Annotated in this window: 53 protein-coding genes (1 of these 53 running past the window's edge); 25 read left to right on the forward strand and 28 right to left on the reverse strand. The window is 57.6% G+C overall.

Annotation, left to right across the window (positions count from 1 at the left end; genetic code table 11):
- On the forward strand, positions 1-2,352 hold a 2,352-nt coding region (locus DHN55_RS12620; protein WP_337660252.1), incomplete at its 5' end, for a DUF5801 repeats-in-toxin domain-containing protein.
- Between the two features lie 22 nt (positions 2,353-2,374).
- Positions 2,375-2,746 carry a hypothetical protein gene (locus DHN55_RS12625; RefSeq protein WP_108881863.1) on the forward strand — a complete coding sequence of 124 codons (372 nt, stop codon included), beginning with the start codon at positions 2,375-2,377 and terminating at the stop codon, positions 2,744-2,746.
- Positions 2,747-2,752: 6 nt separating this feature from the next.
- On the opposite strand, the gene DHN55_RS12630 is transcribed toward DHN55_RS12625, so the two are convergent.
- The 11 genes from DHN55_RS12630 to DHN55_RS12680 form a co-directional block, all read right to left on the reverse strand.
- A complete protein-coding gene (locus tag DHN55_RS12630) occupies positions 2,753-3,589 on the reverse strand; it encodes a transglutaminase-like cysteine peptidase (RefSeq protein ID WP_108881864.1) in 837 nt (278 codons plus the stop codon).
- Between the two features lie 109 nt (positions 3,590-3,698).
- Positions 3,699-5,030 carry an HlyD family type I secretion periplasmic adaptor subunit gene (locus DHN55_RS12635; RefSeq protein WP_108881865.1) on the reverse strand — a complete coding sequence of 444 codons (1,332 nt, stop codon included), beginning with the start codon at positions 5,028-5,030 and terminating at the stop codon, positions 3,699-3,701.
- 96 nt (positions 5,031-5,126) lie between these two features.
- The gene (locus DHN55_RS12640; RefSeq protein WP_108881866.1) at positions 5,127-5,789 is read right to left on the reverse strand and encodes a c-type cytochrome; all 663 of its coding nucleotides are present in this window, start codon (positions 5,787-5,789) and stop codon (positions 5,127-5,129) included.
- Entirely contained in the window at positions 5,773-7,047 is a 1,275-nt protein-coding gene (soxC, locus tag DHN55_RS12645; RefSeq protein ID WP_337660253.1) for a sulfite dehydrogenase, read from the reverse strand. Before soxC ends, DHN55_RS12640 begins: the two co-directional genes overlap by 17 nt.
- Before the next feature lie 66 nt (positions 7,048-7,113).
- On the reverse strand, positions 7,114-8,811 hold the full coding sequence (gene soxB, locus DHN55_RS12650) for a thiosulfohydrolase SoxB (protein WP_108881867.1): 1,698 nt from the start codon (positions 8,809-8,811) through the stop codon (positions 7,114-7,116).
- Positions 8,812-8,933: 122 nt separating this feature from the next.
- Positions 8,934-9,788, reverse strand: coding sequence for a sulfur oxidation c-type cytochrome SoxA (soxA, locus tag DHN55_RS12655; protein WP_108881868.1), 855 nt, complete (start codon positions 9,786-9,788; stop codon positions 8,934-8,936).
- 74 nt (positions 9,789-9,862) lie between these two features.
- Positions 9,863-10,189, reverse strand: coding sequence for a thiosulfate oxidation carrier complex protein SoxZ (gene soxZ / locus DHN55_RS12660; RefSeq protein WP_108881869.1), 327 nt, complete (start codon positions 10,187-10,189; stop codon positions 9,863-9,865).
- Between the two features lie 23 nt (positions 10,190-10,212).
- Positions 10,213-10,668 carry a thiosulfate oxidation carrier protein SoxY gene (gene soxY / locus DHN55_RS12665; protein ID WP_108881870.1) on the reverse strand — a complete coding sequence of 152 codons (456 nt, stop codon included), beginning with the start codon at positions 10,666-10,668 and terminating at the stop codon, positions 10,213-10,215.
- A gap of 11 nt (positions 10,669-10,679) precedes the next feature.
- Positions 10,680-11,147: a sulfur oxidation c-type cytochrome SoxX gene (soxX, locus tag DHN55_RS12670; RefSeq protein WP_108881871.1), complete on the reverse strand. Its 468-nt coding sequence runs from the start codon at positions 11,145-11,147 to the stop codon at positions 10,680-10,682.
- A 131-nt stretch (positions 11,148-11,278) separates the two neighbouring features.
- Positions 11,279-11,860: a thioredoxin fold domain-containing protein gene (locus DHN55_RS12675; RefSeq protein ID WP_108881872.1), complete on the reverse strand. Its 582-nt coding sequence runs from the start codon at positions 11,858-11,860 to the stop codon at positions 11,279-11,281.
- Positions 11,861-11,872: 12 nt separating this feature from the next.
- Positions 11,873-12,610, reverse strand: coding sequence for a cytochrome c biogenesis protein CcdA (locus tag DHN55_RS12680; protein ID WP_108881873.1), 738 nt, complete (start codon positions 12,608-12,610; stop codon positions 11,873-11,875).
- 68 nt (positions 12,611-12,678) lie between these two features.
- On the opposite strand from DHN55_RS12680, the gene DHN55_RS12685 reads away from it, so the two are divergent.
- The 3 genes from DHN55_RS12685 (at position 12,679) to DHN55_RS12695 (ending at position 14,670) form a co-directional block, all read left to right on the forward strand.
- On the forward strand, positions 12,679-13,107 hold the full coding sequence (locus DHN55_RS12685) for a transcriptional regulator (RefSeq protein ID WP_108881874.1): 429 nt from the start codon (positions 12,679-12,681) through the stop codon (positions 13,105-13,107).
- 18 nt (positions 13,108-13,125) lie between these two features.
- Positions 13,126-13,464 (forward strand): metalloregulator ArsR/SmtB family transcription factor, encoded by a 339-nt coding sequence (locus DHN55_RS12690; RefSeq protein WP_108881875.1) that lies wholly within the window; start codon positions 13,126-13,128, stop codon positions 13,462-13,464.
- Between the two features lie 108 nt (positions 13,465-13,572).
- Complete coding sequence (locus DHN55_RS12695) at positions 13,573-14,670, forward strand: YeeE/YedE thiosulfate transporter family protein (RefSeq protein WP_108881876.1); 1,098 nt, start codon at positions 13,573-13,575, stop codon at positions 14,668-14,670.
- A 23-nt stretch (positions 14,671-14,693) separates the two neighbouring features.
- On the opposite strand, the gene DHN55_RS12700 is transcribed toward DHN55_RS12695, so the two are convergent.
- The 11 genes from DHN55_RS12700 to DHN55_RS12750 all read right to left on the reverse strand — a co-directional run bounded on the left by DHN55_RS12700 (position 14,694) and on the right by DHN55_RS12750 (position 27,959).
- Complete coding sequence (locus tag DHN55_RS12700) at positions 14,694-15,803, reverse strand: YeeE/YedE thiosulfate transporter family protein (RefSeq protein WP_108881877.1); 1,110 nt, start codon at positions 15,801-15,803, stop codon at positions 14,694-14,696.
- A gap of 103 nt (positions 15,804-15,906) precedes the next feature.
- Positions 15,907-16,866, reverse strand: a complete 960-nt coding sequence (locus tag DHN55_RS12705; RefSeq protein WP_337660254.1) for an MBL fold metallo-hydrolase — start codon at positions 16,864-16,866, stop codon at positions 15,907-15,909.
- A gap of 16 nt (positions 16,867-16,882) precedes the next feature.
- Positions 16,883-17,797, reverse strand: coding sequence for an MBL fold metallo-hydrolase (locus DHN55_RS12710; protein ID WP_108881878.1), 915 nt, complete (start codon positions 17,795-17,797; stop codon positions 16,883-16,885).
- A gap of 103 nt (positions 17,798-17,900) precedes the next feature.
- On the reverse strand, positions 17,901-18,386 hold the full coding sequence (locus DHN55_RS12715) for a flavodoxin family protein (protein ID WP_337660255.1): 486 nt from the start codon (positions 18,384-18,386) through the stop codon (positions 17,901-17,903).
- A gap of 47 nt (positions 18,387-18,433) precedes the next feature.
- Positions 18,434-19,528: an Acg family FMN-binding oxidoreductase gene (locus tag DHN55_RS12720; RefSeq protein ID WP_108881880.1), complete on the reverse strand. Its 1,095-nt coding sequence runs from the start codon at positions 19,526-19,528 to the stop codon at positions 18,434-18,436.
- 127 nt (positions 19,529-19,655) lie between these two features.
- The gene (locus tag DHN55_RS12725; protein WP_108881881.1) at positions 19,656-22,097 is read right to left on the reverse strand and encodes an FAD-dependent oxidoreductase; all 2,442 of its coding nucleotides are present in this window, start codon (positions 22,095-22,097) and stop codon (positions 19,656-19,658) included.
- Positions 22,098-22,103: 6 nt separating this feature from the next.
- Entirely contained in the window at positions 22,104-22,997 is an 894-nt protein-coding gene (locus DHN55_RS12730; RefSeq protein ID WP_108881882.1) for a phosphotransferase, read from the reverse strand.
- A 4-nt stretch (positions 22,998-23,001) separates the two neighbouring features.
- Complete coding sequence (locus DHN55_RS12735; RefSeq protein WP_443111130.1) at positions 23,002-24,969, reverse strand: ABC transporter permease; 1,968 nt, start codon at positions 24,967-24,969, stop codon at positions 23,002-23,004.
- Between the two features lie 17 nt (positions 24,970-24,986).
- Positions 24,987-26,075 (reverse strand): betaine/proline/choline family ABC transporter ATP-binding protein, encoded by a 1,089-nt coding sequence (locus DHN55_RS12740; RefSeq protein ID WP_108881883.1) that lies wholly within the window; start codon positions 26,073-26,075, stop codon positions 24,987-24,989.
- A 92-nt stretch (positions 26,076-26,167) separates the two neighbouring features.
- Positions 26,168-27,136 carry an ABC transporter substrate-binding protein gene (locus DHN55_RS12745; protein WP_443111131.1) on the reverse strand — a complete coding sequence of 323 codons (969 nt, stop codon included), beginning with the start codon at positions 27,134-27,136 and terminating at the stop codon, positions 26,168-26,170.
- A gap of 190 nt (positions 27,137-27,326) precedes the next feature.
- On the reverse strand, positions 27,327-27,959 hold the full coding sequence (locus DHN55_RS12750; protein WP_108881885.1) for a methyltransferase domain-containing protein: 633 nt from the start codon (positions 27,957-27,959) through the stop codon (positions 27,327-27,329).
- Between the two features lie 86 nt (positions 27,960-28,045).
- Between DHN55_RS12750 and DHN55_RS12755 the strand changes: the two genes are divergently transcribed.
- Positions 28,046-28,954 carry a phosphotransferase gene (locus tag DHN55_RS12755; protein WP_108881886.1) on the forward strand — a complete coding sequence of 303 codons (909 nt, stop codon included), beginning with the start codon at positions 28,046-28,048 and terminating at the stop codon, positions 28,952-28,954.
- An 18-nt stretch (positions 28,955-28,972) separates the two neighbouring features.
- Here the strand turns inward: DHN55_RS12755 and DHN55_RS12760 are convergent, their stop codons facing one another.
- A complete protein-coding gene (locus DHN55_RS12760; protein WP_337660257.1) occupies positions 28,973-30,559 on the reverse strand; it encodes a winged helix-turn-helix domain-containing tetratricopeptide repeat protein in 1,587 nt (528 codons plus the stop codon).
- Between the two features lie 248 nt (positions 30,560-30,807).
- On the opposite strand from DHN55_RS12760, the gene DHN55_RS12765 reads away from it, so the two are divergent.
- Positions 30,808-31,626, forward strand: coding sequence for a methyltransferase domain-containing protein (locus tag DHN55_RS12765; protein ID WP_108882491.1), 819 nt, complete (start codon positions 30,808-30,810; stop codon positions 31,624-31,626).
- A 177-nt stretch (positions 31,627-31,803) separates the two neighbouring features.
- Here DHN55_RS12765 and DHN55_RS12770 read toward each other — a convergent pair whose 3' ends face one another.
- Positions 31,804-33,264 (reverse strand): ATPase, encoded by a 1,461-nt coding sequence (locus tag DHN55_RS12770; RefSeq protein WP_108881888.1) that lies wholly within the window; start codon positions 33,262-33,264, stop codon positions 31,804-31,806.
- A 337-nt stretch (positions 33,265-33,601) separates the two neighbouring features.
- On the opposite strand from DHN55_RS12770, the gene DHN55_RS22345 reads away from it, so the two are divergent.
- The 12 genes from DHN55_RS22345 (at position 33,602) to DHN55_RS12825 (ending at position 48,533) form a co-directional block, all read left to right on the forward strand.
- Positions 33,602-34,453: an ImuA family protein gene (locus DHN55_RS22345; protein WP_337660258.1), complete on the forward strand. Its 852-nt coding sequence runs from the start codon at positions 33,602-33,604 to the stop codon at positions 34,451-34,453.
- Entirely contained in the window at positions 34,437-35,915 is a 1,479-nt protein-coding gene (locus tag DHN55_RS12775; RefSeq protein ID WP_337660259.1) for a Y-family DNA polymerase, read from the forward strand. Before DHN55_RS22345 ends, DHN55_RS12775 begins: the two co-directional genes overlap by 17 nt.
- Positions 35,912-39,262 carry an error-prone DNA polymerase gene (locus DHN55_RS12780; RefSeq protein ID WP_108881890.1) on the forward strand — a complete coding sequence of 1,117 codons (3,351 nt, stop codon included), beginning with the start codon at positions 35,912-35,914 and terminating at the stop codon, positions 39,260-39,262. The genes DHN55_RS12775 and DHN55_RS12780 overlap by 4 nt, the downstream gene beginning before the upstream one ends.
- A 161-nt stretch (positions 39,263-39,423) precedes the next feature.
- Positions 39,424-40,092, forward strand: a complete 669-nt coding sequence (locus tag DHN55_RS12785) for a cupin domain-containing protein (RefSeq protein ID WP_108881891.1) — start codon at positions 39,424-39,426, stop codon at positions 40,090-40,092.
- Between the two features lie 397 nt (positions 40,093-40,489).
- Positions 40,490-41,848 carry an ammonium transporter gene (locus DHN55_RS12790; protein ID WP_108881892.1) on the forward strand — a complete coding sequence of 453 codons (1,359 nt, stop codon included), beginning with the start codon at positions 40,490-40,492 and terminating at the stop codon, positions 41,846-41,848.
- Positions 41,849-41,860: 12 nt separating this feature from the next.
- On the forward strand, positions 41,861-42,076 hold the full coding sequence (locus DHN55_RS12795) for a hypothetical protein (RefSeq protein ID WP_108881893.1): 216 nt from the start codon (positions 41,861-41,863) through the stop codon (positions 42,074-42,076).
- Between the two features lie 154 nt (positions 42,077-42,230).
- Positions 42,231-43,127 carry a glutamine amidotransferase family protein gene (locus DHN55_RS12800; protein ID WP_108881894.1) on the forward strand — a complete coding sequence of 299 codons (897 nt, stop codon included), beginning with the start codon at positions 42,231-42,233 and terminating at the stop codon, positions 43,125-43,127.
- Positions 43,128-43,130: 3 nt separating this feature from the next.
- Entirely contained in the window at positions 43,131-43,814 is a 684-nt protein-coding gene (locus DHN55_RS12805; protein WP_108881895.1) for a GXGXG domain-containing protein, read from the forward strand.
- An 18-nt stretch (positions 43,815-43,832) separates the two neighbouring features.
- Positions 43,833-45,173: a glutamate synthase-related protein gene (locus tag DHN55_RS12810; protein ID WP_108882492.1), complete on the forward strand. Its 1,341-nt coding sequence runs from the start codon at positions 43,833-43,835 to the stop codon at positions 45,171-45,173.
- A 47-nt stretch (positions 45,174-45,220) separates the two neighbouring features.
- A complete protein-coding gene (glnT, locus tag DHN55_RS12815; RefSeq protein WP_108881896.1) occupies positions 45,221-46,528 on the forward strand; it encodes a type III glutamate--ammonia ligase in 1,308 nt (435 codons plus the stop codon).
- A 134-nt stretch (positions 46,529-46,662) separates the two neighbouring features.
- Positions 46,663-47,235 carry a hypothetical protein gene (locus DHN55_RS12820; RefSeq protein WP_108881897.1) on the forward strand — a complete coding sequence of 191 codons (573 nt, stop codon included), beginning with the start codon at positions 46,663-46,665 and terminating at the stop codon, positions 47,233-47,235.
- Between the two features lie 65 nt (positions 47,236-47,300).
- Positions 47,301-48,533, forward strand: a complete 1,233-nt coding sequence (locus DHN55_RS12825; protein WP_337660260.1) for an NAD(P)/FAD-dependent oxidoreductase — start codon at positions 47,301-47,303, stop codon at positions 48,531-48,533.
- 154 nt (positions 48,534-48,687) lie between these two features.
- Here the strand turns inward: DHN55_RS12825 and DHN55_RS12830 are convergent, their stop codons facing one another.
- Positions 48,688-49,611, reverse strand: coding sequence for a LysR substrate-binding domain-containing protein (locus tag DHN55_RS12830; RefSeq protein WP_108881899.1), 924 nt, complete (start codon positions 49,609-49,611; stop codon positions 48,688-48,690).
- 113 nt (positions 49,612-49,724) lie between these two features.
- Between DHN55_RS12830 and DHN55_RS12835 the strand changes: the two genes are divergently transcribed.
- The 6 genes from DHN55_RS12835 (at position 49,725) to DHN55_RS12860 (ending at position 56,327) form a co-directional block, all read left to right on the forward strand.
- Complete coding sequence (locus tag DHN55_RS12835) at positions 49,725-50,615, forward strand: arginine deiminase family protein (protein ID WP_108881900.1); 891 nt, start codon at positions 49,725-49,727, stop codon at positions 50,613-50,615.
- Positions 50,616-50,779: 164 nt separating this feature from the next.
- Complete coding sequence (locus tag DHN55_RS12840; protein ID WP_108881901.1) at positions 50,780-51,736, forward strand: glycine betaine ABC transporter substrate-binding protein; 957 nt, start codon at positions 50,780-50,782, stop codon at positions 51,734-51,736.
- Positions 51,737-51,837: 101 nt separating this feature from the next.
- Positions 51,838-52,887 (forward strand): betaine/proline/choline family ABC transporter ATP-binding protein, encoded by a 1,050-nt coding sequence (locus DHN55_RS12845; protein WP_108881902.1) that lies wholly within the window; start codon positions 51,838-51,840, stop codon positions 52,885-52,887.
- On the forward strand, positions 52,884-54,455 hold the full coding sequence (locus DHN55_RS12850; protein WP_108881903.1) for an ABC transporter permease subunit: 1,572 nt from the start codon (positions 52,884-52,886) through the stop codon (positions 54,453-54,455). Before DHN55_RS12845 ends, DHN55_RS12850 begins: the two co-directional genes overlap by 4 nt.
- Positions 54,456-54,534: 79 nt before the next feature.
- Positions 54,535-55,518 carry an arginase family protein gene (locus DHN55_RS12855; RefSeq protein ID WP_108881904.1) on the forward strand — a complete coding sequence of 328 codons (984 nt, stop codon included), beginning with the start codon at positions 54,535-54,537 and terminating at the stop codon, positions 55,516-55,518.
- 26 nt (positions 55,519-55,544) lie between these two features.
- Positions 55,545-56,327, forward strand: coding sequence for a Stf0 family sulfotransferase (locus DHN55_RS12860; RefSeq protein ID WP_108881905.1), 783 nt, complete (start codon positions 55,545-55,547; stop codon positions 56,325-56,327).
- A gap of 28 nt (positions 56,328-56,355) precedes the next feature.
- Here DHN55_RS12860 and DHN55_RS12865 read toward each other — a convergent pair whose 3' ends face one another.
- The 3 genes from DHN55_RS12865 to DHN55_RS12875 all read right to left on the reverse strand — a co-directional run.
- Positions 56,356-56,733 carry a cupin domain-containing protein gene (locus DHN55_RS12865; protein WP_108881906.1) on the reverse strand — a complete coding sequence of 126 codons (378 nt, stop codon included), beginning with the start codon at positions 56,731-56,733 and terminating at the stop codon, positions 56,356-56,358.
- A 75-nt stretch (positions 56,734-56,808) separates the two neighbouring features.
- Positions 56,809-57,219 (reverse strand): hypothetical protein, encoded by a 411-nt coding sequence (locus tag DHN55_RS12870; protein ID WP_108881907.1) that lies wholly within the window; start codon positions 57,217-57,219, stop codon positions 56,809-56,811.
- Positions 57,220-57,233: 14 nt separating this feature from the next.
- Positions 57,234-57,671 carry the end of a glutamate synthase-related protein gene (locus tag DHN55_RS12875; protein ID WP_108881908.1) on the reverse strand. The gene runs 936 nt beyond the window's last position, so 438 of the gene's 1,374 nt are visible here — the last part of the coding sequence; the start codon falls outside the window, past its right edge; the stop codon is at positions 57,234-57,236.

A 57,671-nucleotide genomic window follows, 5' to 3' on the forward strand; every position in this document is an offset into this window, starting at 1 on the left:
TCAGGAGGAACATTCGACGGACAGGCAGCCTTTGCCCTGTCAGTCGATCCAGACACCGGCTTTGTCACCGTCGAGCAGTATCTGTCTCTCGACCATCCAACACAGCATGACGGATCCAATACCGGACAAAGCTATGATGAAGCGCTTGACCTGTCAGGCAGCGATCTCGCCGTAACCGTCACTGTAACAGATGGCGATGGCGACACCGCAATCTCCGATGCTGTGCCCGTCGGCGCACAGATCACATTCGATGATGACGGACCCTCGGCGAACGTGACTGTAAACACCACTATCATTGCGGTTGATGAGTCCAAGGAAATCGATGATGGCTTGGTCAATCTAGCCGATCCTGATGACGAAGTTGGCGAAACCGATCCGTTCGGCTATGGCAACCTCATTGGATACAGTAGCATTGCGGCGGCGTTGATTATATCTACTTTGCCAGCCGCTGGTGCGGATGGTCTGGCATCTGATCTTCTCAGCCTCACAGATTCCAGCGGCGGCTCCTATAGCGGACAGGTTTCCGCCCTGGACCATGTTGAAACCGGCAATGACATACTGCTGTTTACCGAAGCCGGGGTAATTGTCGGCCGCGATGCGGTGACGAATGAAGCTGTCTTTGCAATCGGGTTCGACGCCGGCGGCACCAACCTGGTCCTGGCCCAGTATTCGGGCATCGTGCACAGCGATACCGGCAACACCGACGAAGCGGCGTCACTAAGCGACGCGATCTTTGTCACGTCCACTGTCACCGACAATGACGGTGACGTCAGCACGGACACTTCCAGCTCCGCAATCGATATCAGATTCGAAGATGATGGACCGGAAATCGGCAATTTCACCGATGCCATAATTCCCAATGAAGTCGGGATGGTAAACGGTTTCTTCGATGCCGATTTCGGCACAGACGGATTCAACGCCGCCAACACGTTCGACATTACCGGCCCTACGCTGCCGGGTATCAGCTATACCGAGACTGACCTGGGCGGCGGTGTCACCCGACTTCTCGCTGAATCATCAGATGGAACAGACGTCTTCGCGCTGACGGTCAGGGCGGACGGAACTTATGAATTCGAACTGATAACCCCGGATGCCGGATCGGACTCACAGGTCAATGTTTCAGGCATTGCTGCAGGCAACTACAGCTTCGTGGAAACCCCAGACGGTACGACAGAATTCCATCAGGTAGGAGGAAGCGGGACAGTCAACGTTTCCGGTGGCGGTTTTGGCATCGCCAACAACTTCCTCGGCCTCGGAGAGGATGTTGAACTGGAGTTCTATGAATCCGGAAGCGTGGGGGACAATGACCCCGGCGGCGTCTTGCTAGGCGGCCCGCTGAACCCTGACAATCGATATATCAGTGCGTTTCAGATTACCGGCGACCAGCAGGGTGGCAGCTCGCTCACCTTGCAGTGGACTGCATTCAATGACGAAACCGGACAAACTGAAACCGGAACCGTACCGCTGACAACAGCTGCCCCGGTTGTTGATATCGATCCGACAATCGAGTTCAACCGCCTGCTTCTCGAAGGTGTCGCGCCAAGTTCGGGCCAGGGCTACCGTTTCGAGAACCTGGTTACTACCGAATCGGTGCTACCGCAGAACCTGGACCTTGAATTCTCGGTTATCGGACGCGATGGTGATGGCGATGTCACCGGCGCCAGCACCATCAATGTGTTCATCGACGCTGACACACCCACATTCACCCTGACTGGCACCGCCGCCGATGAAGTCCTTGCCGGCAGCAGCGTGGTGGACGCATTCAATGGCGGCGGTGGTTTCGACATAGTTGACTACAGCGATGACACCGCCGGGGTCACTGCTACTGTGAATGCCGGACCGGGAGTTGGCGGCGACGCCGCTGGAGACACCTATACGGATATAGACGGTTTCATTGGCGGCTCAGGAAACGACAATCTGACCGGTGACACCGGTGACAACTATCTGGCCGGCGGAGCAGGTACCGATACACTCATCGGCGACGACGGCGAAGATATTCTGGCCGGCGGTCTGGGCGTTGATACGCTGACGGGTGGCAGCGACGCGGATACATTCGTGCTCGATTTGTCGGCCCTCAGTGATGCAGATGTCATCACCGACTATCTCATCGCTGACGACACAGTTGATCTGACCGAGTTGTTCACGGCGGATATTGGCGGTGGCAACCCTGCCACTGACCAGCTGAGTGACTTTGTGAACATCGTGCAGAACGGCGCCGGCGTGGCGGATGACCTGCAGATTGATAGCGATGGTGGCGGTGACAATTTTGTAACGGTCGCCACACTGGATGCGGACGGTGGAGTAAATATACTGTATGATGACGACGGAACAGACACATCCGGTACGGTCTAAGGCTATGCATGGGAGGGACAGAATGCGGATTATCAAGGTGCTGAGTACAGTTGCTGCTTTGTCAGCGCTGGCGGTTTCCCAGGTTCAGGCAGCCGATCTGTCGACGGCCGCAGGCCTTGCACAATGCGTTGGCGATTACCGCTCGGGTCTGCTCGACCTGCCGCGTCCGGATGTCGACGATGCAGTGAACGGCATGTACCAGCGTGCACTGGATGTGTCACAGCGCGAGACAACGATCGCCAGTACGTCAACGGTGTTCACCTGGTCCAATGAAGCCAAAGTCGCCTGTGCGAAAGCCATCGGGTTCCTGAAATCAGATGACGTGAACGGCTACCAGATCAGCCAGTGCGATTGCTTTTACGGCCGCATGCAGATGGCAATTGACCGAAGGTAACATCCGCTAATAGTGAACGTCTGACAACTCTGAACCAGCGCCTGTGCTCCCGGACCGCGGCGGTTTTCCCTTGGACAAATGAACCGCGATACCAGGGTGCAGACTGGCCAAGCGAACCCGCGAGGCAATTTGCTGCTGCGGCGCTGGTTTTGCTGCGAGGCGCGATGAGACAGAGACACGTTTTACCGCCAGGTTCAACCATGCCCGGGACCTGTTGATCGAGTAAAGCGGCTGGTATCGCGAAACCGTCAGATGATCGCGTACCTGCATCGACTGATTATCCAGAATCATGGTTGTGTCAGCCAGCCTGACCGACAACACGGCGTGGCCAAGACCGCTGACCACGTCACGAACCACAACCACCTTCATATCCTTGTCACTGATGCCGAGTTGCGACAGGATGAAATACTTGGCAATCACGTAGTCTTCGCAATCACCCCGCGCACCCATGACTTCGCTGGGCCCAGCCCAGTATTCGTTGCGGCCGAACACCTTCCGGTCACTGGTGTAGCGAATGTGGCGGTTGACGTACCGGTTCACCTGATCCAGCAGGTTGCCATCAACCGGCTTGTGCTTTGACTGACCGATAATGGCCGACAGCAGCCGAACGGCCTTCCGGCACTGACGATTGTGTGCTGAACAGCTGCTCACAAGCGCAGTGTCCTTGCGCATCTTGCGAAGGGCCCTGAACCAGTGCTTTGAAGCCAGATTGATATTGGTGTCCAGTTCCAGGGAACCAAAAATCCCACCCGCGTTTACTTTTGCGGTGGCATCACTACGGTTGAGGTTCTTGGGGCTGCTGGCTGCAAACGCCGGCCCCGTCCCGCCGAGTATCAACGGCAACAGGACGATGCCTCCAGCGAGGTAGCGCAGAAACAGTCCCGGCGCGCGAAGCGTGCATTCCCGGCAATATCTTTCGTGTAAACAAGGGCTTGAAGAATTACGTCTATTTTTATCTTTCTCTGAGTGCCTCTGCCCAAGCTTTGTTGATTGGCTTGAGCAGGTATTGCAGGACACTCTTTTTCCCCGTTATCACGTCGACACTTGCGACCATGCCGGGGAAGATAGAGAGTTTGTTTTTCTCGCTATCTAATTTATTCGATAAAGTTTTAACAGTGACTGTGTAGTAAACTTCGCGCGTCGCCTCATCAATCGCCGAGTCGGCCGATATCTGTTCCACCGTTCCGTCGAGGCCGCCAAAAATTGAGAAATCATAGGCCGTAATCTTGACCAGGGCCTTCTGGCCGGGGTGAATGAAGGCAATGTCGCTCGGCCTGATTCTGGCCTCGACCAGCAGGCTTTCTTCCTGCGGCACAATTTCCACCAGCACTTGTCCGGCGCTGACGACACCACCAATGGTGTTGACATTCAACTTGTTTACAATCCCGGGTACCGGCGCTCTGATCTCGGTTCTTTCAACCTTGTCACTCGCTCCCGTGAGAGACTGATTGACTATGGCGAGTTCGGCAATTTTGTCGCTCATCTCGCTACGCGATTTCTGTTGCATGGTCAGCATCTGATCCTGCTGCAGCGCCTCGGCTTCCCGAATAGCCGCTTCAAGGCGCGGCCGTGATTGCTCTGCACCTTGCAATTGACCGCCAATGTCGGCGATCTCACGTTGCAGCCTGATAAGGTCCGTCTTGGGAACAACGCCTGAACGCGCCAGCGGCGCTTTCAGCTTCTCTTCCTGCCGTGCCAGTTCCAGCGTTTCGGTCAGGCGTTTGACATTGACCTCAACTTCCCGCAATTCCTGCTGGCGCTGCTTGACCCGTTCGCGAAGTACGGCGACCTGTCCGTCGAGGCTGCGGCGTCGAGCATTGAACAACTCCTCCTCGGCGGCAACGGTGCGCGGGCTGGCCTTCACCATCTCAATCGGAAACTTGATGCCATTGGAAAACTCGCCGGCAGATTCCAGCTGCAGGCGATATATTTGCGCTTCGAGGCTTGCTTTCTTCGCCTGCAACTCGCCAAGGTTGGAGGCAAAGCCGGTATCGTCAATCCTGAGCAGCAGGTCGCCTTTCTGAACGATTGCTCCCTCGCGCATCATGATCTCTTCAACAATGCCGCCCTCAAGGCTCTGAACAACCTGGTTCTTGCCGGTCGGCACTACCCGCCCGTCACCACGCGCAACTTCGTCGAGCTGCGCCCAATATGCCCAGCCAAGAAACGCAGCAAACAACATGAGAATAGCAACCAGGAACAGAGTTGTCCTTCGCGGTGGGCCCTGATGGAGCGCCGCCTCATACTCCCTGGCAAACTCCAGGTCTTCTTCGTGATATCTCATGTGTTCCCAGTATCATCGTCCAACCGTGGCGGATCCGGGCAGACTAGCGCAAAATTCACGCGGGCGCAGCTATAAGAACAGAAGATTTTCGCAGCTTCAATCCAGTGAGCCGGATTGTTTGTTGGCTTCGTCAGGCGTCACGTCCAGAACCCGTGCGGTGCCGGTGATCTTTACATCATCGGATTTGCAGTCTGTCATGCACGGCTCAGCTCCCTTGGCAACCACCGGTGTATCGGGGCGTGCATCTGCTACGAAATTGGCTTCGTTTGGCAGCCGTGTCTTGACGAAATTCTGTTTCGACAGTTCAAAATCCTCATCCACCACATCATTGAGATTCAACAGGTAGGCTGTGATGGCATAGACTTCGTCGGGTTCCAGCGACTGCGCCTCGCCAAACGGCATGGCGCGGTTGACATAATCGAACACAGTCGACAGGTACGGCCAGTAGGAACCGATTGTCTTGACCGGCCTTTCACTCTTCAGGCTGTCCTGCCCACCGGCCAGGACCGGCCAGCGGTCAATTCCCTCGCCGAAATCACCATGGCAGGAGGCGCACTTTTCGGCATATATCTCTTCGCCCTGAGCCACGGTTCCCTTGCCTTCCGGCAGGCCTTTGCCGTCAGGACGTATATCGATGTCCCAGGCTGAGACTTCCGCGTCAGTTGCTTCCCGTCCGAGATCGAACTTGCCTGCCAATGCCGGCGTGGAAACCGCACACACAGTCAATGCAACCAGTGTTGATTTAAGATACTTCGACATTTTCAACCTCGCCATTGGCTTTCACATGCCAGGTCTGAATACCGTTGTTGTGGTAGATGGAATTGGTCCCGCGCTCGGCCCGCAGCTGATTTTTTGTCGGCTGGACGTAGCCGGTTGAATCCATGGCCCGTGACTGCATCAGCAATGGCGATCCGTCCCAGTCGAAATCGAGGTAAAAGCGATGCATTGACTTGTCGAGGCTCGGCCCGTCGATGCGCGCCGGCATCCAGTTGCGACCGCCGTCGATGGAAACATCCACCCGGTCGATGGTGCCGCGCCCGGACCAAGCGACGCCAGTGATTACGGTCTGGCCCTTCTTGTGCAACAGCGGAGCTTGCGGACTGGGATTTGTGATCACGGATTTCGCGTCCATCTCCCAGGTGAAACGCCGCGCCTTGCCGTTCTCCAGAAGGTCGGTGTATTTCGAGGTTTCCTCGCGGTGGTGCCAGGGCTCGTCGCCGACTTCCAGGCGACGCAACCACTTGACCCACATATTGCCTTCCCAGCCCGGCACGACCAGGCGAAGCGGATACCCCTGCTCCGGGCGCAACGCTTCGCCGTTCATCTTGAAGGCGACAAGACAATCCTGCATGGCCTTGTCCAGCGGAATGGAGCGCGTCATGGCAGATGCATCAGCGCCTTCCGGCATGATCCACTTTCCGTTGGTTTTCACGCCTGCCTCTTCCAGAAGCAGTTTCAGCGGCACGCCGGTATACATCACATTGTGAATCATGCCGTGGGTGAACTGGCAGCCATTGAGCTGGGCGCCACGCCATTCCATGCCGGAATTGGCGGCGCATTCGAGAAAATACACCCGGTTTTCCCGCGGGAACCGCATGATGTCAGCCATGGTGAAGACAATCTGCTTGTCGACGAGGCCGTTGATCATCAACCGGTGTTCGGCAGGGTCAACCTCGGCTATGCCTGCATGATGGCGCTCAAAGCACAGACCGTTGGGAGTGATGATGCCATCCAGGTCATGCAGCGGCGTGAAATTGACCGATGAGATCGGGTCCGCGGTGAGCCAGGCAACATTGCGGCGCACAACCGATTTTTCAAATTCGGACGGATGACCATAGGGACGTGCATCAACGCCATCGCCAAGGTACTGGTTCCAGTCTTTCTTCTCCAGAATGGCGGCCTCGCCGTCACCGGCACGGGCCTTGCCGGCGATGGCAGCGCCACCAAGGGCAAGCCCTGCCCCCAGGAAACGGCGGCGGCTGGTTGTCGTTTTCGGATACCCTGAATCATCAGACATGAGCGTCACTCCTCGTGCTGATTCACATTATACATTCATTTATATGAATATAAAAGCCCAAAGGCATTACATATTCACCTTCACTGTCGGCTGGTCGGGCAATGACACCACCTGTTTGGAGGTGATGTGTTTCTCCATCAGGTCATAGATGGCAGGGCCCTCGACGTTTTCGTTGACCGATGCCCAGCCGCCGACGACATATTTCTTGTCTGCCTCCAGCGGTTCTCCTGTGGACATCAGGCGCATGTCGGAGATGCGCCCGCCCATACCTTCATTGGGCGAGCAGGTGTAACTCATGCCGCCAACCCGGACCATGTCGCCGCCCTGCTGGAAGAACGGGTCCTTGTTGAACAGGTTGTCGCAGACATCCTCGAGAATTTCCTTCATCTGCGTACCGGTGAACTCAAGCCGGTACACGGACGGGTAACTCATGGAGGTTTCGGTGTAGAGATCATCGATGGTGATGTCCTGGCCCGGCAACAGAGTGGTACCCCACCTGAAGCCCGGCGACAGGGCAATCTGCGTGTCGCGCTGTTCGATGATGCCCTGGCAGATCAGGTCATCCCAGGTGCCGTTGAAATTGCCGCGCCGGTACAGAAGACCCTCGGTCTTGCCGATGACCCGGTTCAATTCGACCTCGTGCGGTTTGCGCACTTCGTCGATCTTGGCAGCCATCTCGGCATCGGGGGTAACGACGTCGGAAAACACCGGGATCAGGTTGGACGAATGTCCAACCACCTTGCCGTCTCTGACCTCAAGATCAATCCGGCCGAGATACTTGCCGTGCGAACCCGACGACAGCAGCAGCGTACTGCCGATTTCAATGGCCTGCGGGATGGCATCGTGGGTATGGCCTGTCACAATGACATCAATTCCGCTGACCACGCCTGCCAGCTTGCGATCAACATCAAACCCGTCATGGGACAGCAGCACCACGACCTCGGCACCGTCAGCACGGGCCTTGTCGACATTTTCCTGAAGCGTATCGGGCCTGATGCCAAATGACCATTTCGGGAACATCCAGCGCGGGTTGGCGATCGGCGTATAGGGCATGGCCTGACCGATGACGGCCACCTTCACGCCGCCCTTTTCAAACATGGCGGTGCTTTCAAACACCGGCTCATCCCACTCATTGTCAAAGATGTTGGAGGCCAGGAAAGCGTAGCCCATGTCGTCGATGATTTCCTTGACCCGGTCCTCACCGAAAGTGAATTCCCAATGCCCGACCATGGCATCGGGCTTGAGCAGCTTCATGCAGTCGACCATGTCCTGGCCGTTCGACTTCAGCGATGTGTATGAGCCCTGCCAGGTGTCGCCACCGTCCAGAAACAGCACCTTGTCGTCACCGCGCTCCGCGCGGATTGCCTTGACCAGGGTTGCTGTCCGGTCCAGCCCGCCAAGACGGCCATAGGCGCGGGCCAGTTCTTCATAATCGACCATGGTATGGGCGTAGGCGAGCGGCGAGCCCTTCTCGATGCCGAAGTGCGTGAGGAACGCCTCACCGACCAGATGCGGAGGAATGCCGGCGTAATCCCCGATACCGATATTGGTGTCCGGCGGGCGAAAATAGACCGGCTTCAACTGGGCATGCACATCGGTGAAATGCAGCAGGGTGATCTGACCCTTGGAGTCGAATTTCAACAGGTCATCCTGCGTCAGTTTCTGCTGCGCCAGCGCGCGGGTAACGTTTGCACCATACCCCGCAACACCAAGTGCGGCACCAGCGTTGACGGTGTACTGCAGAAAATCACGTCTGGTAAACATGGCCACAAACCTCGGTAAAGTTCAGTTTTTTCGGCGTTTTCCCGGGCCAAATCCGGCACTTGGGTAAAAAAAGGGTGGGCATCTAATGAAAAATGCCCACCGCAAGCGTTGTCATATGACGATCAGTTGCGCACGGCAGGCGTTTCCACCGACAGTCCTGCACCGCGAGATGCCAGGTAAAGTTCAAGCGCAATGAACTCGTCCGAACCGCGTTTGTAAGGTGTTGCGCGGATATTCTTCATGCAACCGGAGAAGCGGCGGTGAATGGAGCCCAAGCCACCCCACTTCAGGCGGTAGGTCGGGAATCCGTTGATCTGGCCCTGGCTGAGATGATCAGCGCGGATCATCTTGCCGTAGTTGTCTTCATGGCAATTGGCACATGACATGTCGAGCTGGCCAACACGGGTGTAGTAGAGTTTCTTGCCCTTGTCGGTCCACGACTGCATTGGCCCGTCGGTTTTGACATTCACCGACATGCCGCGTGACTGCAGGCCGATATAGGCGGTCATGGCGAGCATGTTGGGTGCTTCCCACTTCCAGGCTTCGGCTTTCATGTTGTCGGTCCGGCAGGCATTGATCTGGGTTTCCAGAGTGTGCGGCTTGCCAAGCTTCTCGTTCCACTTCGGCATGGACGCACGAACACCTTTCATGGTCTCCGACGCATCATTGTGGCATGTGGCGCAGGACTTGCCCGCCTCACCCTCAACAGTGCTCCAAAGAGTCTCGCCCTGCTCTACTGCCGGAAAGGCCGGGTTTTCAAAATCGTCCATTTCAAAGGCCTGGGTTTCCGGCGAGCGGAAACGCCAGCCGGAATAGACCCGGCTCAGGGGGCTGCCTTTCGGAGCCTCCACGTCAGTGACCAGTTGCTGTCCTTCGATCACCAGCGTGTTGTTGTCCGGCTCGGCAATCGCCGTGCCTGCCGCGAAAACAGATGCCGCCGTCAGCAGTCCGGCCCATTTGAGTGTTGTCGAGTTCATTTTGTTTCCTCCCGAAGTTCTAAGTTTTCATGTAACCGGCCGGCAGCCGTTGAACCGGCTGCCGGCGATGCATGTCACTTGACCTCGATTTTTTTGCTTGTTTCGTAGACAGAGCCGTCATCGTCCACCCAGGTGAACTTGAACTCGCCTGATTCCGGCACCTTGGCCGTAAACTCGAGATACGGATTGGCCGAGATGGCCGGATCGATGTCACACCCGAACACCTTGGTTCCGTTGAACTCGCAGGTGAACTTGTTGATAATCTTGCGCGGGATGACCTTGCCGGCCTTGTCCTTGCGCTGACCGGATTCCATCTTGTGGCTGATCAGCGTCTTGATGGTGATCACCTCGCCGGCTTTGGCCGACTTGGGCACCTTCACGCGTGGTTTTGCTTTTGCCATTTTCGTTTGTCCTCTTGGGTATCCTAGCCGCCACAGCCGCCGATTGTGACCTTGACCAGCCTGGTATCAGAATAAACCGACCCGTCCTTCATCTTTGCAACGGCGACAACATTCTGTGTCTTCGCCAAACGCATGCGGGTCGTGGCAGATGCCTCGCCGCTCATCTCGGTAAAGTGGAACGTCGCCACTTCCGGATTCGGGTTGCCTTCGGCCAGGATGATCACCGATTCCACCATGTCATCACCGGACATGGCGCTTTCGACCGAAACGGAAATCGGAACCGTGTTGCCGTTCTCGGCAATTTCGGGCGCTTTCAGCGTAATCTTGCCGGATGCAGGCTCCTTGCCTCCAGCAAATTCCATGACCCGCTTCTTGGTGTCTTCTGCTGCAGCACTGGCCGGATTGACCCTGACGCCTGCCACGGCCAGCACAGCCGCGCCGGCAGTCAGGCCCAGTACCTGTCTCCTGTCTAGCTTCATAGAAATAACTCCTATTCTTTCAGCGTTGTGAGATAAGCCACAACGTCTTCAACCTGTTGGGCCGACAAAATGGTCTTGTCGGCAAACTTCTTATTGATCCGGGCGCCAAGCTCGAGGCTGTAGAAACCCGGCATGAGGGTTTCGTCTGTAAGGACTTTTTTGGAATTGATGACGATCGCACGAAGCTCAGCTTCCGAGTAACGGTCTGCAACGCCATCAAGCGGCGGGCCAACCTCGCCATGGAATGAATGTTCTTTTTGCTCGGCATTGACATGACAGGCCAGGCAATTGCCCTGCTTGCGATTTGAAAACACCGCCCGTCCCTTTGCCACATCTCCCGCGGCACCGGTCAGTGATGCCTGCACGCCGTCGTCCGTAAACTTGACGTCCATCGGTGCCACATCGCCAGCGCTAGCCGGGGCAATTGCCGCTCCAGCCAGAAACACGCCAGCCAAACCCAGTTTCAGCATGGTCCTCATCAGTTTCCTCCAGTACCCTTTTATTATTGGACGCCAGCCTAGTTCACGATTCCGTGGATATCAAGACAAATTCATATTTTTGAATGAATATGCCAACTGTCCGTAAACGTGACTTCGGCCGACAATTAATATCAATCAGTGTTTTTCTCACCGGCCTCGCGCCGCTCGACAATCCTGCGTGCGTGGTAGCGCTGAAACCCCTCGTCTGTTTCATAGCCCTTTTTATGCACCCACTGGAACATGTCGAGAAAAGTTCCTTTCCGGAAAGCGCCGGGCATGACCGCGACCGTGGATGCGCCAACATCCTTTTTGCCGTTGGTTTCCTCAGGCATGAAGAAGATGGTCGGGGTAAAGGTTACCCGCCATTTCCGCGCCGCGGTTTTTTCGGTCAGCGTCTCACCGTCAAGATCAGTGACCTCCTCATCGCCATACAAGTTGTACTGCACCACCATGTAGTTGGCCTTGATGAAGTCACGAACTTCCGGGTCCGTCAGCACCTGCTCGTGAACCTGCCGGCAATAGATGCAGCCACGTTGCTCGAATATCAGCGCAAGGCGCTTTCCCTCCGCCTTGGCGGTGGCCATGTCTTCCTGGATGTCGCGAAATGTGGTGGCGAACCAGGCTTGCTTGTGCAGGCCGTCATCTCCCACTTCAGATGCCAGCGCACCGGTAATCCCGGCAAGCAGAACAGTAACCGCAAGAAATATTCGCATTTCAGTTTCTCCTTATCCAACTGCGCCCAGACCCGGAAACAGCTCCAGCATATAGTAAGCTATGGCGGACATGCCGCCTGTGATGAACAGGACACCGGTCAGCACCAGCAGGCCACCCGTCAGTTTTTCAATCATGCCCATGCGATGGCGATGGCGCTTCATCAGGGCCATGAAGGGCCGGAAGAAGACTGCCGCAAGAATGAACGGAATACCAATACCCAGTGCATAGGCCAGCAGCAGGGAAGCGCCTTTCAACGCATCACCGGCCTGCGCCGCCACAAACAGGATGGCGGCGAGAACCGGACCCACGCATGGCGTCCAGCCAAATGCAAATGCCAGCCCCACCACATAGGCGCCCAGCAACCCGACCGCCCTGGCCGGTCCCTGCATCCTGATATCACGGTACAGAAAGGGTATCCGGAAGACGCCCATGAAATGCAGGCCCAGTATGATGATGATGACACCGGCAACCTTGGCCAGGATATCCAGGTGATCGGTCACAAAGCTGCCGATGAACGAGGCACTTGCCCCGAGCGCTACAAATACGGTTGCAAAACCGGCAACGAAGGCGATCGCCGCCATCACCACCGAACGCCAGGCGTCGGCCGGCATGTCTTCATCGCTCATTTCATTGATAGATGTCCCGGCGAGAAAGCACAGATAGGGCGGCACGAGCGGCAATACGCAAGGCGAAGCGAAGGACAGGAACCCTGCCACCAACGCCGCTGCATAGCTGATTTCCAGGTCCACTAACCACTCCCGCAGAACTCACAAGAAGTTCATATTCAAATTTTGTAATTTGTTGTAAGGTGTCACGCATGAAAGCTCTTCGCAACAGATTCTTCGGCGTGCTGACGGCACTGGCTGCAAGCGTCGCCGTTCTCGCATTGGCTCCGGCAGGCGCCAAAGCTGCGCAGCTCATCATGCTGGAACAGGACGGCTGTCACTGGTGCGAGGTGTGGAATGAGGAGATCGGCATCGCCTATCCGAAAACGGATGAAGGCAAGCTGGCCCCGCTGCGCCGGGTGGATATCCACTCCCCGCTGCCGGCAGACCTGGAAGGCCTGAAAAAAGCCAACTACACCCCCACTTTCGTGGTCTGGCACAATGGTCGCGAGGTTGACCGCTTGCGCGGCTATCCGGGCGGGCACTTCTTCTGGCCGATGCTGCAGCAGATGCTGGCGAAAATTGACAAGGCAGAAACCGGCACGGCGGAAACACCCGGCACTGCCGAACCCAAATCATAAGGAAACAGGGAATTCACCATGGCGAATGCCCAACTGAAATTCGAACACTCGCTCGACGACATGATGTCGAGTGCCAAGGATGCCACGGACTTTCTGAAAGCCCTGGCGCATGAGGGCCGGCTGGCCATTTTATGCCGGCTGTCACAAGGCGAATGCACGGTTACGGAACTGGAGCAATTGCTGTCTGCGCGGCAAGCCGCCGTCTCGCAGCAACTGGCGCGGCTACGGCTTGAAGGACTGGTCAATGCGCGCCGCGACGGCAAGACCATCTACTATACGATCGGCGACGAGCGCGTGAAGCAGATGATTACCGTGCTGTACGACATGTTCTGCGCCGAAGATGACAACAACGGCTAAAGCTGTATCCTGAACCTCTGCCGGCAAAAACGACACGCAATCCGGCTGCAAGACAGACAATATCGAAGAAGGCAGGAAAACCTGCCCCGACCCAGGGAGAAACGACCGATGATCGAGTTGTCTCCAGGCACGATTGCCGCCATAGGCGGCCTGGCCGGAGGTATGGCGCTGGGCTTCGCTGCCCGCTGGGGCAGGTTCTGCACGCTCGGGGCGATCGAGGACGCCTGCCTGGGCGGAAGCCGTGGCCGCCTGTCGGCCTGGGGCCTGGCAATTGCCGTGGCGATAGTGGGCACCTACGCACTGGATCAATCGGGCATCATCGACATTGCCGGCAGTTTTTACCTGATTTCGCCGACAACGCTGCTGGCAACCGCTTTCGGCTCATTCCTGTTCGGCCTCGGCATGTCGCTGGTCGGCACCTGCGGCTACGGAACCCTGGCCCGCGTCGGCGGCGGAGACCTGAAATCCGTCGTGACCTTTCTGGTGCTGGGCATCACGGCTTATGCCACTATGAACGGACTTTCCGCCTATTTGCGGGTCTACCTGTTTGACGTGCCCACGCAACTCGAGCAGCCCGCGGGCATCGCCCACACTGCCGCCACCCACATTGGCGGCACTGTGCACATCTGGGCTTACCTGTTTGCCGCCGCCATTGCTGCAGCCGCCCTAACCAGCCGCGACCTGAGAGCCTCGCCGCGCTTCATGATGGCCGGCCTTATCGTCGGTGCCGCCATTGTCGCCGGGTGGTTCGTCACCGGCTACATGGCCAACGATCCGTTTGACCCGCACCGACTGGAATCATTCACCTTCACCGGCCCGCCGGGGGATACGTTAGTCTATGTCATGACGGCAACCGGGGCATCGCTGCAATTCGGTATCGGTGCCGTAACCGGTGTAATACTCGGGGCCACCCTTACAACCCTGGTGCAACGGCATTTTCGCTGGGAAGCATGTGACGATGCCCGTGAAATGCGCCGGCAGATCCTTGGTGGCGCGCTGATGGGCTTTGGCGGGGTAACCGCCGTTGGCTGCACCGTCGGACAAGGTCTGTCGGCTGCTTCACTGCTGGCCTTCACCGCACCTGTGGCCCTTGCGGCCATGTTCTGTGGAGCCTGGCTCGGCCTGCAGATACTGGTCTACGGATCGGTGCGCGAGGTCCTGCAGGACACGGTCAACTGGCTGATGCGAAAACAGCCGGACGTTTGATCTGCGGCCGGTTCCGGCAAGGTTCACTCAGCAGCTTGAAAGCCCGATGCAACAACGTCTTCAGTGCGCGAAGCCCGCAACCGCATCATGCCGTAACCGCCTGCGGCAATCGCCAGTACTGCAATAACCGAAGACAGCGATGCCGTGCTGATGCCTGACAGACCCTGACCTATGGAACAGCCCAGTGCCGTGACGCCGCCGAAACCCATCAGCAACCCGCCCGCCAGATACCGGGCCAGAGAATTTTCCGCCGTGAAACCTGTGAGGCTGAAACGGCGGCCCGCCAGGGCGCTGACAAGCGCACCTGCCAGCACGCCGCCCAGCAGGGCGACGGAGAAGCGGATGGTGTCACCGGTAAAGATCATCAGATACTGGATGGTCTCACCAGCAGGTGCCACGAAGCTGAGGGAGGCAAGCTGCGTGGGATCGAAATCATCGGCGCCAACAATGCCGGTCACGGCCCAGCCTGCGACAACTACCAGACCGACCAAGGCTCCGGTCACCACACCTTTCAGGCCCGACTTGCGGACCAGTAAAGCCAGCAAGACAACCAGCACGACCGCGATACCTGCAGCTACTGACAAAGACGATACGGCACCGGTTTCATATACCTGCGCCGGTGCTGCCTCCAGCGACCAGGCGCTTTCCAGCCAGATACGCGGATATGAAAGAATACCCCGCAAAGTGGCATATCCGGCGATACCGGTGACCAGCAGGGTAACGATGGAGCGGCCATTGCCCGATGCCGCCAGCACCAGCAGCCTGGACACACAACCACCGGCCAGCACCATGCCGGCACCAAACAGAAGGCCACCGGCGACCAGCGCGACAGGACGGATCGGCACCGACCAGTAAATCGACTGGGCAAGATCAATGTTCTGAGAAACGAACAACGCCTGCGTCCCAACCAATGCCACAAGCACGGCAGCAAGATATTGCTTTGAACGCGGATGGCTGTTGGCCGCCGCTTTTGATCGCTCACTGCCAGGCGCCCATTCCGCAAGTGCGGCTCGCGCGCAATATCTGCTGAATTCAGCGATTATGCCAAACAACACACCAATGGCAAAGGCACCCCACACCACCAGTGTGGCTGTGCCGTATTCTTCACGTAAAAGGTCTAGCTGCTCAATCATCGGACCACTCCTGAGACTATCGCCGTGCTAACACATGCATATATTCAGAAGTGTTCTTTATATCAAACGATGTGTTCGTTCAAGCCCTCAAGCGATGGTTGCGCTATTCGAACTCCATCTGCTGAAACACCCGGCCCGCATTGCGCGTGGCAAGTTCATCGAACGTATGCAGGTGTTTGTACGGCGACTGGTCCACGTAAAAAGCTTTGTCCAGCCCGCCGCCTGCATCAATGTGGTCTTTGATCTTGCCGCGCAGGTAGATCAGATAGTCACGGGTATAGCGGCGAACCTGGGCCATGTTGGTCGGGTGGCCATGGCCCGGAATAACATAGACAGCGCCGAGTTTTTCGAATTCATTTTCCCAGGTTTCCAGCCAGGCCGCCGTGTCGGTGTCGTCGAAGATCGGCAACAGCCTCTCGTGGAACGCCATGTCACCGGCAATCACCAGTTTTTCCTCAGGCAGCCACACCTGGGTGTCGCCGGCACTGTGGGCGGGGCCAAGATGCAAAACCTCGACCTTCATCGACCCCATCGACACATCCTTCTTGTCAGAGAAGGTTTCGTCGGGTTCCTTCACACAGGTCTTGTCCGCGCGATCCTTCAACCGCTGCTTGGCGGCTTCCAGTATCTGGTGACCGTTTGTCGTGAATTCCTCCGCCGCATCTTCATGAGCCAGTATCTTGACCCCCTGCCCGGCCCAGTAGCAGTTACCAAGTGCTGCGTGGCCCTGGCCGTTTTCATCAATGACCAGCTTGACCGGCTGGTCGGTCACAGTCTTGATCTCGGTGTGCAGGGCTTCTGCAAGCCCGTAGCTGCCGCCGCCATTGATGACGATCACGCCATCACCCGTCACCAGAAAACTCAGATTGTTGTTGTGTCCGGCATTGTCATAACCGGGAGGCGCGGTTGCCCCGATTGACGTCCAGACATTCGGCATCACCTCCACCGGTTTCGAATACAGCAGGGATGCGGGATACTGATCCGGAATATTCTGGTCAGCGTGCGCCGTGAGCGGAAACAGGCACAAGGCAAGCATGGCAATGGTTTTTCGGATGACATTCATGGTCAGGTATTCTCCGTTACGATGCGACATAAGCAAAGGCAGAGCCTTTGCGTTCGACATAGCCGGTGCCGGGATGCGGCAGGTGATAACCGATGATCTGCATTTTCTCCGCAGCCATCCGATCCAGCAGCATCTTGCGCGCCTTGACGCCCTGCGCCGCGTCGCTGTCTGTGCCCATCTGCCAATCCGGATTTGAGAACGAGTATAACGGGTTGGTGATGACATCGCCGATGACCATCACGCTGTCGCTGCCCTGCTGGATATGAAAGGATGTGTGCCCCGGTGTATGGCCTGCCGTATCGACCGCTGCGATGCCGGGCAGAACTTCCTCACCCGCCTTGAATTTGGAGCACTTGTCTTCAATGGCCGCCATATTGCGCCGCGCACCAACAGCAAACGACTGCCTGTTTTCAGGCACCTTGTTGACGGTTTCCGGGTTGAACCAGTAATCCCATTCCGGTGCCGACATCAGGTACTCGGCATTGCCGAACGCCAGTTCGTCGAAGTCGTCCAGCACGCCCCAGATATGGTCGGGATGGGCATGGGTGAACACAACATGGGTCACGTCATCCGCCGCGATACCTGCAGTCTCCAGCGCCTCGCCCAGCTTGCCGGCACTTGGCATGAAGTTCGGCCCGGACCCGACATCAAACAGCACCGTCCGGTCGCCATCCCGGTACAGCGTCAGATTGAGCGATGAGCGAACCACATCCTTGGGAAGGTTGTTGGCCGCCAGGAAAGTTGCCCGTTCAGCTTCCGGAACACGTCCCAGTATCATGCCGGTCGGCAGCTCAAGATGACCGTCGCTGACAATATCGACGGTCCCCTGGCCAACCGGGAATGAGGCTTTCGAAAACACCGGCGTGTGCAACGCAGGCAGTGCCACACCGGCGGCAAAGGTTGTGGCCAGGAACTCTCGACGATCAAGCATGATTCAGACTCCAAACATATAAATTTATGAATATGTTATCCGCCCTTGATGGCAATTGCTAGGGCATCATGCTGAAATTGTCAGATAACGGGATAGCCGCAGTTCACTGACCTGTCCGGCTTTCCAGTTCACTGGCAAAACCATCTATATCATCAGTGAACTTTCCCGCCGAGACCTGAGCGCTGCTGAACGTCAGACTTGCTTCAACCGGCACCGGCAGCATCGCCGCGAGTTCATCGATACAGGTTTGTGGCGGCGAATGGCCACCGTGGGTCAGGAAAACCGCGACCCGCGCGGGAAGGTCAGGCTTGCGGGCAAGCAATGCCCTGACCGGCAATGCGGGATGACTTGTCCACACCGGTGTCCCGATCAGCACCAGGTCATATTGTTCAGCGGCAAATTCCGCCATCTCGATTTCAGGCAGGTTGCCTCGGACACTGTCATAACCTGCCTGCAGGTACCGCAGCAGACCGCCTGTGTATCTGTCGCAGCCGATTTCGCGCTTGTCAGCGTCCAGCCGGTTGGCCAATGCACTGGCAATAGTGGCCGTGGTCCCGGTGCGGGAGTAGTAGATAATCAATGTACGCAACTTGATGGTTCCTTTGTTTGAACAAAGTGGCGAACAACCGTTTGCCGCTAGACAATCACCTCATCAACCGGCCGTCGAAGTGACCTGGGCATCGCAGGCGCATAGCCATAGCGGACCACAAGGTCTGCCCGCTTGCCTGCAATACCCAGTAACTGCGCGAACTCAGCCCGGACAGCAGGCACGTCGACAAGCTGGTTGACAAAAGCATGCCTGATGCCAAGCGCCGTCGCCTGCAGCGCAAAACGCTGGTAACAGCGCCCTGACTGTACCCAGTGAGCCTTGTCATCTTTCTCGGTCACGAAAACTGCTAGGCCTGAAGACGACCTGACCTGCTTGGCCAGCTTGTCGTTTTCGGAGTCCGCCGAGAACAGCAGATCAAACATGATGCGCCCCAGAAATGGCGGCAGTGATGGATTGCCGGTGCACGCACTGTACAACCCGTCCCGGGTTTCGGCCGCCTGTGAGCCATTGAAGCGAAGCCAGTGTTTCAGTTCCTCAGCAAATTTCGCATCATTGACCTGAACGGTATTTGCTGTGATGGCCAGCGCCAGCAACTGCTCAATCCTGTCCCGGTCAGGAATGATGATCAGCCTGCACCCTTGCATTCCGGCTGCCTTTTCCAGTTGCCTGATGTCGTCTTGCCCGACCTGCCGGCCATCATATTCGGAGCGCGTGCACTGCCGCTCCACGATGGCATCGAACAACTCATCGCGGCCTGTGTTTCCGGCAGCCAGGTTTACTTCGACCGACCCGTTTCCATCCGGGTTGAAGGCAACCGACGTGCTCCTGCCGGCAGCCATGGCTGCAAGCGACAGGTTCTCAGCCGCACACCCGAGGCTGGCATAGAGATGATGGTTGTCAGGGTCCGCAGCAGGCGTTGCGCGTTTCATGTCCGGTCGGATGATCACGGTCTCCCCGGCTTGCGAGAACAGCCAGGGCTGGGTGTTGTGACTGTTGGCGGCCAGGGTCGCGTAGTGAACGAGATAGTTGAACTCACCGGCCTGCGACGGGGAAATTGCGCTCCAGGTTTCCAGCACTGCGTCCCGGTAGGCCGGACCGGCCCTGGTCAGCATATGGTATGCGGCACCGGCCGTAACCGCCGCCGCGCCGGTACCAATGACAACGTTTCTGCGTGTAACCATCAGATGCCACCTTTTGCCGGTTCTGATGATGTCAGTTTACCGCGATGTCACAGACATGGCCTTGCGCAAAATCAAATCGCCTCGGATGGGCCCTATCACGTCACCGGAAACAAGGATGGTGGAGACTTCAGGATTTCACGCGCTCGGCGGCCGGGTCATACAACGGACCAAGATGCAACTGCGCCGGCACACGTTCGGTCGCCACCACCAGTTCGTAGCTGCCCTGCAGCAGCCAGTCATTGTCGACTCCTTCCTGGTTGCGGACATAGCCAAGGCCGACGGGCTTGCCCACCGTATGACCGAAACCGCCGCTGCTCAGATACCCGGCGAATTCACCGTCGCGCAAGATGGTTTCACGGCCCAGCAGGACCACGTCCGGATCATCAACCGTGAAGCAGACGAGCTTCTTGCCCAGACGCTGATTGGCAACGCGTTCACACGCTGCCCTGCCCATGAAATCCATTTCCGACTTCAGCTTCACCGCCCAGCCGAGGCCCGCCTCAAACGGCGTATCGTTCGGGGTGATGTCGGAACTCCAGGCGCGGTAGCCTTTTTCCAGCCGCAATGACTCCAGGGCGCGATAGCCGACCGGGCGCACGCCGAAAGGTGCACCTGCGGCCATCAATGCATCAAACACCTCACCCGTGGCAGCAATAGGCACATGCAGTTCCCAACCCAGTTCACCGACATAGGTAACCCGCAATGCGCGAACCTCATGCCCTGCAAGGTCAATCTCGCGAACATGGCCAAACGGGAATGCCTGATTGGAAACATCGTGCTCCGTGACGGTTGACAGAACATCACGTGCGCGCGGGCCCATGAGCGACAGGGTTCCCCACTCCTCCGTGACGTCTTCAAGCGCCGCGTCGCAGCCTTCAGGCATGTGATCCCGGATCCAGGATGCATCATGGGTGCGGAATCCGGTGCCGGTGACAATGTAGAAGCGGTTTTCAGCCAGTTGCGCGACTGTCAGGTCGCACTCGATGCCGCCGCGCGAGTTCAGCATCTGGGTGTAGGTCAGTCGACCCGGCGCCTTAGTGACATTGTTGGCGCAGATCCAGTCAAGGGCTGCGGTTGCACCGGGCCCTGCCAGTTCATATTTGGCGAACGAAGACTGGTCGAAAATTCCCGCGCTTTCACGCACCAGCCGGTGTTCTTCCGCCACCGGCTCAAACCAGTTCTGGTGTCCCATGGAATAGACGTCGCGCTGGTCCATACCGTCCGGCGCAAACCAGTTGGGCCGCTCCCATCCGAGCTTGGAACCGAACACGGCACGGTGCTGTTTCAGGCGCTCATACAAGGGTGAAATGATGCGCGGGCGCCCGGATGCATATTCCTCATGCGGGAAACCGATCGTATAGTGTTTGCCATAAGCTTCCAGCGTGCGTCCGCACACCCAGTCGCGGTCCTCATGCAGGCCGGAAAACCTTCGGATGTCCACCACCCAAAGGTCCATAGGCGCCTCACCGGACACTACCCATTGCGCCAGCACCCAGCCTGCTCCGCCGCCAGACGCGATACCGAATGCATTAAAGCCTGCACCAACAAACATGTTGGCGCACTCAGGGGCAGACCCCAGAATGAAATTGCCGTCGGGCGTAAAGCTTTCCGGCCCGTTGATCATCTGCTTGATGCCAGCCGTTTCAAGCGCCGGCATGCGTGCCACGGCCTGTTCCAGGTGCTGTTCGAAATGCTCCCAGTCGTCGTCAAACAGCTGGAACTGGAAATCATCCGGCACATTCCCGGTGGTCCAGGCAATCGGGTTATGTTCGTAACCGCCCATAACCAGCCCGCCGACCTCTTCCTTGTAATAGGTGAAACGGTCGGGATCGCGGATGGTGGCGGCATCGGTTGCCAGCCCGTCGATCTTTTCGGTGATGATGTACTGATGTTTTACCGGCTGCAGCGGTACATTTATGCCTGCCATTGCACCAACCTGCCGGGCCCACTGGCCGCCGCAGTTTACAACCTTCTCGCATTTGATGATGCCGTCGGTTGTCTCGACAGCGACAATACGATCGCCGTCCATCTGAAATCCGGTGACCCGCACGCCTTCGATGAGGTTTGCACCATGCATGCGCGCGCCCTTGGCCAGCGACTGGGTAATGTCGGACGGACTGGCCTGACCGTCGGTCGGCAGCCAGCTTGCGCCAACCAGGTCATCAACCTGCATCAGCGGCCACAGCTTTTTCACCTCCTCCGGCGAGATCAGGTGCATGTCCATGCCGAAACTGCCGGCGGTGGTAGCGAGGCGCTTGTACTCGATCCAGCGGTCTTCATTGCAGGCAAGCCGCAGGCACCCGGTCATCTTCCAGCCGGTTTCCAGTCCGGTTTCTTCCTTCAAGCTCTTGTACAGGTCGACGGAGTATTTCAGGACCTGGGTAATCGAGGCCGACGACCGCAACTGCCCGACAAGACCGGCTGCGTGCCAGGTGGAACCTGACGTGAGCTGGCCCTGCTCAAGCAGGACCACGTCGGCCTTGTGATCACGGGCAAGATGATAAGCGGTCGAGCAGCCGATGATGCCGCCTCCGATGACCACGATTTCAGCATGTGTCGGGACCGGCATCTGTCGTCAAACCTTTCCATAGGCAGTCTGATAGGCAACAAGGCTGCGCCCCAGCCTTTCAAGGTTTTCGGTCGTGTAGGCAACATAATCGACGCCTGGCGCGTTCAGGTGAAGTTCCGACACCATGCTCCACATGGCTTCGCGCAGCAGCGACGCGCACTGCATTGCGGCATGGCTTTGCAAAAGTGCCGCATCCGGTATCCGGCCCACATAGCGGGTCAGGAATTCTTCCGTCTGGTCCTGGTCGAAGCCTGCATTCGACGTCACGCCGGCAAGATCAAACATGGGCGTGCCGAAGCCTGCATATTCGAAATCGATCAGCCACAGACGTGAGCCGTCATGGATGAAGTTTGCGGGCAGCAGATCATGGTGCCCATACACAACCGGCATCGGCGCCTGCACCTTTTCCAGCGCTTCGGCAAGCTCCAGGTATCGGGGCAGCTTGTCATTCATCCGGCTGTTGCCCGCCGCAAGCGTCTTGGCGTAGTCGCGGATGACATGGAACACCCAGAATATGAACCCTGCCCCGCTGACATGCGGCGCCATGGTGTCGTGAAATTTCCGCAGCAGCCGGGCAATTTCCTCGGCATTGGCCTGAACGTCCGCCTCGTCATAGGTCTTGCCGTCAATAAACCGCGAAACCATTACACCGGGTTCTGCATGCACCAGTTCCGGCGCGAAGCCCGCCGCGTGAGCAGCGCGCGTGGCCATGACTTCGCGGTCGCGATAGACATGATGAAACGGGAAATCCTGACCGAAGCGGACGACATAGCGCTGGCCGGCATCGGACACGACGAAACTCTCATTGCTCAGCCCGCCATGCAGAGGCGAAATGTCGACGGCTCCCTGCCAGACAGGCAATGCCTGTATTCGGGTTTCCTGGGAAGTGGATTGTGTCATCGGCCTATCCAAGTCTGGCGCGGGTGCGCGCGCTCCAGGCGTTGAACAATCGGTCGGCGGTAATGCCGATGAAGGCAATCGCGAGTCCGGCGACAATACCGCGACCGGCGTCGGCCTTTGACAACGCAATGAAAACTTCCTGCCCGAGATCGCGGGTGCCGATCATGGCGCAGATGATGATCATGGCCAGCGCCATCAGGATGGTCTGATTGATGCCCAGCATGATTTCCGGCAGGGCGACCGGCAACTGAACCCTGAAGAAGGTTTGCGTCCTGGTGCACCCGGACACCTTTGCCGCCTCGATCAGCGAAGGCGGCACCTGGCGAATACCATGGTTGGTGTAGCGGATGGCAGGCACGATCGCGAAGGCGACCGTCGCAATCATCGCCGTCACATCGCCAATGCGGAACAACATCACCACCGGAATTATGAAACAGAACGACGGCATGGTCTGAAGCGTGTCGATGATCGGCGTCAGGAAGCGTTCAAACCGATCACTGCGTGATGCCATCAAGCCTAGCGGGATACCGAAGAGACAGGCGACAAACGCCGAGATACCGCACAGATACACGGTGGCCATCGTCTTTTCCCACAGGCCGGTGGCTGCGCAAAATGTTGTCAGCGCGGCAACCGTCGCGGCCAGCCGCCAGCCGCCAAGCTGGAAGCCAGCCAGCCCCAGAAGAAACACCGCGCCGAGCCAGGGAAAACCCTCGCAGAATGCACGCAGCGGGTTCAGCACATAGAGAATGAGGGTGACGCGAAACGCTTCGATGACGTCAAACCAGTTGATCGTCACCCAGGTCACGGCGTCTTTCCAGGCGCGGGCGGTCGAAATGGTGATCTCGGCGGGCACCTTGGCAAAGGCCGGTATCGCAAGTGACAAAACAGTGGTCACCAGCAGGGCTGCAATCGCCAGCACCAGATTGGGATAGCGCTGGTAGAAGCTGCGGACTTCGTCATCCTGGTGCACATGGCCGCGCGCCTGCTTGGCCGCCATCGCCTGGCTCAAACGGTCGAGCGCAATGGCGATGGCAACAATGGCCAGTCCAGCCTCCATGGCGTTGCCGACCTTGAGCGCGCGCAAGGCCAGCAGCACGTCATAACCCAGTCCCCCTGCCCCGATCATCGAGGAGATGATAACCATGTTGAGCGCCAGCATGATCACCTGATTGACCCCGACCATGAGCGTCGGCCGGGCCGAAGGCAATTGAACCCGCCACAGTTTCTGGCGTGTCGTGCACCCGGCCATTTCACTGAAATCGGAAATTTCCGACGGTATCCGGGACAGGCCCAGCATGGTCGCGCGCACCATGGGCGGCGTGGCAAAGATGGCGGTTGCCATCATGGCTGAAACCGGCGAATTGCCGAACAGCAGCAACATCGGGATCAGGTAGGCAAAAGTCGGCATCGTCTGCATCAGGTCAAGCGCCGGCGACACCATGAAGCGTTCCGCCCAGGGCTTGCGCCAGGCCCAGATGCCGACGAACAGGCCGGTCAGGATACAAAACGGCACGGCGATGGCGATCAGGCCGAGGGTCAGCATGGAACTGGTCCACTTGCCGAACAGCGCAACGTAGAGAAAACATCCGCCGGTCAGCAGGCCCAGCCTGAGACCACCGGCGGCACGGCCGGCCAGGAACGCCACGATCACCACGCCGACCCATGACAGCCGCGGCAATGTCCAGGCTTCAGCGCCATGGCCAAACTTGAACCCTTTCGCCAGCAAATCCAGCGCGAAGCTGAGCGGCACGTTCAATGTGGCGGTGATCGACCGGGTGAACCAGGTCAGGTTCTCCCGCAACCAGTTCATGATGGCGCTGATCCAGTCTGCAAACGGGATAACGCGGTCAGCCGGATATTCAACGGCAGCCGGAAACATTTCGCGCCCGTAGTGCAACATCAGCACTGTCGCCAGCGCGGCAACCCAGACCAGGGCCCATCCGCCGAAACCCCGACTGTCATCGCGTTGAATGTTCTGGGTTACGGTACTCACGGGCTGGCTGTGCTCCGGTCAATCCCGGCCAACAGGTCGATGACCGCCTGCGGATGGACTTCACCAATAGGCTTGCCGGACCCGTTGACGACAGCAAAAGGTTTTCCGGCGGATACGATCTCGGCTGAAAAACTCGACACCTTGGCATCCGGAGACACCGTTCCTGCGCACTTTGCCCGGCCCGGCTTCTGCATCAGGCTCCTGGCCGACATCACCTTGGCGCGCTGAACGTCGCGGGTGAACTCCGCCACGTACTCGGTTGCCGGGTTGGTAACCAGCTGTTCCGGTGTCCCGACCTGGATGATCTCGCCGTCCTTCATGATGGCAATGCGGTCCGCCAGGCGGATGGCCTCGTCAAAATCATGGGTGATGAACACGATGGTCTTTTTCAGCACGCCCTGCAAGCGGATCAGTTCGTCCTGCATCTCACGGCGTATCAGCGGATCAAGCGCGGAAAACGGTTCGTCCAGGAACCAGATCTCCGGATTGGTCGCGAGAGAACGCGCAATGCCGACACGCTGCTGCTGGCCGCCAGACAATTCACGCGGATAAAAATGTTCACGCCCGCTCAGGCCGACAAGATCAACCATTTCGCGCGCGCGGGCTTCGCGCTTTTCACGGTCCATGCCCTGGATCGACAGCGGAAAGGCAATGTTGTTGAGAACCGACAGATGCGGCAGAAGCGCAAAGTGCTGGAACACCATGCCCATCCGGTGCCGGCGCAGTTCTATGAGTTCTTCGGTGGAGATCGACAGCAGGTCCTTGCCTTCGAACTCAACCTTGCCATAGGTCGGCTCGATCAGCCGCGACATGCAGCGCACCAGTGTGGACTTGCCGGAGCCTGACAGTCCCATGATGATGAAAATCTCGCCCTGGCGGACTTCAAGGTCTGCACTGCGCACAGCCCCGATCAGGTTGGCGGATGTCAGATCCGACGCGCTCGCGCTGCCGCCGTACTTCGAAATGAACTCATCCGCACCAACGCCAAAAACCTTCCAGACATTTCGGCACGCCAGTTTCACCGGGCGCTGTAAATCTCCATTGGAAGCTGTATTCCCCTGCTGGTCTGGAGAATGACGTGCCATGCGCGTGATATCCCGTGTTGCCGTCTGATTACAAAGTGCGACCCGATCCGGCGCGTTTTTCCCGGATCGGGTCGGTGTTCAGGTAACTGTTGTTATTCGGCCCAGGCCTTCCACTTGGCTTCGTTGGCATCGACCCAGGCATTGGCGACATCCTCGATGGACTTGCCGTCCAGATCAACCTCACCGCTCATGGCATTGAGTTCGTCTGAAGACACCTGATAGCTCTTGGCGACCTTGTAGGCGACCGGCCACTTATCCTTCATGCCGGACCAGGCGTATTTCCAGATGTCACCAAACGGTTTGCCGCAGTCATGCGCCTTGTCCGGGTTCATGCCCCACTTCGGATCCGAGTAGCACTCGGCTGTATATTCCGGGAACTCGACCCATTCGCCCTTGTACTTTGCCGGTGCCCAGTGCGGTGAGTAAACCCACAGCATGATAGGCGCCTTGCGCTGATAGGCTGATTCAAGTTCGGCGAACATGGCGCCGTCCGTGCCGGCATGTACAACCGTGAACGGCAGGCCAAGCGATACAACCCGCTCGTCATCGAAACCTTCCCAGGTTACCGGTCCGCCCAGGTAGCGGCCTTTCGGGGCGGTTTCAGGGGTGGAGAACGCTTCTGCGCACTTGGGGTCCTTCAGCGCTTCCCAGTTGGGAAGGCCGGGGCATTTTTCCTTCATGTACTCAGGATACCACCACTCTTCCTTGGCTTTTGGCCCCAGTGCGCCAAGGCGTTCGGTTTTGCCGGTTGCATCAGCAGCCTTCATGGCCTCGCCCGCGGTTGTGTCCCAGTATTCCATGCCAAGCGTCAGGTCGCCATTGGTCAGACCTGTGGACAGGCTCGACAGGTAATCGCCGGTTGGATATTCGACCGTGTAGCCAAGTCTCTCAAGGACAGTGCCGAGAATTTTGGCGTTCAGATTCACACTGGTCCAGTCGAACAGCGCGATCTTTATCGGATCGTTGGATTCAGGCGCAGCTGCCTGAACCTGAATGCTTGAGGTTGCCAGGGCAACAGCTAACAATGAAGACGCCAGTGCGCCGCGAACGGTTTTCGCCATACTCATATTTAGACTTCCTCTCAACTGACAAGCACCGCCAACCCATGCAAGCGGCCATTTTGCTACGTCAACCCAACGAAGTCTGGAACCGCTCGCCAAGCAGAGTCAAATGTTTCTTCACTGTTTGGACTGAAAAATTAATTTCAGTGCCCGGGTCAAGGCAGTTGCCCGGATTTCAGGCTGCTGGCGTTCAGCGGACCTTTATCACCACCCCGCGGCTCGGAATTGTAGCCGCCTCTCCCGGCATGGAAACGTACGGGGACGTCTGCTCGACAAGGGTTGCTTTCTCACTGGACTGCATGTCGGATACGTGGGCAGCAAAGGCTTCAGACCACAAGGTGTCCTTGACCGTCAGCACAATCACGCCGCCGGGCCGGCAGATGCGAACCAGTTCGTCGACACCTTCCGCGCCGACGTGGCCGGTGGTGAACACCCCGGCTGAAATGACACCGGCAAATGCGTTGTCGGCAAACGGCAGCGCACCGCCGAGCGCCAGTTGATGAAAGTCACTGTAGATACCCTTTTTCCTGGCCACCGCCAGCATGCCTTCGGAGATGTCCAGCGCCTCGACACGCGGGTAGCCCATGATGTCGAGCCATTCGCCGACCAGTCCCGTACCGGCACCGGCATCCAGCAGAGGTTCCGCTCCACGCGGCAGGTGGCGGGACAAAAGCGCCAGGCAGATTGCCGGGTGCCGATAGCCGGCAGCAGCCATGTCGGCGTCATAGCTTTCCGCCCAGCGATTATAATGTCCGGCAATCTCTTCCGGCTTCTTCGCATCATAGACGGCGCCGAGGTGTCCCTCGTGCTTAGCGTGCGTCATCGGTGTCTCCAAGGCATTTGCGCATTTGCCGCGCCATGATAATCAAGTGCTGCGAACAGTAAACCATTGCCTTAGAGGATGGCCCGATGACAGACGACCTGAGCGAAGCCCGAACTGCCATGGCAAGCATAGCGATGCTGAAAGACTATGACGGGCCGATCGAGCGGCTGGGCGGGCTGACCAATCTTGTCTATCGGCTCGGCACACACTGCCTGCGGGTCCCCGGCAAGGGCACGGAAGAATACATCGACCGGGCCAATGAGGCTGTTGCGGCAAAAGAAGCCGCCAAAGCCGGTGTCTCGCCGGAGGTCTTGTTTGCCGATGCGAAAAGCGGCCTGATGGTCACCAGGTTTATAGACGGCACCGAGACCATGACCCCGGATGCCTTCCGCTCGCGCAAAGGGTCTCCGGCACGGGCCGGCGAGGCCTTCCGCAAACTGCATACATCAGGGGCGGTGTTTCCGTTCCGCTTCGACCTGTTTGAGATGATCGACGACTATCTCGGCATTCTATCCACTAAGGACGTGGCGCTACCGGACGGCTATCATGATGTTGTGGCCGAAGCGGAAACAATCCGGGCTGCGCTTGCAGCCCATCCCGCCGTGCTGGCACCATGTCATTGCGACCCCCTGTGCGAGAACTTTCTTGATACGCAAGCGCGCATGTGGATCGTGGACTGGGAGTATTCCGGCATGAATGACCCGATGTGGGACTTGGGCGATTTATCCGTCGAAGGTGAGTTCAACACCGCCCAGGACGATGAAATGATGCAGGCCTATTTTAGCCGCACGCCGACTTCCGCCGAAAACGGCCGGATGGTGATCTACAAGGCGATGTGTGACCTGCTGTGGACGCTCTGGGGCCTGATCCAGCTGGCCAATGAAAACCCGGCGGAAGACTTCCGCGCCTATGCTGACGGACGCTTTGCACGCTGCAAGAAGCTGATGGCCGACCCGGCCTTTGCCGGGCATGTCGACGCGGTCAGGGCCGGGTGAGGTTCTTCCAGAGGGCAGTTACAACCCGAGCCTGGCCAGTGCCGTCTTCGCGAGTGCGCGGGTTTCATCACCGGTAAACTGGAACGCATTCAGGAAATCGGCCTGACAGTAGTCCCGGTTCGAGCGGCGAATTCTGTCGGCATCGAGCATGGCAAGCTCGGTCCTGCCGGCAAGCTGGTGAGCAAGAGCCGCAATGGTGTGGATATGTATGTGAGCATTGGGCGCCTTGGTGGCGCGCTCGGCCCAGGTGACCGCCGTTTCATAATCACCGCGCACGATGTGTGACAGGGCGCGGGTTGCCAGCATGGCGTAGTTGAGCGGATCAATGGGGCTGAGCGATATCGCCTTCATGATGTTGTCCTGGCTGTTTTGCCCGTCGCCCATGAGGGCACCAAGCAAGGACCGGTTATAGATGGCAAAAGCATAGTTCGGACTCAGTTCCACACTTCTTTCAAGCCAGGGCAGCCCGGCGTCCAGGTCACCGGACAGCCATTGCGACCGGCCCATCATCAGGTTCACGAACGGATCAAACGGATCAAGTTGCAGGCCCTTTTCGGCATACAGCCGCGCCAGTTCTTTCTGCTCCGCATGTTCGCCCGAGTGTCCGAGGAAGGCATTCTGAAAATGCGTGAAGGACAGCCCGGCATGGGCGCGGGCAAAGCCGTGATCAGCCGTCACGGCCCGGTCGAACATGCGCGTGGCAATGGCGTTGTCATGCGGGTTGAAGCGATACATGTGCCACAGCCCGCGATGATATGCCGACCAGGCGTCCAGGTTTTCAGTCGGCAGTTTGGCTGCTTCGATTGCTTCCTTGACCTGGATGCGGGTTTCAATGGCGGTGACGATGTTTGCCGATATGGTCGAGCGCAGTTGCAGTAGATCGTCCATGGAACTTTCAAACCGGTCTGCCCACACCACCTGGCCGTCCGGAGCGTGCGACAGTTCCACCGTCACAACGCTGGTGCGGTCATGGAATGCAATGGTTCCGGTCAGCACATAGCGCGCGCCCAGTATCCGGCCCGCCTCGGCAATATCAACGTCGACATCCCGGAACCTGAAAGTCGAGCCGCGGGCGATGACGAACAGCCAGTGTAGCCGGGAAAGCTCCATGATGACTTCCTGGGAGACCGCGTCACCCAGGTTGCCGAAGCGTTCGTCGGGGGTGAGAACCTGAAGCGGCAACACGGCAATTGACGGACGCCCGCCGGTGGCAACCTTCCCGGATCCATCGGCTTCCTGAAGTGGTGCTGCGGCATCGTGGTGTGGGCGGGCTACCCCTGCTGCGGAGATCGTGTCTGCGGCTTCAACGTCACCAACAAAGCGGAAACCGCGGCCATGCACGGTGCGGATCAGCTTCTGGGCCTTGCCGTCATCACCAATGGCCTGACGCGCCATGCGGACCCGGCTGTTGACCACGGCTTCGGACACCACCCGGCCGCCCCAGACATGCAGGTTGATTTCGTCCTTGGTCACCAGCCTGGTGTGGTTGGAGACGATCAGTTCAAGCAATGCAAAAACCTGCGGCTCGACCTTGCGCGGTGCTCCGTCCAATCGCAATTCAAAGCGATCGGTGTCCAGCTCGAAATTGTCAAACCTGTAAATCACGATATTTCTGCCGTCCCTGCACCTTCACTGAGCGGAATTTGCTTACCCGCAACTCCTGAAAAAGCACCTAAATCAACACTCTGCACAATTATGCATGATTTCTGCAGATTTTCTAAACCCTGTCTGCAAGCATCTGGCTGTCTTTTCAATCAGGGTGACCTTCGACAGGCGGCACATCGCATGGAGCCTTTCACCAGATGTGCTGCCCGGGTTGGCATGGTGCCAGCCTGACAATAAAGGAAACCGCAATGAACCAGATCACTCAACCGGATTTTTCAGCAATCAAGGCCAAGCAGAATGCAGCATGGTCTTCAGGCGACTATGCCATTGTCGGCACGACACTTCAGATCGTGGGCGAGAACCTTGCCGAGGCAATGGACCTGCGCTCAGGCCAGAAGGTGCTTGATGTCGCTGCCGGCAACGGCAATTTCACACTGGCGGCAGCGCGCCGGTGGGCGGACGTCACCTCCACCGACTATGTTTCAAGCCTGCTGGAGCGCGGCAAGCAACGCGCAGATACAGAACGCCTCGATGTCGCTTTTCAGGTCGCTGATGCCGAAGACCTGCCGTTTGGAGATGCCAGCTTCGATGCGGTGGCCTCAACCTTCGGGGTGATGTTCACGCCCAACCAGGACAAGGCTGCTGCAGAAATGCTCAGGGTGTGCAGGAGCGGTGGCAAGGTCGGCATGGCCAACTGGACACCGGACGGTTTCATCGGCGCGCTGTTCAAGGTCATCGGCCGCTACATGCCGCCGCCTGCCGGTGTGCAGTCGCCTTCCCTGTGGGGCACCAAATCCCGGCTTGAAGAGCTTTTCGGCAATGCTAGCTCCGATATCAAGATCACGGAGCGGGATTTTGCTTTCAGATACCGCTCGCCTGATCACTGGCTGGAAATCTTCCGCGACTTTTACGGACCCACCCACAAGGCCTTCGGCGCGCTGGATGCCGATGCGCGCGCATCGTTGAGCGACGATCTGCTCGACCTGATCGCCCGTAACAATGTGGCCGATGACGGCACCATGGTCGTGCCGTCAGCCTATCTGGAAGTCGTGGTGACGCGGCGCTAGAGCAACATGGGTTCAATTGAACCCATGAAGTTGCTCTAGCACTTTGAAAACGATCAGGTTTATGATTCTTGGTTGTTTCAACCAAGAATCATCCTGATCTGGAGAATCTCTGGCCGATCAGAAACGAGAACCGGTCTGCAACCAGGTGGGAAAGCCTGGTTGCAGACTGTCCTGATCCTAGCTCCTCTTGATCCCGAACATCGTACCGTCCGCTTTCTTGACGAACAGATTTGCGAGAGCATCATCTATGTTGTCAGCGGTGAACTGGGGCTTGGTGCCTTCGAATTTGCAGGATGCCAGCACCTGCTCCACGATGAATTTCGGCTGGAAATAGGCCAGCGGTACGTCATTTTGCCTAATACCGCCAATAACATGGCTGAAAACTTGATCCGTAACCGCCAGTCCGTGTTTTTCCGCCATGTCAACAAATACGGTGCGGAAAAGGTCTTCAGGCGGTTCAACAGTTTCAAGCTTGTAGCTGATACGGCGCTGGAAGGCCGGATCCATGAGATCATCAGGATGCATGTTGGTGGAGAAAATCACGATTTCATCGAAAGGTATCATCACGCTTTTGCCGGTGTGAAGCGTGAGATAGTCGACGCGGCTATTCAATGGAACGATCCAGCGGTTGAGAATGTCCTCAGGCTTGGCACGCTGGCGACCGAAATCATCGATCAGAAATGTACCGTTCAGGGCCTTGATATGAAGCGGCGCCTCATAGAACTTGGATACGGGGTTAAACTTGAGATCGAGCATTTCTATCGTCAATTCGCCACCCGTCATCACCATCGGCCGCTCGCATGCAACCCAACGCGGGTCGATGCGGCTGCGGCGCAGGCGCGAAGCATCATTCTGGATGGGCGCATCAGCCACCGGCCGGTGAACGGCCGGATCGAAAACCCTCATGATCTCACCATTGATCTCAACGCAATAAGGAACATAAATGACATTCTGGAAGATGTTGCCGACGATCTCGGCAATCGTCGTCTTCCCGTTTCCCGCAGGTCCGTAGATGAGGATGGCGTTTCCCGAATTGACCGCGGGGCCCAACCGGTTCACGAACCGTTCCGTCATCGCAAGGCTGGAGAATGCCTCGTCCAGCCTCTGACGCGTCACCACTTCATTGGTAACCCGTTGCCTCAGGATCCTGTCCTGGTAGTCCTTGAGAGAAACCGGCGCCGGCCCGAAATACTGCCCGCGGCTCAACGCATCGGCAGCCCACTCGCGCCCGGCGCGGGTGAGCGTCAGGCGCATTTCCCGGCTTAACCCTTCCCCGGCAGCAGAGCCCAATGCTTCTACAAGTTTACGCTCCTTGGCTGTCTGCACAAGCTGCTCCACAACCGTGCTGGACAGTTTCATGGCCTTTGCCATTTGCGACGCAGTTTCGATGTTTTCTGCGTACATGCCCTTGATGGCCAACTCTAGAAGGAACACAGCATCGATGCCCGTGCCCTCCAGCGTCGTCGGTACCTGTGGCGCATCTGCAAGTACCGTATCGATTTGTGACTTGGTCAGGAAACCAAGGGCAACGATGCTGTCGCCAAGACGACCGCCATTGACCTTTTGATGATCGATTGCCTGGTTGATGGCTTCCGGAGAAGCAAGACCCTTGGCGACAAGAAGATTGCCTATGTTCATATCTGCGCACCTCTTGCTATCACCGCCGACGTGGGGCCGAACAGACTTCGGGACAGAGTGATTGAAAGAAAACAACGCTTTATGAATTGATCTTCACCAGGAAACACAATTGACGTCGGGTTAAACCGAGACAAGCTGGTCGCGCGGTAAAGCACGAACAAGGCGGCTCTGGAATATCATTGGACATCGCGGCGGAGTGGTGAATAGGAAGCGAGATGGTGCGGCCTGAAAATCAAGCTGAAACACCACCCAACGCCCGTCCCCCTTGACTCGTTCACCTGACTTGGCTTTACTGGAACAAAACAGGAACATATAGATTGGCAGAGGATCGCAACGGATGGCCGCGATTGCCCGTACACGCAATGCGGATGCCGCAAAAAGCCTGGTTCAGGGCCTGTCTCCCGGACCCGGGGATAGTGCCCATGAGACCGGTGCATCATTTGACATCCCGGCGCTGGACCAGCACCTGAACGGCGGCCTGTGGACGAATGCACTGCATGAAGTGCGGTGCAGCCTTGCGCGTGATTTCGCCTGTGCCGCCGGGTTTGCGCTGGGACTTGCCGCGCAATTCGGCAAGCGGGACAAGCGCCGGATGCTGTGGGTGATCGACCCTGCCGCATCCGTTGATTCCGGCTTGCCGTTTCCGGATGGACTGAGCGAGCACGGCATTGACCCCAAGGCGATGGTTTTCGTGCGTCCGATCACCCTGCAGGATGCCTTGTGGTCGGCAGACCAGGCGGCCAAGTGCGGCGATCTTTCGGCGGTGATTTTCCAGGTCAAAGGCAATCCGAAGCCGTTTGACATGACCGCCACACGCCGGCTGATGCTGCGAGCGCGCGAAAGCGGCGTTCTGGTTTGCGTGCTGCGGCAAAGCGGAGCCGAAGAAGCCAGTGCCGCAGCCACCCGCTGGCATGTGGAAATCATACCTTCAAAACCCGGTGCCGATTTTGAACACGGGCCCGGACAGGCGCGTCATGTGCAGGCACTTGAGCGCAACCGCCACGGGCGAACAGGACAATGGACTTTAACATGGAACCCGGAAAACCGAGCCTTTGAGGACGGCACATCTGAAGATGACACATCGAAAACTCAGACAACGCATACTGTCCGTCGCATTCACGCACCTACCCACAGACCGGATCGCCCGGCTGAAATGGGGCAAGTCGTGGATCTTGAGCGCGCGTCCTGAAAACCCGCCCATTGTCGTTACGGATACGGAAAAAAATGCCATCCGCATCGTCACGCATGAAGCACACGCGGCGCACTCGGGGATTTTCAACGGGCAAAGCCTGAGCGATGCACGCGCCCTTGTGCCTGATCTTGAATGCCACGCAAGAGACCGGGCCGCAGAGCGTGAGCTGCTTGGCTCGCTTGCGGCATGGTGCGAACGCTACACGCCGCTGGTTGCACTCGATGGTGACGACAGCCTGTTCATGGACGTCACCGGGTGCACGCACCTTTTTGGCGGCGAGGCAAGCTTCATCGCCGACATCGAAACCCGCCTTGCAGCACAAGGGTTCAGCGTTCGCACCTGTCTTGCAGATACCGCCGGTGCAGCATGGGCCATGGCGCGCCATGGCACCGGGCGCATTATTGACCGCGACCAGCACGCACAGGCCATCAGCGCCCTACCGCTTGCCGCGCTTCGCCTTGACGCTGCGCTTGTAAAGGGCCTTGGCCGGGTCGGGTTCAAGACCATTGGCTGCATCGCCGACCTGCCGCGTGCGCCTCTGGCAGCGCGCTTCGGCACGCACCTGCTCGACAGGCTCGACCAGACGTCGGGTCGTCAGGACGAGATCATTTCACCGCTCATGCCAGTTGCCGAACTGGCAGCGGAAAAACGCTTTGCAGACCCGATCGTGCATGAAGACGACATCAAGCGCGGCATCGCGCTTCTGGCCGGCAACATCATTGCCCTGCTGGAACGCCGCGATCTCGGCGTCAGGACATGCGAAGTGAAACTGTTCCGGGTTGACGGGGAAGTGCAGTCGCTCAGTGTTCATGCGGCCAACCCGCTGCGGGATGCAGACCGTATCGCCGCCCTGTTTCATGAACGCCTGGCCCGGCTGCATACCGACCTGGACGCAGGCTTCGGGTTCGACATCATGCGGCTCAATATCCTGCAGGCAGACCCGTTCAATAGCGGTCAGCATGACCTGGTTGAGCACAAGGATGCCGGTGACAGCTATGCCGCCCTCATCGACCGGCTGGGCGCGCGGCTTGGCACGGACCGGGTTTTGCAGTTTTCCTTTGCGGACACCCACATTCCCGAACGCCGGTTTGCCCTTGTGCCGGTTTCCGGGCGAGACGGCAAAACCGATCCGGACCAGGTTAAGCTGCCCGGTCCCGCCTGCACACCAACCCGCCCCCTGATCCTGCTGGAAAGACCGGAGCCCATAGACGCCATTGCGCAGGTGCCCGACAGCCCGCCAAGCCGGTTCCGCTGGCGCAAGGTGCTGTATGAAATCGCCCGTTCGGAAGGCCCGGAGCGGATCGCCTGTGAATGGTGGCGTGACGGGCGGGCCAGTCTGAGTCGCGATTATTTTCGCGTCGAGGATACGCAAGGCTACCGGTTCTGGCTGTTTCGGCACGGGCTTTATGACCGCGAAACCACACGGCCGGACTGGTATATGCACGGGCTGTTCTCATGACCGGGTACTGCGAACTGGCCTGCAGCAGCAATTTCTCTTTCCTGCGCGGCGCCTCGCACCCGGAAGAACTGGTCGTGCAGGCAAAGCAACTGGGCCTCAACGGGCTTTGCATCACCGACCGCAATTCCCTGGCTGGCGTTGTGCGCGGGCACATGGCGGCGAAGGAAGCCGGACTGGCCTATGCGCCCGGCTGCCGCCTGGTGTTTGCCGACACCACGCCGGACATCCTGGTGTGGCCGAAAACCCGCGCGGCCTGGGGCCAGCTTTGCGAACTTCTCACCCTCGGCAAGCGGCGCACGACAAAGGGCGAATGTGAGCTGTACCTGCAAGATTTCAAGGATCATGGCGACGGGTTGCTGATGGCACTGGTGCCGCAGCGGGCCGACGAGGTGTTTCAAGCCTGCCTTGAAAAACTGGCCACAGCCTTTCCGCACCATGTGCATGTTGCGGTCATGCGCAATCACAACGCCCGCGACCAGCGCGCACTGTCAGTGTTTGCAAGGCTGGCAGCCGGTCATCAGGTTCCGCTCATTGCCATAGGCGATGTACTGTATCACCATCCGGACCGGCGCCCGCTGCAGGACGTTTTGACCTGCATTCGCGAGCACGAGACCCTGCACTCCATCGGCACCCGGCTGGAACCCAATGCCGAACGGCACCTGCGCCCGCCGGCAGAAATGCTGCGCCTGTTCAACGGCCATGAGCAAGCCGTCGAGCAAACTGAAAACCTGTTTGCGCAGATTGAATTCTCGCTTGACGAACTGCGCTACCAATACCCCGAAGACCCGGTCTTCGAAGAGCTTGGCAACCGGCCCCTGCCCTCGCAGGAAGCGCTTGAAAAACTGACCGCAATCGGCCTGAAGAAGCGCTATCCGAAAGGCGCTCCGCAAAAGGTCGTCGACGCCATCGCCCATGAAACCCGACTGATCGCAAAACTTAAGTATGCACCCTACTTCCTCACCGTTTACGACATCGTGCGCTTTGCCCGTTCGAAAGGCATTTTGTGCCAGGGGCGCGGATCGGCCGCCAATTCCTCCATCTGCTACTGCCTCGGCATCACCGAGGTCGATCCCGGCAAGGTAAGCCTGCTGTTTGAACGCTTCATTTCCGAAGAGCGCAACGAGCCGCCGGATATCGATGTGGATTTCGAACACGAGCGCCGCGAAGAGGTGATCCAGTATATCTATGCCAGATACGGGCGCGACAAGGCAGGCCTTGCGGCTACCGTGATCTCCTACAGGTCGCGCTCGGCCCTGCGTGAAGTGGGCAAGGTGTTCGGTTTGTCCGACGACGCGATCACCGCCATATCCGGCACCAAGTGGGGAAGCTATTCCCGCGAGATCGAGGAGGAAGACGCCAGGCGCGCCGGGCTTGACCCCAATGACAAGCACCTGAAACAGATGCTCGACCTTGCATCCCAGATCATCGGGTTTCCACGCCATTTGTCGCAACATGTCGGTGGCTTCGTCATCTCGCGGGACCGGCTGTCATCACTCATCCCCATCGAGAATGCCGCCATGCAGGACCGCACCATTGTCGAATGGGACAAGGATGACCTGGAAAGCCTCAACATGCTGAAAATCGACGTGCTGGCATTGGGCATGCTGACCTGTATCCGCAAGGCATACAGCTTTTTGCAAACCCATTACGGGCGCACCGAAACCCTGTCCTCGCTGCCCGATGAAGACACCGCAACCTATGACATGATTTGCCGGGCAGACACGATCGGCGTGTTCCAGATCGAAAGCCGGGCCCAGATGTCCATGCTGCCACGCCTGAAGCCGCGTAATTATTACGACCTTGTCATTGAAGTTGCCATCGTGCGCCCGGGTCCCATTCAGGGCGACATGGTGCATCCCTATCTGCGCCGGCGCCAGGGCAAGGAGCCTGTCAGCTTTCCCAAGGCGGAACTGGCCGACGTGCTGGGCAAGACGCTGGGGGTGCCGCTGTTTCAGGAGCAAGCCATGAACATTGCCATCGTGGCGGCGAAATTCTCACCCGGTGAAGCCGACAAATTGCGCCGCGCCATGGCGACTTTCAGGCGTGTCGGCACCATCAATTCATTCCGTGACAAAATGGTCGAGGGCATGGCATCGAACGGCTATGACCGCGAATTTGCCGAACACTGTTTCAAGCAGATCGAAGGCTTTGGCGATTATGGTTTTCCCGAAAGCCATGCCGCCAGCTTTGCGCTGCTGGTCTATGTGTCGTGCTGGCTGAAGTGTCATTATCCGGACGTGTTCTGTGCCGCCATCCTGAACTCGCAACCCATGGGATTTTATGCACCGGCCCAGCTGATCCGCGATGCACGCGAACACGGCGTCGACGTGCGTGATGTCGATATCAACCATTCAGCATGGCTTTCGGTGCTGGAACCGGACGCCAGGACCCTGCCGGTTTCCAGACAGCATCGCCAGCTCGAGGCCATCCAGAAAAGCACGCATGCGGTGCGGCTCGGGCTGCAACAGGTCAAGGGGTTCGGCGAGGAGGATGCAGAACTGCTGATGGAACATCGCGCGCGCGGCTATGACAGCGTACGCGATTTGTGGATGCGGTCCGGGCTGACCCGCCGGGTCATTGAAAAGCTGGCGGATGCTGATTGCTTTCGTTCCATAGGGCTGAACCGGCGTGATGCGCTGTGGGCGGTAAAAGCACTCGATCCGCTAAGCAGTTCAGAACGCCTGCCGCTGTTTGCAGCAGCAGATGCAAATGACCTGCAGCGCGAGCCTGATGTTCACCTTCCACCCATGCCGCTGGGAGAGCATGTCATCAATGATTATCAATCGCTGTCCTATTCCCTGAAGGCACATCCTTTGTCATTCCTGCGGCAACGCCTGGAGCAAGACCGCTATGTAAAAAGCGAGGCACTGCAGACAACGCCCGGCGAGCGCATGGTCAAGGTGGCGGGCCTTGTGCTGGTGCGGCAGCGGCCTGGGTCAGCCAAGGGGGTCATCTTTGCGACCATCGAGGATGAAACCGGCGTGGCCAACATCATTGTATGGCCGAAGGCATTTGAGAAATACCGCACGGTTATCCTGGGCAGCAGGTGCATCGGCGTGCGTGGCAGGCTGCAGAAGGAAGACGGGGTCATTCATGTGGTCGCCCATCACCTGGAGGACCTGACGCCCTTGCTGGCTGACATCTCCAATCTCGCAGATGATATGGGAGGCCTGGCCAATGCCGATGAGGTGCGCCGCCCGCAGGAAAGCGTTCACAACAAGATCAGGCCGGCCCGGCGATTGGCCCGCTTTCCCGAACACACATCAGAGCCCGGCACGGATCATCAGCAACGCGCAAAAACGAAAACCACCCGGCAGGCTCTTCCAAAGGGAAGGAATTTTCATTAGAGGGTGACGAACACACTATGATCTTTCCGCAGCGAAAGCGCGTACAGGGTGGAAATTTTGCTTTTTCCGTGAACACGCTTATATGATTTCAGTGAAGTGACGCATTTTTTGATCATCAGTTCCTCCCTGGACAATGGTGAATAAAGAAAGACCCCGACGCCATGAGTGAAACACTTGCAAAGCCAGCCAATGGTTCAAGCGCAGCAAAACCTGTGTTTTCTCAAGACCCGCACAAGACTAGTGAATCACGGGAAAAAGTGCTCGAGGTCGCCATTGGCCGGGAAGTCCGGTCATTTCGCCGCCAGCACAACATAACCGTCGCCGACCTGGCCAAGACCACGGGCCTGTCCATCGGCATGCTGTCGAAGATCGAGAACGGTGTGACATCGCCCTCGCTGACCACACTGCAGGCCCTGTCCAACGCCCTGAGCATTCCGCTGACTTCTTTCTTTCGCGGATTTGAGGAACAGCGTGAAGCGGTTCATGTCAAAGCCGGCACCGGAGACGAAGCCGACAGGCGCGGCACGCGCGCCGGCCACCAGTACAACCTGCTCGGCCATATCGGCTCCAACGCCTCCGGCGTCATTGTTGAACCCTACCTGATCACCCTCACGGAAGAGTCCGATACCTTTCCGGACTTTCAGCACGACGGCATGGAGTTCATCTACATGCTGGAAGGCGAAGTCGAATACCGGCACGGTGACAAGACGTTCATCCTGCAGCCCGGCGACAGTTTCTTTTTCGATGCGGACGCACCGCACGGTCCCCAGGCCCACATCAAGCTGCCGGCGCGTTATCTGTCGATCATTTCATACCCGCAAAACTCTTAGAGACTTCGGCATTGCCGCGCACCACAGCGTGCCCGACACACGGCCCGCTTCCGGTTCCGAATTCATGTCCTGAGGCCCAATTTGTGATTCTTCGTTGATTCAACGAAAATCATCGTGATCCCCGTCATGCGCTGCGTTCATGATCATTCCAATCAATCATGGAACATCGAATTATTGCATCGATGGCATCCGTCGGCGGCAGAAAACTGCGGATGGTGCGCGATCCGCCATGACAGGGTTTCATCCACAATCAGACCGGCGTTCCCAGTGCGGCATATTGACAGAGCCCGGGTTTTGCACGAACCTCTCCGTTCAACTTTTTTTACTAGCAGGCATATTTTTGCTTGCATCAAACTAACTGAATGCCCGAGGGGCATCATGAGAGGGAGGCAGAGAAATGGGGAGTAATATTGACGCACTCACCACTGTGTTCACCGAGTTTTATTACTGGGTGACGGTGGTGATGATGTTTTTGATCCATGTTGGATTCTGTATGTATGAGGTAGGCGCCAGCCGCCGCCGAAATCACATGCACACACTCATGAAGAACACGATGCTGATCCCGCTGGTCACCATCACCTTCTTCTTCTTCGGCTGGTGGATCTACTGGGCATTCCCCAATGGTCCCGGCTTTATCGGCGGCCTGGAAGACGGGTCAGCCAACGCACCATGGTCACCGACCATGGCCACGAACCTGAGTGACCGGATAACCGGCGTGTTCTGGGCAGCTTTCCTGCTGTTCTCATGGACTGCAGCCTCAATCGTCTCCGGTTCGGTAATTGAACGTATCCGTTCAACCGCGTTCTGGATTCATGCCGTGCTGATCGGCTCTGTGTTCTGGATCATTGATGCATCCTGGGGCTGGCACTATGCCGGCTGGATGGTCAAGGTGCTCGGCTATCACGATGCCTACGCATCCGGTGTTATCCACGCGATTGCAGGTGGCTATGCATTAGGTGTCCTGGTGGTTCTCGGACCACGTCTCGGCAAGTTTGCCGCCGACGGTACACCGCGCGATATCCCGCCACACAATCCATGGCTGGTCACCATCGGCCTGTTCATGATCTATACAGGCTTCTGGGGCTTTTATGCCGCGTGCAACGTGCCGATCATCTCGCCTGAAGTTATTGATGGGCAGATTACCGGTGTCACCTGGACAGCCACCAATATCTATCTCGGCCCCACGACACTCGGTGCCATCACGTTCAACTTCCTGATGTCATTGTCGGGCGGGTTGCTGGTCGCCTACATCGTGTCCAAGGGGGATGCCTTCTGGACATATTCAGGTGGCCTTGCGGGGATCATTGCCGCGTCAGCCGGTAACGATCTGTACCATCCGATTCAGGCCATGTTCATTGCCGGCTTCGGTACGTTCTGCGCCTACAAGCTGCACTACTGGGTCGAACGCAAGTTCAAGATCGACGATGCAGTTGGTGCGGTTGCGGTGCACGGCTATGCCGGTTTCATCGGTGTGACCGTTGCCGGCTTCATGCTCTGGGGCCAGCCATCGTCGCCATATGAAGGCTATGCGGCGATCAACCCGCTCGGCAACTTCATTGGCGCGATCATCATGTTCGGTGTGCTTGGCTTCCTGCCGGCGTTCATCGTCTCGAAGATCATGGCTGCAAGGGGCATGTTGCGTATTCCTGCAAAGGCTGAACTGCAGGGCCTTGATCACCACAGCGAGCTTGCCTATCAGGCGGCCATTGACGATGTCCGCGCTGCCGAGCGTGAACTCGCTGCAAACCAGAAATAAGGAGGATAGATCATGTCTACCAATGGTATGGAGAGCTGGGCAGTCGATCTGAAGGACGTCGGTGCCATCTATCCCTTCCAGGGAACCGAAGTCATCCTGGTCATCCTGGGGATTGCGTTCTGGATTGGATTTCACGTGATGCAGGCAAAAGTCGAAGCCGGCGAGCTGGCTGATGCTGAACGTGACTTCAATGCAGAGCATTCCAACAAAAGCATTGATCGATACTAGATCACCTTGCTAAGGCAGGGGCGGATGTGACAATCGCATCCGCCCCTTTTCTTTTGCCTGTAAAGAAAAAAACATTCCTGTGAGTTGAAACTGTTTCTCGTTGGTGATAGCGTTTTTTCACTGACTAGAACCATCAAATTGGACACGACAAGAAATGTGCGGGATCGTTGGATTATTCCTCAAGGACAAGTCGCTGGAACCGAAGCTGGGGTCGATGCTCACCGACATGCTGATTACCATGACGGACCGGGGCCCCGACAGCGCGGGCATTGCCATTTACGGCCGGGATGAAGACAGCAATACCAAGTTGACCATCCAGTCGGGTGATCCTGCCCGGGACTTTGACGGCCTGGATAAAGCATTGTCCGGGGCAGCCAACACAAAAGTTTCCATGCGGGTCAAGGACACCCATGCCGTGCTTGAAGTTTCGGACGAACATGCAGACGACGTCCGCAAGGCACTGGCAGAGCTGCGTCCGGGCATCCGCGTCATGAGCGCCGGCGACATCATCGAGATTTACAAGGAAGTGGGCCTGCCCAAGGAGGTCGCCCAACGGTTCGACCTTGCCGAGATGACCGGCAGCCACGGCATAGGGCACACCCGCATGGCCACCGAGTCTGCCGTGACCACCATGGGTGCACACCCGTTCTCGACCGGTTCGGATCAATGCCTCGTGCACAACGGCTCGCTGTCCAATCACAACAGCCTGCGGCGCAAGCTGAAACGCGACGGCATTGCCTTTGAAACGGACAATGATTCAGAAGTTGCCGCCGCCTACCTGACCAACAAGATGAACCATGGCAGCAATCTCGGCGAGGCGCTGGAATCCAGCCTTGATGACCTGGACGGGTTCTTCACCTTTGTTGTCGGCACCAAGGACGGCTTCGGTGTGGTGCGCGATCCGATCGCCTGCAAGCCCGCCGTCATGGCCGAGACCGACCAGTATGTGGCATTTGGTTCAGAGTACCGGGCCCTGGTCAACCTGCCGGGTATCGAACAGGCCCGCGTGTGGGAGCCCGAGCCTGCAACCGTCTATTTCTGGGAGCACTGAGCCATGCAGACCATCGATATGGCCACCACCCCGCTCCGCGAGGTGAACTCCACCCTGCAGGCCCAGAAAGCCGACACCAACCAGAAAGACTGGGAGATCGTAAACCCCAAGGGCAGTCACGCCATTGCCTGCGGCCTTGATGGCCCCATAGAGGTGACCGTGCACGGCTCCACCGGTTATTACAGCGCCGGCATGAACAAGCAGGCCCACGTCCATATTGTCGGATCAGCTGGGCCCGGCGTCGCAGAAAACATGATGTCGGGTACCGTTGTCATTGACGGTGACGCCAGCCAGTATGCCGGTGCCACGGGCCATGGCGGCTTGCTGGTCATCAAGGGCAACGCCTCGTCGCGCTGCGGCATTTCCATGAAAGGCATCGATATCGTCGTGCATGGCAACATCGGCCACATGAGTGCCTTCATGGCTCAGTCCGGCAACCTGGTCGTGCTGGGCGATGCTGGTGATGCGCTGGGCGATTCCCTGTATGAAGCCCGGCTTTTCGTGCGCGGCACGGTCAAGAGCCTGGGTGCGGACTGCATCGAAAAGGACATGCGGCCCGAGCACGTTGAGATTCTGAAAGACCTGCTGGAACGCGCAGGTGCAGACGCCAAACCGGAAGAGTTCAAGCGTTATGGCTCAGCTCGCAAACTCTATAATTTCGACGTTGACAACGCGTCTGCGTATTAAGGGGCGATAATGAACAAGATGACCAAGAATGTATCCGGCATTCCACGCACGGTACCGCAGAAACCCGCGACATTCACCGATCCGGTCAATGCTGAAATCCGCCGCGCCGCGGCAACCGGCATTTATGACATTCGCGGCGGCGGCGCCAAGCGCAAGGTCCCGCACTTCGACGACCTCCTTTTTCTCGGAGCTTCGATCTCGCGTTATCCGCTGGAAGGCTATCGCGAAAAGTGTGAAACCAAGGTTGTGCTGGGTACACGGTTTGCAAAAAAGCCGATCGAGCTGGACATTCCGATCACCATTGCCGGGATGAGTTTCGGTTCATTGTCAGGACCGGCCAAGGAAGCCCTGGGGCGCGGCGCAAGTGCCGCCGGGACCTCGACGACCACCGGAGACGGTGGCATGACGGAAGAAGAACGCGGCCATTCGGACAAGCTGGTCTATCAGTATCTGCCGTCACGCTACGGCATGAACCCGGATGATCTCAGGCGCTGTGATGCCATTGAGGTTGTGGTTGGCCAGGGCGCAAAGCCCGGCGGCGGTGGCATGTTGCTGGGCCAGAAGATTTCCGACCGGGTTGCTGAAATGCGCAACCTGCCCAAGGGCATTGACCAGCGTTCCGCCTGCCGCCACCCTGACTGGACCGGCCCTGACGACCTGGAAATCAAGATCCTGGAACTGCGCGAAATCACCAACTGGGAAAAGCCGATCTACATCAAGGTCGGCGGCGCGCGGCCCTATTTCGACACCACGCTGGCGGTCAAGGCCGGGGCCGACGTTGTCGTGCTGGACGGCATGCAGGGAGGCACGGCGGCGACACAGGATGTGTTCATTGAACATGTCGGCCAGCCGACACTCGCCTGTATTCGCCCGGCGGTTCAGGCCCTGCAAGACCTCGGCATGCATCGCGAAGTACAACTGGTGGTATCCGGCGGCATTCGCACCGGAGCCGACGTTGCGAAAGCCCTCGCGCTGGGCGCTGATGCCGTGTCCATCGGAACGGCGGCCCTGATTGCGCTGGGTGACAATGATCCACGCTGGGAAGCTGAATACAACGAACTGGGCACGACCGCGGGTGCTTATGACGACTGGCACGAAGGCCAGGATCCGGCCGGCATCACCACGCAGGATGCCGACCTGATGGCCCGGTTCGATCCGATTGCCGGCGGGCGCCGGCTGTCCAACTACCTCAAGGTCATGACGCTTGAAGCTCAAACCATTGCCCGCGCGTGCGGCAAGAACCACGTCCATAACCTGGAACCGGAAGACCTGTGCGCCTTGACCGTGGAGGCATCGGCGATGTCGGGTGTACCGCTTGCCGGCACAAGCTGGGTTCCCGGACGCGACGGGAGCTACTAAAAACAAACCGACAACAACCACAGAGAATTCTGGGAGGAAACAAATCCATGGCAACCGATCTGGCCCAATTCGCCAAGGAAAATGGCGTCAAATATTTCATGATCTCATTCACCGACCTGTTCGGCGGGCAACGCGCCAAGCTGGTTCCGGCGCAGGCCATTGCCGACATGCAGAAGGAAGGCGCCGGGTTTGCCGGGTTTGCCACCTGGCTCGACATGACCCCGGCCTACCCGGACATGCTGGCGGTACCTGATCCTGCATCAGTCATTCAGTTGCCGTGGAAAAAGGATGTCGCCTGGGTGGCCGGCAACTGCGTCATGGAGGACCAGTTCGTTGCACAGGCACCGCGCAATGTACTGAACCGGCTGATCGCGGAAGCGGCCGACGAAGGCATGCGGGTGAAGACCGGCATCGAGGCTGAGTTTTTCCTGCTGACGCCGGACGGGTCACAAATCTCCGATGAATACGATACCGCCGAAAAGCCGTGTTATGACCAGCAGGCGGTAATGCGGCGGTATGATGTTATCGCCGAAATCTGCGATTACATGCTGGAACTGGGCTGGGGTCCCTACCAGAATGACCATGAAGACGCCAACGGACAGTTCGAGATGAACTGGGAGTTTGACGACACTCTGAACACTGCCGACAAGCACTCGTTCTTCAAGTTCATGACCAAGTCAGTTGCGGAAAAACACGGACTGCGCGCCACCTTCATGCCAAAACCGGTTGAAGGCCTGACCGGAAATGGTTGCCATGCGCACATCTCCGTCTGGGACAAGGCCGGCAAGGTCAACGTCTTCGCAGATGACGACATGGAACTCGGCCTGTCGGCAAAGGGCCGGAACTTCCTCGGCGGCATCATGAAACATGCATCCGCCCTGGCCGCGATCACCAATCCGACGGTGAATTCCTACAAGCGCATCAACGCACCGCGTACCACGTCAGGCGCGACCTGGGCGCCAAACACGGTGACCTGGACCGGCAACAACCGCACCCACATGGTTCGCGTACCGGGCCCGGGACGTTTCGAACTCCGGCTGGCAGACGGCGCGACCAATCCGTATCTGCTGCAGGCGGTCATCATTGCAGCCGGTCTCGACGGTATCCGCACCCAGGCTGATCCCGGCAAACGCCACGACATCGACATGTATGCCGAAGGCTACAAGGTGAAGGGTGCGCCGAAGCTGCCGCTCAACATGCTCGATGCCCTGCGCGCGTTCGACAAGGACAAGGGCCTCAAAACCGCCCTTGGTGATGAATTTTCCGCGGCCTACCTGAAAATGAAGCATCAGGAGTGGCATGCATTCACGTCGCACTTCTCGCAATGGGAGAAGGACAACACGCTGGATATCTAGCTCGAGATCCTGGCGCATCAACTTGTCGGCCAGCCGCCGAACGGGCGCTGAATGCCCCACATCAGGCTGGCCAACAGGTGCCAAAAGTGATCTAATCCAACGGGTTGCAAAACCTTGTTCAATGGAGTCCCGGTGTGCTTCCCGAAGACCTGCGCAATCATTTTCTGACCTGGCAATGCCGCATCAGGCAAATCGCCATGCGCGAGCAGGAAGGCCGCCCCGGCCAGGGCATGCGGCCACGGGTTCTTGATGCCAATGGGGAACAGCTATCAGCGGGCATTATTGTTCTGCTGGTACGCGAGGATTCATTTGAAAGCACCGAATTCCTGAAATTCCAGGTGCAGAAGTACAATGACCCGCAGGACGTGTACAAAAAGGCGCTGATCTTCCTGCAATCCACCCATTATCATCGCGCCGCAGAATTTTCAGATGAAATGACGGGGCTGTTCAGCAAGGGTTCGGAGCTTGTCCAGCGCATGATGAGCGGTGGAAATGTCACCCTGGAGTTCGCTCAGTTTTCGCAAACCTACCAGGTTCCCTGCAACACCCGATTGCTGCCCCCCGAAGAAGCGGCTTACGAGGCAACGCTGTGGCATAACCGGGTGTTCAATCCGAATATCGGCTCAGATATCGAGATTGTCGGTTTCCAACCCGACTGGGATGCAGCAGCCGGATTGATGGATGGCTCTGCGAAAGCAGCAAGCTAAACCAATTATTTCATCGGCCCTGTGACGTCGCATGATGCAACTGAGCCGAAGTGGCGGTCGTGTTGATGGAAACCTTCGATCATATTGTCATTGGCGGCGGCGTTTTGGGTCTGTCCATCGCTTACCACCTTGCCCGTGACAGCGGAGAAAGCGTTCTTGTAGTTGAACGCAATGAACTTGCCAGTGCCGCATCCAGCAAGGCGGCGGGCCTGATTTTGCAGTCCACTGGAAAGGCGCCGCAAACCCCCATGGTCAGGTTGACCCGCGAAACCGTGGCACAACTCGAAGAAGACCTGGGCGAAACCATAGGGTTCCATGACGTCGGAAGCCTTCGGATCGCAGCCTCATCGGCACGCGAAGCGGAATTGCGTGGCATGGAGCGTGACGCAGAAAGCCATGGCATCCCATTTCAGCATCTGAGCCAGCACGACGCTCGCATCAAGGCACCGTGGTTGAATTCAACGGTGGCTCATCGCATCACATTATTCCCCACAGATGGCTATGTTGATCCCTACATGCTCAGCACTGCCTACGGTCGGGCGGCGCGCAAGTTTGGTGCACATATCCGCACACGTATCGCGGTAAACGATCTGATACGCATTTCTGATCGCGTCACAGGCGTCAGGACGGCGTCGGGCGATGTGTCCGGCGGCTCCGTGATCGACGCTGCCGGGGCATGGGCGTCTCTCATTTCCGCCCGTGCCGGTTATCCGCTGCCCATGGCACCCACCCGAAGTCACTATTGGATCACCGCTGCAGATGCCTCCTATGGCGACCAATTTCCCGTCACCCTTCTACCCGACTGCAGAGCCTATATGCGCCCGGACACAGGTGCGATGGTGATCGGTGTTCAGGAGGCAAACTCGGCTACCTTTGACGCCCGACAACTGCCGGATGATATCAACACGTTTTCCCCTACCCCGGGTGAAGAACATTGGGACATTATCGCCGAGGCCATGGAGTCGATCTCGGCTTTTTTCCCGGCAATTGCGCGTGCAAGATTTGCAAACTACATCAGCGGCCTGTCCACCTATACGCCAGACGGAACCGTTCTTCTGGGCGCAGTTCCCGGATCATCCAACTTTTTCACGGCGGCAGGATGCTGCGGAAATGGTATCGCATTGTCCGCCGGCATCGGTTCAGCCATTTCCGCACTGGTGCGCGGCAATGAGCCGGTATTTGACATAACACCATTTGCTCCAGGCCGTTTTGGCTCGCTCGATCCGTTCTCGAGGGAGTTCAGGGATCGCTGCTCCGCTGCGCGCGCCTGCAAATCTCACAGTACACCAGCTTCCTGACGCGCCCGCACCTGGGCGGACCGCTTCCAGCCCAACCGGGATGAGGTTGCCCCGTCCTGGTCACCTGCAAGACCGTGGCAGCAGTTACGAACCTGACGCAGGCATCAATGCCACCAATTGCAATGGCGAAAGGGTACCGGTTTCACAAGACCGGTCAAATGACACCAGCCAGCCTGGTCGATTCCAGTTCCAGGGCGTGTCTGAACAGTTCCGAAACCCGCGTCTGGTGTTTTCCCTTTCGCGTCACTAACTGAATATCCGTCGGCAGGCAGAAGTGCCGTGACGCCACACTCTTCATCTTACCTTCACGTACCCAGGGCGACGCGTAGGACTCCGGCAGGTAACCGATGAATTTGCCGGTTAGGATCAGCATGGCCACGCCTTCAACCTGATGCGCCTGACTGGTCGATCTCGTCTTTAATGCGACCGGTGCCACCTTCTCCTCCGCAAGATAGGCGCGGCTTACGAGATTGGCATTTCCCACCAGCCTGTTGACTTGATCCAGGCGTTCAACCGCGAACAGAGGATGATCCTTTCCACAAAACAAGTCGACGTTTTCGCGTGAGATCGTTTTGTAACTCAACCCCTTTTTGGGCTTGTGAAATACACCTATTCCAATGTCCAGCCGGCCGTCCAACAGGCTGTATTCAATGCCATCAGGCGCCAGTGAGTGAATATCAATCTCGACGTCCGGCGCCTGCTCGTGAAACTTCGAAAGCGTGCTGACGATCGGTGCTTCCGCATTGGAAATCCAGTTGTCGATCACGCCAATGGAAATCTTTCCGACCAACGCGTTTTTTCTCCCGGTTACCACGTTGTTGAATTGCTCAAGCGAGTCAAAAAGCTCGTTGGCGGCGCTGACGATCCGTTGCCCGAAATCGGTGAGAACAAATCCGCCTCTTCCGCGCTGGCAGAGAACACCGCCGAGCCTCTTTTCCAGGTCAGACACCTGTCTGCTGATTGTGGAAGGAGATGTGTTCAGTATCGCCTGGGCGGCGGCCAACCCCCGGGCTTCGGCAACGATCGCAAAGACATACAACAGATGGATGTCCACCTTGGACAGGCGCGGTGGCAGCATTTGACGGTTCCTTGTAATTTCATACAACTGAACTTGAAACATGAATCATTCAATTTCACAACCGCCCCACTAACGTTGGGCCTCCGGGCAAAAGAGAGACGAGGATAGTTCAGGTGGATAGTCAGCCAGCCAGCGTCAAGTGGGGGATCAACAATGATTACGCCGCCCTGCATGATGTCCTGTTGGGCAAGCCGGAGTTTTTCAGATGGGTCGACGCCGGTCCCTTGATCGGGCGTACGATCGCCAATGCCCACAAGACCGGCGTGAAGTTTGATCTTCAACTGGCGATGGCACAGCACGCGGAGATGGTCCGGATTTACGAGGATGCCGGCATCAACTGTCATTTCCTGGAAGCCGATGAAGCTCTTCATCGAAACTTTTTTGCCAGGGACAGCTCAGCGATGACCCCGTGGGGGGCGCTGGTCTGCCACATGCAGCTCAAATGCCGGCGCGCGGATTATGTAAGCGTGATCAAGTTCTATCAGGCGCATGACATTCCGATCTGGCAGTTTGCCACGGCAGGTCATTTCGAGGGCGGCGACTTCGTCATTCTGGAACCAGGCAAGGTTCTGATTGGATATTGCGGGGAACGGTCTGAAAAAGAAGGCTCGGAACAGGTCGCGGAGTTTGTACGAAAGGAAGGCTGGGAAGCGGTAACGGCGCCGATCAGCCGCGAGTTTGTGCATATGGACGGGCTTGTGGTGCCGCTGGCTGAAAAACTGCTGGTGGCGTGCGTCGATGCTCTCGAACCGTGGGTTGTCCGCCAATTGCGGGACTGGGGTTTTGATTTCGTTGAAGTATCGTACAGGGAAGCAAAGAATCTTGGAGTTAACCTGGTGGCGCTGGGCAACGACAAGGTGCTTTCGATGAAAGGGGCTGACGAACTGAATCAGAAAATGCGGGCACTGGGGTTTGAAGTGCATGAGCCGGACATGTCGATGTTTACACTCGGCGGCGGCGGCGTGCATTGCCTGGCGCAAGCCCTGTGCCGCGAAAACGTATAGGCATTGAATTGCCAGACCTGGTTTCCCGTGATTTTCGGACCAGTAAGATGAAACCCGAGGACTACGGAAAAACGCCTAACTCTTGCAAACGAGTCGAAAACGTAGAACAACATTAGAGGTAGGTTTATCTTGAGGGAAATGAGTTGAGTAAGGAGGAAATATCTATGAAATTTAAAAAATCAGCCACTGGCGCGGCTCTCGCAATGGTAATGGGGTTCGCCCCTGCCGCGCAGGCCGCCGACGTGGTGATCGGTGTTCCGAACTGGCCTTCAGTGCGTGTCACTGCACATGTCCTGAAAGTTGTCATGGAAGACAATCTGGGTGTTGAGGTGGAACTTCAAAACGGTACCAATCCGGTTGTATTTGAAGCCATGGATTCAGGTGCCATGCATGTTCATCCTGAGGTCTGGCTGCCAAACCAGGCAAACCTGGAAGCGAAATACGTAACGGACAAGGGTACCGTTCGCCAGAATTCAAACGGAGTTGACGGCGACCAGGCCATGTGCGTGACAAAGTCCACCGCAGAACGCACCGGGATCAAGGATCTTTCAGAGCTTTCAAATCCCGACATGGCAAAGAACTTCGACTCTGACGGTGACGGCAAGGGTGAGATCTGGATCGGTGCTGCCGGCTGGGCGTCAACCAATGTCGAAAAAATCCGCGCCAAATCCTACGGTTATGCAGAAACCATGCAGCTTAAGGAAATGGACGAAACCCTGGCATTGGCCGAGGTCGACAATGCGGTAGCGCAGAAAAAGAACATCGCATTTTTCTGCTACACACCGCACCATATGTTTGCCCTGCATGAACTGGTCATCCTCAAGGAGCCAGCCTATGACAAGGCAAAGTGGGTCGTGAAGCAGCCTACCGATGATCCGCAGTGGCTGGAAAACTCTTCAGCGCCTGTAGCCTGGAATACGGCGAAGCTGAAAATCCACTATGCAACCAGCCTGGAAGGCAGCAACCCTGCCGTCGCCAAGCTGCTTTCACAGGTCAACCTGAACACGGAGATCGTGTCCAAAATGACCTTTGCGCTTGTGGTTGAGAAGCAGGATCCAGCCGAATTTGCCAAGAAATGGGTGGCCGACAATGGCGACCTGGTAGACAGCTGGCTGAAATAGTCAAAACACAATGAAAAGATCCGCGCGGAGAGTGCATATGCACTTTCCGCGCGGGCTTAGCTATTCAATCCAATAATGTGATGCAAAGTTAGGACATTGTCGTGAGTGACAGCACAATCGTACTCGAGAATGTCTGGAAGATTTTCGGCGGCCGCGCCGAAGAGGCAATGCAGGCAATTGAAGACCGGGGACTTTCGAAAGCGGAGGTCCTCGCTGAGTTTGGAGCGGTGGTCGGGATTGCGGATTGCTCATTTGAAGTCAAGCGAGGCGAGATATTCTGCGTTATGGGCCTCTCGGGTTCCGGCAAATCTACCATGGTGCGCCATCTGAACCAACTTATTGCGCCCACGGCCGGCAAGATTACGGTTCTCGGCAAGGATATGGTGCGACTGGCCGGCGAAGAACTGCGCGAGATGCGCGCAATGCACATAGGCATGGTATTTCAGCACATGGCGTTGCTTCCCCACCGAACAGTGCGGGACAATGTCGCATTTCCCCTTCAGGTACGAGGCGAACCAAAATCCAAGAGATGGGCCACGTCGCAACAGTGTCTGAACATGGTCAATCTCGATGGGTACGAAGACCGTTTCCCGCGCGAGCTTTCCGGCGGCATGCAGCAGCGGGTGGGATTGGCAAGGGCCCTCGCCTCGGATCCGGAAGTCCTTCTGATGGACGAACCGTTCTCGGCCCTGGACCCCCTGATCCGGCGACAGTTGCAGGATCAGTTCATGGGGCTTTCCGCCGAGCTGCAAAAGACCACGGTTTTCATAACCCATGACCTGGATGAAGCGATACGAATAGGTGATCGCATCGCGATCATGAAGGACGGACGGATTGTCCAGATCGGGACGCCTGAGGACATCGTAACCAAGCCGGCCGACGACTACGTAAAGGATTTCGTGGAAGGTATTTCAAAACTCAAACTGGTGTTTGCCCATTCCATCATGGAGAAATTGTCTGATCACAAGCCAGTCAAAGGCGAAGACCTGTCCAAGAGCCCCCGCGCCCATCATGGCACCAATCTCGATGAACTAATCGACATTGCGACAACATCTGACAATCCAATTGTCATTCAGGATGATGATGGAAAAGACGTCGGGGTCATATCAAAGACGACGTTGCTTAAAGGGATTCAGGGAGGCAAGGGATGACCGATACTGGTCTTGAGCGGGGAGCCAGCACTCTTGATGCCTCCATTGGTGAATTCACCAAGGAAAACGAGCAATATTACACGGCTGAATTTGAAAAAATTCAGGGGACCACAGGTTTCCCCTGGTCCTGGAACACCATGGCTGCCGTGTTCGGACCGCTATGGGGCGCGTTGCGAGGTGCCTGGGGATTTTTCTGGACTTTCCTGGTACTGGAACTGTTCGTGCTGGTTCAGCTCGGGCGCGGCCTGTGGGGTGAATTGGGCGCAGATCAGCTGGCTCGCTATGATCGGCTTGTTGCAAACATTGCCAAGCGTGAGCAGCAGGCGGCAGAAGCGCTGGCGGCAGGTGATGCTGCAGATTCCGAAGCGAAACTGAAGATCGCCAGCAATCTGAAAAAAGTAGCGGAAACCGCAAAGGAGCAGGCAGCGGAAGCGGCTACCGAAGGCACAACGATTTTGCTGACCGGGTTGGTGTTGCTGGTTCTCGTGAAATTGCTGGAAGGTTTTTACGCCAATATTGCCTATGAGAAACAATATCTCAGATGGCGCGCATCCCCCGGAGTCCAAGCCGGCACCAGCAGAGCGAGTGTGGCATTCGGTGCTGTGTTGATGATTGCCATCTGGCCACTGACACTGTTCCGGTTTACGGTCGCTGATCCCGATGCAAAACTGAGCGCAATGACCAACGGTTTCCTTGGGGGCAGCATTCCGATCACCGATTTTCCGGTCAAAAAGGAATATTTTGGCGCACTCGCCAAACTGGGAGATGCCGGATTCGACTGGTTGGCCAACAATTTCGGCGATGTGTTTGACGGAATCACCGCTGGCATCAAGGCCGTGCTCGACGGACTGGAAATCATTCTCATACAAACGCCGTGGCCGGTTGTGATGGTGGTGATCACCGTCATGGCCTTCCGGCTTGCAGGCATTCGGGTGGCCATTTTCACTGCCGCTTCGCTGTTGTACCTGGCATTCATGGGATTGTGGGAAATCTCAATGATTACCGTTGCACTGATCGGTGCCGGTGCGTTCCTGTGCGTGCTGTTTGGAATCCCGCTCGGCATATGGTTCGGCAAATCCAAACGCGCCTATACGTTTGCAGAACCTGTTCTTGATTTCATGCAGACCATGCCAGCCTTCGTGTACCTGATTCCCATCATTGCCTTCTTCGGCACCGGCAAACCGCCAGGCGTGCTGGCAACCATCATCTTCGCAATGCCTCCGGTCATCCGGCTGACGGCGCTGGGTATGCGCGGCGTGCCTGAAGCCACGAAAGAGGCCGCAGTGGCGTTCGGCTGTTCAAAATGGCAATTGCTGCGAAACGTGGAAATACCACTTGCCATGCCCTCCATCATGACCGGCATCAACCAGACGATATTGATGTCACTCTCAATGGTGGTGATTGCATCGCTGATTGGTGCGGAAGGTCTTGGCGCGCTTATCCTTGAGGCGCTGCAGTACGCGGCCAAGGGACAAGGGCTCCTGGGAGGATTGGCAATTCTGTTCTGCGCGATGGTTATCGACCGGATCGCCCAGGGCATGTACAGGCGAAGTGCCGGCAAGGCCTGAGACCTGAAATGCCTGCTTCCATTATTGCTGCTCGCGGCGAACTTCGTCGCGAGCATCACGCCTTCGCAGGGAACGTTCAATGACCCGAGACCATGACGCATCGATGATGGAAAACCTCTATTGGTGGGGCATTCCGACCCTGTTCAGGTGTGAACAAGGCCGACCGGGTGACGCGGATATCGCGTTGGTGGGCGTTCCGCATTCTGCCGGCAACGGCACAACGGAAAGAGACCAGCATCTCGGTCCGCGTTCGGTGCGCAATGTTTCCGCGGTCCAGCGCAGGGTTCACTCTGAATTCCGGATTGACCCGTGGAGGAGTGCCAGGATAAAGGACGTCGGCGATGTCCCGTTTCCGCGCGCCAATGACAATGAGGACTGCGTTGAACGCATCACCGAGTTTTACCAGGAGGTAGACGAGGCCGGAGCAAGGCCTGTCTCGATTGGCGGCGATCATTCGATTACCGGCGGTATCGTGGAGGCGCTTGGCAAGGGTAAACTTGCCGGGGGTGAGCCGGTCTGTTTTCTCCACCTGGACGCCCACACGGACGTGTTTACAAAAGTGGATCACTTCCTGGGCGCAAAAAAATCGGCCGCTCACTGGGGCGCATTCCTGGCTGACGGGGGATACGTTTCGCCGGAAAATTCGATGCAGATCGGCCTCCGCGGCCACCCTCGCACCCTTGACTGGCTGGAGCCTTCCTACGAGTACGGATACAATGTGGTCACCATGGCGGAGTACCGCTCTCGTGGTGCTGAAGATGTGCTGTCGCAGATAAAGCAGACGCTTGCAGGCAGACCTGTGTACATCACCTTCGATCTTGATTGCCTTGACGTGACGGTTGCACCGGGGGTTTCAAACCTGGAACCGGGCGAAGGCGGGTTCAGCATAGACGAAGCTGTCAGCCTGGTGCGGTCGGTTCGCGGCATGAATATCGTTGGCGGGGATGTCGTTTGCCTGATGCCGACCAAGGATCACCCCAACAACATCACCTCACTGGTCGCGGGATCTATCATGTTTGAAATGATCTCGATGATTTCGGAGAATGTCGCGAACAAGCAATGACCTTGAAACCGGAGGTCACCACGACAATGAACGCGAGATCAGACAACCCTCCGGCATCCTGCATCATCTGTGCCACGCCCAGATGCGGAAGCACACTGCTGTGCGATCTTCTGCATGATACCGGGGTGGCCGGAAACCCTCACTCATTCTTCCGCAACCAGGACTTCGCCGAATGGGCAGAGGAGTTCAATGTGCCGGTCGGGGATTGGCAAGACCACCAGACTTTCGATATCCCCTATCTTGAAGCCGTGCTGAAGTATGGAGCCGGGTCAACCGAGTTGTTTGGCATGCGTTTGATGTGGGAAAGTCTTGGTAATCTGTCGGACAGGCTCGAGACGCTGTTCCCGGGGCTGCCCAGTGACAGCTCCCGTTTCCAGTCGGCATTCGGCCAGCCCGTTTACCTGCATCTGTCGCGCCAGGACAAAGTTGCCCAGGCTGTTTCACGCTGCAAGGCCGAACAGACCGGCCTGTGGCATGTGGATGCGGACGGTACTGAACGCGAGCGGGTCAAGTCCGGGAAAGCTCCACGCTATGATGCCGATGAACTTGCAAGGCTTGTCAGAGAACTGGAAGACCAAGATGCAGCTTGGACGGGCTGGTTTACCAGGCAAGGCGTAGTTCCGGTCTGCATCACCTATGAGAAGCTGTCGTCCGACCCACAAACCACATTGGCACTCGTCCTGTCTGCCCTCGGCCAGGACAAATCCATCGCGGGCAGTGTTGAACCCCGAACAGCCAAACTGGCGGACAATGAGAGCTTGGAGTGGGTAACCCGGTTTAAAGCTGAGCGATGCACTCAGACGAATTAATGCACTACTTGCCTCTGCATCGCCTGCTCTAGTTGGTCGCCGAGAACCCGACACCGGGCGACAGGTATTCTTTTCGCACCGGCGAGAAAATGTCCAGCACCACGGCCCCGTCCGGCCCGGCCTTCATGGTGTGCAATGCATTGGGCGGCGTGCGCCAGATATCGCCCTTGCTGATCTGGAATTCCTCGTCGTCCTGGTATCGGGTTGCCGATCCCGACAGCATGACGCCCCACTGTTCTTCTGGATGTTTGTGCATCTCTCCCATTGCGTTGGGATCAATGCGGACAACAGACAGCATTGCGTTCTCACCTGGAAAAATTGTCGTGGTCATGCCGTCGGCAAGCTGGCGGAACATGCCGCCTTCCTCACTGTCCAGGTTGAAGAGTTCAATTTTTGAACGGGTCATTGAAACGCTCCTGTCTTTAAAACAATGCCCCGCCGATCCGGAATCAGGCGGGGCACTGCGTTACTTGGCTATCGTCTAGAACTTTCGATAAGCCTTGTTCAGAACCACCATTGGATGATCCGGCGACATCTGGAACTTGATCAGAAGTTCGCGGGCGATCATGTCACGATCCTGCTGGTTGTCCGGCAGATCATAGCTGTCGGGGATCGCCACCCAGCCATTGATATTGCGGTCGAACACGGCGGGTTTGCCGTCGTCATAGCCCATGTGAACATCTTCCAGCCAGTTGAGGTCTTCCCAACCCATGAACTCGATGTAGCCTTTGAGAAAATCGGTAATGCGATCGTAGTCGGGCAGCAGGTTCACATCATAGCGATAGCCGATGTGTTGCCCGATGACCTGTTCGCGTTCGGAGTCAATGCCACCACCCTTGAGGAAGTGATCGACATCTCCGATCTCGGCGCCTTTATAGCCAGTTCCAGCCATCTTCGTCTCCTTCCCTAAATGTGGTGATAGTCGTCTACGCCGACCGTGAAGTCGGTACCGGCAAGCGGCACCTGGGCGATTGCCGACGCTTCCATGGTCAGGGCAGCCAGGTCTTCCGGCTCCAGACTGTGGATATTGGTCTTGCCGCAGGCACGAGCCATCATCTGGGCTTCCATGGTCAGCGTATGCAGGAAGTTGTAGACGCGTTCTGCTGCCTCATCCGGATCGAGGCGCTTGCGCAACGCCGGGTCCTGTGTCGCCACGCCGACCGGGCAGCGCCCTGTGTGACAGTGATAGCACTCGCCTGCTTCCACACCCATCTCCGACGGATAATCGGCTTCCTCGATGTCCTTGTTGCAGTTCAGGGCCATCATGGCGGAATGGCCGATTGCGATGGCATCGGCTCCCAGGGCCAGTGCCTTGGCAACGTCGCCGCCGTTTCGGATACCGCC

It is taken from the genome of Anderseniella sp. Alg231-50, assembly GCF_900149695.1.
Classification (GTDB): domain Bacteria; phylum Pseudomonadota; class Alphaproteobacteria; order Rhizobiales; family Aestuariivirgaceae; genus Anderseniella.

Excerpts from the sequence above, each read along its gene's own strand:
- DHN55_RS12625 (WP_108881863.1), top strand. The coding sequence starts at position 2,375 with ATGCGGATTATCAAGGTGCTGAGTACAGTTGCTGCTTTGTCAGCGCTG.
- DHN55_RS12635 (WP_108881865.1), bottom strand. The coding sequence starts at position 5,030 with ATGAGATATCACGAAGAAGACCTGGAGTTTGCCAGGGAGTATGAGGCG.
- DHN55_RS12640 (WP_108881866.1), bottom strand. The coding sequence starts at position 5,789 with ATGTCGAAGTATCTTAAATCAACACTGGTTGCATTGACTGTGTGTGCG.
- soxC (WP_337660253.1), bottom strand. The coding sequence starts at position 7,047 with ATGTCTGATGATTCAGGGTATCCGAAAACGACAACCAGCCGCCGCCGT.
- soxB (WP_108881867.1), bottom strand. The coding sequence starts at position 8,811 with ATGTTTACCAGACGTGATTTTCTGCAGTACACCGTCAACGCTGGTGCC.
- soxA (WP_108881868.1), bottom strand. The coding sequence starts at position 9,788 with ATGAACTCGACAACACTCAAATGGGCCGGACTGCTGACGGCGGCATCT.
- soxZ (WP_108881869.1), bottom strand. The coding sequence starts at position 10,189 with ATGGCAAAAGCAAAACCACGCGTGAAGGTGCCCAAGTCGGCCAAAGCC.
- soxY (WP_108881870.1), bottom strand. The coding sequence starts at position 10,668 with ATGAAGCTAGACAGGAGACAGGTACTGGGCCTGACTGCCGGCGCGGCT.
- soxX (WP_108881871.1), bottom strand. The coding sequence starts at position 11,147 with ATGAGGACCATGCTGAAACTGGGTTTGGCTGGCGTGTTTCTGGCTGGA.
- DHN55_RS12675 (WP_108881872.1), bottom strand. The coding sequence starts at position 11,860 with ATGCGAATATTTCTTGCGGTTACTGTTCTGCTTGCCGGGATTACCGGT.
- DHN55_RS12685 (WP_108881874.1), top strand. The coding sequence starts at position 12,679 with ATGAAAGCTCTTCGCAACAGATTCTTCGGCGTGCTGACGGCACTGGCT.
- DHN55_RS12690 (WP_108881875.1), top strand. The coding sequence starts at position 13,126 with ATGGCGAATGCCCAACTGAAATTCGAACACTCGCTCGACGACATGATG.
- DHN55_RS12695 (WP_108881876.1), top strand. The coding sequence starts at position 13,573 with ATGATCGAGTTGTCTCCAGGCACGATTGCCGCCATAGGCGGCCTGGCC.
- DHN55_RS12700 (WP_108881877.1), bottom strand. The coding sequence starts at position 15,803 with ATGATTGAGCAGCTAGACCTTTTACGTGAAGAATACGGCACAGCCACA.
- DHN55_RS12705 (WP_337660254.1), bottom strand. The coding sequence starts at position 16,866 with ATGAATGTCATCCGAAAAACCATTGCCATGCTTGCCTTGTGCCTGTTT.
- DHN55_RS12710 (WP_108881878.1), bottom strand. The coding sequence starts at position 17,797 with ATGCTTGATCGTCGAGAGTTCCTGGCCACAACCTTTGCCGCCGGTGTG.
- DHN55_RS12720 (WP_108881880.1), bottom strand. The coding sequence starts at position 19,528 with ATGGTTACACGCAGAAACGTTGTCATTGGTACCGGCGCGGCGGCGGTT.
- DHN55_RS12725 (WP_108881881.1), bottom strand. The coding sequence starts at position 22,097 with ATGCCGGTCCCGACACATGCTGAAATCGTGGTCATCGGAGGCGGCATC.
- DHN55_RS12730 (WP_108881882.1), bottom strand. The coding sequence starts at position 22,997 with ATGACACAATCCACTTCCCAGGAAACCCGAATACAGGCATTGCCTGTC.
- DHN55_RS12740 (WP_108881883.1), bottom strand. The coding sequence starts at position 26,075 with ATGGCACGTCATTCTCCAGACCAGCAGGGGAATACAGCTTCCAATGGA.
- DHN55_RS12745 (WP_443111131.1), bottom strand. The coding sequence starts at position 27,136 with ATGGCGAAAACCGTTCGCGGCGCACTGGCGTCTTCATTGTTAGCTGTT.
- DHN55_RS12750 (WP_108881885.1), bottom strand. The coding sequence starts at position 27,959 with ATGACGCACGCTAAGCACGAGGGACACCTCGGCGCCGTCTATGATGCG.
- DHN55_RS12755 (WP_108881886.1), top strand. The coding sequence starts at position 28,046 with ATGACAGACGACCTGAGCGAAGCCCGAACTGCCATGGCAAGCATAGCG.
- DHN55_RS12765 (WP_108882491.1), top strand. The coding sequence starts at position 30,808 with ATGAACCAGATCACTCAACCGGATTTTTCAGCAATCAAGGCCAAGCAG.
- DHN55_RS12770 (WP_108881888.1), bottom strand. The coding sequence starts at position 33,264 with ATGAACATAGGCAATCTTCTTGTCGCCAAGGGTCTTGCTTCTCCGGAA.
- DHN55_RS22345 (WP_337660258.1), top strand. The coding sequence starts at position 33,602 with ATGGCCGCGATTGCCCGTACACGCAATGCGGATGCCGCAAAAAGCCTG.
- DHN55_RS12780 (WP_108881890.1), top strand. The coding sequence starts at position 35,912 with ATGACCGGGTACTGCGAACTGGCCTGCAGCAGCAATTTCTCTTTCCTG.
- DHN55_RS12785 (WP_108881891.1), top strand. The coding sequence starts at position 39,424 with ATGAGTGAAACACTTGCAAAGCCAGCCAATGGTTCAAGCGCAGCAAAA.
- DHN55_RS12790 (WP_108881892.1), top strand. The coding sequence starts at position 40,490 with ATGGGGAGTAATATTGACGCACTCACCACTGTGTTCACCGAGTTTTAT.
- DHN55_RS12795 (WP_108881893.1), top strand. The coding sequence starts at position 41,861 with ATGTCTACCAATGGTATGGAGAGCTGGGCAGTCGATCTGAAGGACGTC.
- DHN55_RS12800 (WP_108881894.1), top strand. The coding sequence starts at position 42,231 with ATGTGCGGGATCGTTGGATTATTCCTCAAGGACAAGTCGCTGGAACCG.
- DHN55_RS12805 (WP_108881895.1), top strand. The coding sequence starts at position 43,131 with ATGCAGACCATCGATATGGCCACCACCCCGCTCCGCGAGGTGAACTCC.
- DHN55_RS12810 (WP_108882492.1), top strand. The coding sequence starts at position 43,833 with ATGACCAAGAATGTATCCGGCATTCCACGCACGGTACCGCAGAAACCC.
- glnT (WP_108881896.1), top strand. The coding sequence starts at position 45,221 with ATGGCAACCGATCTGGCCCAATTCGCCAAGGAAAATGGCGTCAAATAT.
- DHN55_RS12825 (WP_337660260.1), top strand. The coding sequence starts at position 47,301 with ATGGAAACCTTCGATCATATTGTCATTGGCGGCGGCGTTTTGGGTCTG.
- DHN55_RS12830 (WP_108881899.1), bottom strand. The coding sequence starts at position 49,611 with ATGCTGCCACCGCGCCTGTCCAAGGTGGACATCCATCTGTTGTATGTC.
- DHN55_RS12840 (WP_108881901.1), top strand. The coding sequence starts at position 50,780 with ATGAAATTTAAAAAATCAGCCACTGGCGCGGCTCTCGCAATGGTAATG.
- DHN55_RS12850 (WP_108881903.1), top strand. The coding sequence starts at position 52,884 with ATGACCGATACTGGTCTTGAGCGGGGAGCCAGCACTCTTGATGCCTCC.
- DHN55_RS12855 (WP_108881904.1), top strand. The coding sequence starts at position 54,535 with ATGACCCGAGACCATGACGCATCGATGATGGAAAACCTCTATTGGTGG.
- DHN55_RS12860 (WP_108881905.1), top strand. The coding sequence starts at position 55,545 with ATGAACGCGAGATCAGACAACCCTCCGGCATCCTGCATCATCTGTGCC.
- DHN55_RS12865 (WP_108881906.1), bottom strand. The coding sequence starts at position 56,733 with ATGACCCGTTCAAAAATTGAACTCTTCAACCTGGACAGTGAGGAAGGC.
- DHN55_RS12870 (WP_108881907.1), bottom strand. The coding sequence starts at position 57,219 with ATGGCTGGAACTGGCTATAAAGGCGCCGAGATCGGAGATGTCGATCAC.